The sequence below is a fragment of the Pseudomonas sp. HP_14 genome (assembly GCF_055283875.1).
On record NZ_JBTOQI010000001.1, the window covers coordinates 115,344 to 173,014 of the forward strand.

Here is a 57,671-nt window from a genome sequence, read left to right on the forward strand (position 1 = left end):
GGCGCTTATGCTTATGGCCCACATAAGGTAACGCTCGCCTATCAAGCGATCACCGGCAAGAACGGCTATGTGTTTTACACCGACGGCGGCAACACCGACTACATGGCCAACTACGTGCAATACGCCGAGTTCACCCGCGAAGATGAACGCTCATGGCAAGCACGCTACGACTTCAACTTCGCGGCCTTGGGTGTGCCCGGGTTAGAGGTTTTTGCCCGCTACATCAGCGGTGACAACATCAGCCTGGCCAGCGGTTCGCGTAATCAGAACGAATGGGAGCGCGACCTGGAAGCGTCCTACGTGATTCAGAGCGGTCCGTTGAAAGACCTTTCGTTCCGGGTACGTCAGGCGACCTATCGCAACTCGTTCAGTGGTGACGTCGATGACGTGAGGTTCATCACCCAGTATCCGATCAATCTTTGATGGGTAACGCTGGTTAACGGTAGGAGCCAACTTGTTGGCGAGGCGATAGTTCTGAGTTAACAGGCTCACTGTCTCGCCAACAACCTGGCTCCTACCGGCCGGATTTCGAGTGCAGCGGCGTCACGATCTGCGAATGATTTTGATCGAATGCGTCAGGGTCGGTTTGCGTGTCACGCTAATGGCTCGGCGGGTTACGGTATCGATGGTGATGTTCCAGTAACCACTGCTTGGCACAGTGATTTTGGCTGGAAAGGTATCGAAAGCACCGCCGTGATAAGTGTGGCGGCCACCGTTTTTGAAGCTGCGAAAGCTCGCATCGCTCATGAGGCGGATGTTGCAAGTCTGTGAAGCCTGAATGACCACAATGTCGTCTTCATTGAGATGTTCACGCTGGTGTATGAATTTCATTTACGGCTCCGGCCACATAGTTAAGGCCTTTCTATCGTTGAAAGCTTTTCAGGCTTTTTGGGCAAGGATCGTTGTCAGCAGTCCAGGAAAGCGACTGTCGATGTCGTCGCTGCGCAATGAGTTCATGTGCGTCGTACCCGCACTTTGCGTCATGACCAGGCCTGCATCGCGCAAAACCCGAAAATGGTGAGACATGCTCGACTTGGGGCGGCCGCCGTCCAGCTCGCCGCAAGTTGCCTGAGGCACGCTGCCCAGATGCCGGACTATCTCCAGGCGAACCGGATCGCTCAACGCATGAAAGATACGCTCAAGTTCGAAGTCGCTGGCTGGGGGATGTTTGAATGGTCGCATGGGGCGAATCATACACGGGGCTTTACCAAACAGCCATTGTTCGAATAGTATCGAACAAACGAAACGCCATCTTCGAGGTACGTTCAATGTCTGCCCTGTTCCAACCCTATACCCTGAAAGACATCACGCTGCGCAACCGTATCGCGGTCCCGCCTATGTGCCAATACAGCGCTACTGACGGTCTGATCAACGAATGGCACCAGGTCCACCTGGCCGCAATCGCCCGCGGTGGCGCCGGTCTGGTGATCGTTGAAGCCACGGCTGTGTCGCCTGAGGGTCGCATCACTCCGGGCTGCACCGGGATCTGGAATGATGAACTGGCGCAAGCGTTTGTGCCTGTGGTCAAGGCCATCAAGGCCGCAGGTTCGGTACCTGGCATTCAGATTGCTCACGCAGGTCGCAAGGCCAGCGCCAATCGTCCATGGGAAGGCGACGATCATATTGCTGCCGATGATGCGCGTGGCTGGCAGACGATTGCCCCCTCCGCCATCGCCTTTGGCGCCAACCTGCCAAAACAGCCGACAGCCATGACCCTGGATGACATCACTCGCGTTCGCGAAGACTTTGTTGCCGCGGCCCGTCGGGCACGAGATGCAGGTTTCGAATGGCTGGAACTGCACTTCGCGCATGGTTATCTGGCTCAGTCGTTCTTCTCCGAGCACTCCAATCATCGCGAAGATGCCTACGGCGGCAGTTTTGAAAACCGCAGCCGCTTCCTGCTGGAAACCCTGGCGGCCGTACGCGAAGTCTGGCCTGAGCATTTGCCGCTGACCGCCCGTTTTGGCGTACTGGAGTTCGACGGCCGTGATGAGCAAACGCTGGTGGAGTCCATCGAGCTGACCCGTCAGTTCAAGGCCGCAGGCCTGGACATGCTCAGCGTCAGCATCGGCTTTACCATCCCTGAAACCCAGATTCCATGGGGCCCGGCCTTCATGGGGCCAATTGCCGAGCGAGTACGTCGTGAAGCAGGCATTCCGGTTTCTTCGGCCTGGGGTTTCGGTACTCCAGCTATTGCCGAGCAGGTGGTCAAAGACGGTCAGCTTGATCTGGTCATGGTCGGCCGAGCGCATTTGGCCAACCCGCACTGGGCGTATTACGCAGCCAAAGAACTGGGTGTCGATCGGGCATCCTGGACCCTGCCTGCGCCTTACGCTCACTGGCTTGAGCGTTACTAAGCACTTGCGTCAGCCGCAACAGGTATAAAACAGAAAGGCGACCCGCGTGGTCGCCTTTCTGTTTTCAGTAACTCCTTCGCTGTGCGCTGTTTATCTTGAGTCGTTGTCCCAGATCCAGCCCCACATGCCTGGCAAGTGAACGGCGATGGCGCTGGTCGGTACCGTTCGGGACGTTGCTGCGCGTTGCAACTCGGCGCGGTCGTCGTAGAAAGGCTTGGGGGCGACTTTGAGCCCGGTTGCCTGAGCGCTGTCCAACAGAATCTGCAGGTACTCGCGGGTATGCCGCGCGGTATAGCGATTGAGGTCGTGAAAGGTCACCACAATCGGGATTGCGCCATCTACCGCGTGAAACTCACCGCTAGCAACCCGCTCACGTACCTCGGACATTTCTCTGAGCATGTGGGCGCGTCGACGCGGGCTGGCGTTGAAACCCCAGATCTTGCCGTCATTGGCGCTGATGTCCGTCAACAGAACCTGCATGCCATGGCGCTGGTAGGCCGCGAAAGTTCGACTGTCGTAGTTCCAGAACGGCGGGCGCAACAACGTCGGCGGGCTGCTCATGCTTGTCGCTATGACCGAACTGCCTTGCTGCAGCGAGTGCTCCAGCTCTTCAGGGCTCAACGAACGATGATTGGTATGGGCAGGCGTTGCCGAGTGAAAACCGAGGATATGCCCTGCCTCGCTTTCGCGGCGCATGATCCTGCGTCCCCTGTCGCTGTTGCCCGCTCGCGAAACGCCGGTCTGAACGAAGAAGATCGCTTTGATATCGTTTTGCACCGGATTCTGCGCGAGGCTATGCAGCACTTGCAGTGTCGGATTGGCCAGGCTTGAAGCACTTGGTCCGTCGTCAAAGGTCACAACAAAGCGTATAGGCGCTTGCTGGCTCAAGCGTTCCGAGGTGTGCTCACTCAGGGGGATAGGCGCTGCAATACAACCCGCAAGCGCCGCCGAAATGGTCAGCCCGGATAAAACGCTACAGATATTTCTCATTGACTTGGGTTTTCCGGGTTACAGCCGCAGGGCATGGCGCAGGGTCTCTTCAGGCACCCTTGCGTAGATACTATTGGACGTTAACGAGACAGGCAGCAGTTGTGTCATGCCGGTACTTCAACCCCGGATGCGCTGGTTGCCTGCAAAAAGCGCGAGTGTATACGCAGGTCATTTAGCTGTGTAGTGCTCAATGCCTTTGCAGTCCTGTCAAAGAATATACCTACCTGATTTGGGATACTTTTACTGTAGGAGCGAGCTTGCTCGCGATAGTGGTAGATCGGTTGAGAAATTATCCTCTGACCTGACGCTATCGCGAGCAATGTGCGACGCCACCCGGTCGCTGCTACAGGGCCCACGTTGACGCGAGGCAATGGGGGGCATGGAAGATGGACGCATGCCTGCACGAAGTCCATTCAGTGTAAATAACTGTGCACGGTTCTGAACCGGTTCACAGGCCCGCCCGCTTCAGCTTTATTTCTGACTCTGGAGCATTCCAATCGTGATAACTTCCCTGCCTGGCTGACTTGAACGCATGCAGTGCCCTTTTCAAGCACCGATAAACCAGCCGATTATCTGCAACTCGTCGTTTTTTATAAAAAAATGAATTTTTTCGGGTTTGTTTTGTTCAGATATCGGGGAGCAACAAAATGGATCCACGTTGCTGTGCTTCCCGATTTTTAATGTATGAGGCTGAGGAAAGGAAAAATGACTCAATCACCGCAGTATGAAGAGTCCTCACAAGACCAGGATCTGATCTTGATCGTCGAAGACGAACCGATGATCCGGGACTTTGTGCAAGAGATTCTGGAGTTTGAGGGCGGCTTCAGGACTGAGTCTGTAGAGAATGCCGATCAAGCGGTTGAGTATCTCGAAAAGCATGCCGGTGATGTTTCGCTACTGCTGACCGACGTGCGTATGCCTGGCAGCATGGATGGCATCGCGCTGGCTAACATGGTTGCCACCAAATGGAGTATTCCCATTGTGGTTATGTCTGGCCATGGAACACCGGGTAGTGATCAGCTTCCTGCCGATATCCTGTTCATCGCCAAGCCCTGGACTATTTCCCAGTTGCTTGATGGCGTTAACAACACCCTCAGTGCCAGCAAAACACCGTTCAGCGTATCCGCGACTGAGACGCGCTAAGCGTCGCCACAACCCCTGAATTGCCTTTTTGATTTCAAACTCATCAAGGTTCTCTGCGCTACAACACAGCGATGGCAACAGAACGTGCCGTCGGCGTCAGTCGGCAGCAGGGGTCGGTATAAACACTTGGCTGACCGGCCACTAACGCTGTATTGCGGGGCTATTCATTACGGGGCTATCTCGCAGGGCTATCTAAAGTCCCGGCTACGGACATCCAGCCCGGTCAGCAAAGGTGTCAGATCATAGAGCCGTTGTGCAATCAGATGGCGTACGCCACTTTGTGATTCCAGACGGCCAAATACCTGTAGCAACTGCGCGCTCACCAGCACTTTGCGCTGCCGCTCGGCAAGATCGCGCCAGACCACCACGTTAACCATTCCAAACTCGTCCTCAAGTGTCACAAAGGTCACACCGCTGGCCGTTCCTGGACGCTGACGACCGACCACTAACCCCGCGACGCTCAGAGTCCGGCCATGTTCTAGGTCAAGCAGGCCTTTTGAGCTGCGAAAGCGTTTCGCAGCCAGTTGACGGCGCAGCATGGCGAGTGGATGTGGTCCCAGCGTGGTGCCGGTCATGGCGTAATCGGCCATCAAGTCTTGCGCAACAGTGGGTAAAGGCAGCGAAACCTGTGTTTCTTCACTGCGCTGCTCGGGACCAAACAAGGGTCGTTGCACTTCAACTCCAGCCACTTCCCAGCGCGCCCGATGACGATGCCCGATCAAACCGCGCAGCGCACCTGAATCTGCCAGTTGCTCCAGTGCTCTGCCATCGAGCCCGGCACGCTGACTCAAATCGGTGGCGTCTTGCAATGCGCCCCGCTCCCTGGCTATTTCGATACGTCGACCATCGTCCTCACGAAAACCTTTGATCATCCGCAGCCCCATGCGCAAGGCCAGTGAGCGATTGCGATCGGTGTGTTCGACAGGCTCAAGTGAGCAATCCCAGTCGCTATAGCGCACGTCTACCGGACGTATTTCAATGTGGTGGCGACGGGCGTCCTGCAGGATTTGATCCGGGCTGTAGAACCCCATTGGCCAACTGTTGATCAGCGCGCAGGCAAAGGCTGCGGGTTCATGGCACTTTAGCCAGCAACTGGCATACGTCAGCAAGGCAAAACTCGCGGCATGGGACTCTGGAAATCCGTAGCTGCCGAAGCCCTTGATCTGCTCGAAGATGCGTTGAATGAATGCAGGCTCGTAACCATTGGCGGTCATCCGCTCGGCAAGCCGAACACGATGCGGCTCCAGGCCGCCATGACGCTTCCAGGCTGCCATGGAACGACGCAGTTCATCCGCCTCGCCGGGCGTGTAATCAGCGGCGATGATCGCCACCTCCATGACCTGTTCCTGAAACAACGGCACGCCCAGGGTTCGCTTGAATACTTTCTCGAGCCTGGGCGGATAGGTCACCTCCTCCTCATTATTTCGCCTGCGCAGATAAGGATGAACCATGTCGCCCTGAATCGGCCCCGGCCGGACAATGGCCACCTCGATGACCAGATCGTAAAACTTCTTGGGTTTCATGCGCGGCAGCATGGCCATCTGCGCCCGAGACTCAATCTGGAACACCCCAACAGTGTCAGCGCGGCCAATCATCTCGTAGGTGACCGGGTCATCTTCCGGCAGGGAGGCAAGCGTCCAGTCGTTCCCCCGGTAGCGGCGCACCAGATCAAAGGTTCTACGCAATGCGCTGAGCATGCCCAAGGCCAGAATGTCGACTTTGAGCAAACCGACTGCGTCGAGATCGTCCTTGTCCCACTGAATGATGGTCCTGTCAGCCATCGCAGCGTTTTCTACGGGCACCAGGGTGTTGAGCGGATGCTCGGAAATCACGAAGCCACCGGGGTGTTGCGACAAGTGCCGGGGAAACCCAATCAGCTCGCGGGTCAGGGTCAGAACACGGTGGAGTATGGGGGTTTGCGAGTCGAATCCACTTTCACGCAGGCGCTCCGCCGTCGGTAATTCATCACTCCAACTGCTGAAACAATCAGCCAGGGCATTGATCTGGTCGGGCGGCAGGCCCAGCACTCTGGCGATATCCCGTACGGCTCCCGTGCCGTGATAAGTGCTGGCCACCGCCGTCAGCGCCGCCCTGCCCCGGCCATAGCGCTTAAAGACGTACTGCAAGACTTCTTCGCGACGCTCGTGCTCAAAGTCCACGTCGATATCGGGCGGCTCGTTCCGCTCTTTTGAGATGAAACGCTCGAACAGCAGATTGCTTCTTTCCGGGTTCAACTCAGTAATGCCCAGCGCAAAGCAGACCACCGAGTTAGCCGCAGAGCCACGGCCCTGACAAAGGATGTCGCGGCCGCGAGCGAACTGGACAATGTCGTGAACCGTCAGAAAGTAACTGTCGAATTTCATTTCGCTGATCAGGCGCAGTTCTTTCTCTATCTGGGCCCTTGTCTCTTGCGTGGGCCCACATGGCCAACGCTTGCGTACACCCTCCTCGGTCTTCTCCCGCAACCATGAAGTGGACGTGTACCCGGAGGGCACCAGTTCATGGGGATACTCGTACCGTAACTGGCTCAGATCGAAGCGACAGCGTCGGGCAATATGTACCGTTTCAGCCAACAGTGTTTCAGGGTAGAGCGCAGCCACAGCGTCTGTTGAGCGCAAATGCCGCTCGCCATTGGGGAACAAGTGATGGCCTGCTTCGGCCACCGTAGTGTGATGGCGGATAGCAGTCATGGTGTCCTGCAAAGCTCGCCGACCTCGGGCATGCATGTGGACATCGCCGCTGGCAACGGCTGGAATGTGCAGGTTTTGTGCAAGATCACGCAGTTTTTCCAGACGATGCTGGTCATCAGGTCCGCGATGCAACTCGACGGCCAGCCACAACACCTCAGCAAAATGGCTGGCCAGCCAGCGGCCGTGCTCAAGCAGCTCACTGTCCGTGAGTTCGGTGTCGGGTACCCACAAGGCCAGCAGTCCCGGCATGGCATGGCCGAAGTCCTCGCGAAACAGTTGATATTGACCTTTTTTGGCTCTGCGCCGGGCAACGGTTATCAATTGGCACAGCGCTTGATACCCCTGCAGATTCTCCACCAGCAAAACCACCTTTGGCCCATCGTCGATCTGCATTTCGCTGCCGACGATCAGAGGCAGGCCGGTTTTTTTCGAGGCCTGCCAGGCACGAACGATCCCTGCCAGCGTGCATTCGTCGGTGATTGCCAGCGCCGCATAGCCGTGGGCCGTGGCCCGTTCAAAGAGTTCAAGGGCGCTGGATGCTCCACGCTGAAAACTGAAGTTCGTCAGGCAGTGCAATTCGGCATATGGCTGGTTCATGCAAACCAGCCATGCAATAACAGATCACCCTGTTCGCCAACAGGTCGATACGCCCAGCCACGCTGACCGGTCCTGGTCTCGACCAGATAATAGTCACGACGCACATCACCACCGTCCCACCAACCTGATTCAATACGCTCGGGCCCGGCAAGAATCCGCGTCCCGACACCCTGCAAAGGTTGTGGCTCAGGCAATAACCAGCCAGGCCTGGGGACTGTCGGCGCGCGAGACCTGGCCTTGGTCACAAGGTTGAGCTGCCAAGCGCATTCAGGACGATGATCGGCGTGCATCTGCAATGCATTGACCGAATCGTCACCCAGGCGCGCGCGCAAACGTTCACGCAGCTGCTCCCAAGGCAATGCCTGCTGGAGACGCTCGTCAAACAACTCTCGAAATACCGGAACAAAAGCGGGCAAGTCACGCGCCAGCAAACGCACAGCGCGTACCGGTGACGTCACCTGTATCTGCTCAAGCCTGCCTCTGGCCAGTTCAAACAGCATGCCCGCTTCGCGCTCGGCACTAAGCAAGCCAATGGGCACGATGCTGTCGGGTCCATCGTTATGTTCCAGATACAGGCTAAAACGCTGCACGCCGCTGTCGCGCCCGGCCAGGAATGCAGCCAGGTCTGCGACCAGTCGCTTGAGGGGGAATAACAACGCCTGATGTGACTCGACATCGAAATTCAACTCGATACGCACATCGAAGTAGTCCGGTGGTGCGTAACACTCCAGCGCGACCGGACGCTCGCCCAGCAAGTTATCCAGATGCTGCAACACTTGCGCTGGAAAGCGTCGCGCCAGAGTGTCGCGTGGCAAGCTCAGGACCTGACGCAGGGTACGCAAGCCCATACGCGACAGCGCCAGGGCAACTTCATGACTCAGCCCCACCCTGTCCACCGGCATGTGCTCCAGTCTCTGGCGCAACTCATGGGGACAGGTCACGGCGAGGCCGTCATGGGCGTTTGCCAACATGCGCGCAGCCACAGGATTGGGTGCCACGACAATGCGATGGCTGAAGCCTAAAGCGCTCAACTCCTGACGCAGGCGCGCTTCGAATACAGGCCATGGCCCGAACAGGCCGAGGCTGGACTCGACTTCCATGAGCAAAACCCGTGGGTACCTGAGGCTGACTTGCGAACTGAAGCGATAGGCCCACGCAGCCAGCAATCGGTGCAGACGCTCGGTCTCGGCAGGGTCATATTCGACGGTGGCAAAGTCCCTGACCAACACCTGCGCGCTGGTCAGGGACTGACCTGCCCGTAACCCCAAAGCACGGGCCGCCGGGTTGACCACCTGCAAGATGCGACGCTGCGCGGTACCGCTCAGCAACGCGAGCGGCTCATCAGGGTCGGCACGACGGCGCATGACGCCGTCCAGTGCCATTTGTGGCAACAGGACACAGGCCCACAGCATAGGAACCTCAGGCGTCAGTTGAAAAAGGTATAGGGGAAACAGGGGTCAGGCCACCACGGCATTTCAGTACCCGTAATTGCTCGGGCCTGGTATCGATGGCAACACGTAACGCTGCGGGCGATGGGTTGTGCATGGCTGCCATGGGGCGGCAGGCGAAAGCCAGGGTCTGCCCCGTTTCGGCGGCCACCTGCAAGCGACGCAATGCCCGATCATCTGCCTGGCGTGGCCAGCACAGCACGGCTCCGCAACTGCCGGAGCGCAGGCATTGCTCGGCAGCCCATAATGCATCGCGTTCGCTGGCCTGAATCAGATTGACCTGACGCATGTCTACGCCCGCCGCCAGCCAGGCCTGCGGGTATGGAATATAAGGAGGAGCCACCAGCACGACTCGCTCGCCGCTGTCGGTCAACCTGGCCAAAGTGGGCCAGAGCAGGCGCAACTCACCACTGCCATCGGCCGCGACAAGAATCTCGCTCAGTGCTGATGCAGGCCAGCCACCGGTTGGCAACACCTTGTCCAGCGCAGAATGACCAGTAGGCTGTAAGCCGACAGGCGCTGTGTGTTGCCGGCCTTTCCAGACCCGACGCTCGTCCAGCAGCGAATCGAGACTGACGACGGCGCCCATCATGCACGCCTCACCAGACCACAGAACACACCCTCAATGGCGAAGTCCTGATCCGGCTCAACAACAATGGGGGCATACGCCGGGTTGCGCGGCAGCAGGACAAAGCTATCGCTGCCCTTTTGCAAACGCTTGATTGTCACTTCGCCATCGAGTCGTGCAACCACGATTTGCCCGTCATGAGCATCGCTGCTGCGGTGCACGCCCACCAGATCACCATCGAGGATACCGTCCTCAATCATCGAATCGCCTTGAACACGCAGCAGGTAATCGGGTACCCGGGAAAAAGTACTGCGATCCATCAGCAAGGTGTCGTGGTGGTCTACGTCCGGACCAATCGGCATGCCTGCGGCCACACGGCCCATGACCGGAATGGCCAGCATTTCGGGCCGCGGGGTTGACTGAACCAGACGAATCCCCCGGGCCTGATTGGGCAGCACCTCGATCAGCCCGGCTTCGGTCAGGGCAATGATGTGCTTGCGGGCCACGCTACGCGAAGCAAAACCAAAGGCTTCGGAGATTTCGGCCAGGCTCGGAGATTGACCTTGCTGCGCGATACGATCACGGATGAAGGTCAGGATGGCGCTACGTTTGGGAGATAATGTGCTCATGGAGCACATTTGTACTCCATTGCATAATTTCTGGCTAGAGCATTTGGTCGCCGCGCACGTCAGCGACCAAAAAAGCTTAGGACGGGCAGCCCTCGGCGCCGTCGTTCAGCCCTTGTTTGTAGTTTTCGTATTCGAGCGTTGCCTTGCCATTGACCCACTTGAGAGTCAGGACCAGCACTGAATCGAAGTCATCGCCCGTCCAGTCGTCGAGCAAGGTGATTTTCTTTCCAGAGGCCTCTTCGGCAACCTTGTTGATCAGTTCCGGCAGGTAACCGTGGGACCAGGCGGTATAGATGGTCGCGTCGTGATACTTGTCTCGCATCAACTCATCAGCCAGCGCACCCGTGTCATTGGCGCCATAGTCAATATTGACCGGCAGGCCAAGCTTGATGGCGCTCGGCCCGACCGTCATCAATGGACGGAGGTAGCTGTAAGAGAGATCGCCCTCACCCTCCTCCACATGACGGCTTGGGTTGGCGGCAAAAATGAAATTGGCTTTGCCGAACTGGCGTGGCAGTAACTCGGAGAGATCAATAGCGCGGTTCAGGCCCTGGCAGTTGAGCTGACCAAGCCCCATGGACGGTTTCTCGGCATGGCGCATGAACACTAAGGTCTGAGTACCGTTCTTGGGTTCGGCATGCACGCCTTTACCCAGACTGAACAGTGCGACGGACGATGCAACCAATGCCACAGGAACAAAAAACCAGGCACAGCGTCGCTGCAGGCGGCTGAGGATAGGGGATCGGAAAATTTTCATGAGTCTCTTATTTTGGCGTGCAGTAGTGAGGTGCGTAGCATGAAATGCTTCCCTGACTGGGTCAGCTACCCCGTACAACTCCCTTTTCGAGCACTCCGAAGCGTGTCCCTGAAACGCCCCACAGCCTAACGCGCATATATTTCGATCTTGTTGACGTGCCAATAGGAGTCGAAATTGCCCTTAAGGTTGCACACGACCCGGCCAAAAGTCAGAAAAATCAAAGACCAAGGTGTAATTGAATATGTGTTCCTCATGGATAAACCACATTGGCCTGCCAGTACTCATTACTTGCGAAACCCGCAATACACGGCACTGAGCGCGACTGCCAGACCCGCCAGAGCATACACCCATACCGCAGAAGTAACAGGCAACAATAAGCCTGCCAACAAAGGCCCGATGCCTGCACCTATGTCTCGCCATACCGCATTGGCGGCGAGCGCCTGGACACGATCAGGACCGGGGTTACGCTGAGCAACAAGGGTCGTGACCAGAGGCAGTTGCACGGCACGCAGAACCAATACCCCGCCGGCGCCCAGTATCAACCAGTGGGAGCCGAACGCGATCAGTGCAAGACACGTCAATACAGAACAGACCACCAGCATGCGAACCGCGCCGAAATGGTCCGCTGCCCGCCCGCCTACAGGGCTTAGAACCATCTCTGAAACATAACGCAAGGCCAGCAGAACACCGGCCACAATAACGCCGTTGCCGCCCATCACGGTCTGCGCCTGTAACGCGAGACTGAAGATAAACAAGCCGTCCAGCGCAACGCCTTCAATAAATGACCAGGTGGCGACACTGTCTGGAGCCTTGAAACGGCGGCCCGTGGGGGCAGGCATGGCATGCGGGCTGTCAGGCAGGCGCCGTGCAAGCCACCAGCCGGTCAGCGCAGCAACGGTCAGCAACATGAAAATCACACGTGGGCCAAATTCAATGCTCACGAGTGCGCCCAGCGGCAATGCGATCATGGGGCCGATGGCAATAAATGCCCTTGAGCGACCCGAGCGATGCGCCGCGCCTGCAGCGTCTGACGTGGCCAGTACCTGGGTTGAGAGGTTCATGGCCGCATAGGCCAGCCCCCACCCCAGACGCAGAATCAAAAGCCACCAGAAACCTGAAATGAAGGCGTTGCCCAAGGCACAGACAGCGGCCGTCGCAGCAGCGAGCATTACGGTAGGACGGTCTCCATTGCGCGCGTAATAGCGCACCACATAGCTGTAACCGAAGATACGCACCAACCGATTCGCCGCGAGCAAGATACCCGCTTGCGTCAGGCTGATACCAAACGCTTCAACGTGCATGGGTAACAACAGATACAGCAAGACATCGCTGGGCAGACACAGCGCCAGAACTATTGCGGAACGACGGGAAGCAACATCAGCAGTGCGCGGAGCCGAAGCCATATCCAGAAAAACCCGGTTACAAAGCGGAACCGAAGCATGCCGCGTCAGGGTTGCTTATGACAACCCTGTGACGGGGAAATAGCTTTTTCAGCGCTGCGGCATGACCGAAAGAGCCTTCAGGAATAACAGGCATGACTCACATCAACAAATCGAAATATTTTCCATTTACCGTAAAAAAATCTCGGCTGATGCGCTTTGGGAGTGCTACTTTTGGTCTTCGTAAGGACTGTCCAGAAATACTGCAGGAAGGCGCCTCGGCTGATGTAGGAATCTACTGATTTCATACTTAGGCCTCTCAGCTTTTGCTGCCGTCTAGACAGCTCCCTTGCCTCCCATTTGAGCTATGGAAGTGCTCGTTTGAAAGAGGTGGGTCTCATGAATAAAGTCACGTTCCCCAATGCTTGTCAGCTGATGCGCTGGTATTTCCATCCGGTGGGCTTCGAAGCCACCATGGATGCACCCAGCAGCATGGTAGCCCGCCTGTTTGACCGGGCCAGTGGCGAGACGGTCATCGCCGTTGCCGGTCTGCGTTGCGCAACCGTCATGAATGCGACTGAAGTGGAACTGATCATCGAGGCCATCGAGGCAGAGCTGGAATCGTTCGTGCCTCTGCGCGCTGTAGGGCTTTGAATAACTCGTGCCCCTCACTCGCCCGACACTGGATCTGTAGGCGCTCAAAGGTTACAAGGCCAGCGATGGCGGTTTGTCTGACACTCCGCTATCGCTGGCCTTGTAACCTCGGTGAGCGCCTACAGGACAGCGTTAAATCTGGAAGATCGCATATACCGTTACAAGCGGTTCATAAGACCTCGCATATCCTCAAAAAACGGCTTGTCTGCCGGTATCCGGTCTGACGCTCGGGTCGTGTTCACCCCCTCCTTTGCGCTGCCATCGATATACCAGTAGCAGTGCCGTACCGCCCGGGTAATCGCCACGTAAGCGAGACGCAAAACTTCATCTTTTTGCGCATTATCGAAGGCATCGGTGTCTCCTGGGCTCCCCAACCCGGCCTGACGATAAAGCTGATTCTTGTACGGTGAATGCGTCAAATGCTGGCAGTCACCCAACAGGAACACCGCGTCCGCTTGCAAGCCCTTGGCGCTGTGGTAGGTCAGCTGTTTGAAGCGTCGCGCCTGTGGTGGCAGCGCATAATCAGCATTCACTAACGCCTGTAACTTACCGGAAAGCAAAGCTTTATCGCTGCTCTTGCGGTAAAGCAACAGGATCGAGTCGCCGTCGTTGTAGTGCTCGATGAGACGTTCCGTCAGCGACTCGTCATTGCGTTCCAGCACTCTGACGGGCAGCAATTCCTGCACAGCACCGCTGGCCCTGGCTTTCTTGCCTGCAATGGCAGGTGCTGCTCGCACGATATGCTCGGCAGCATCAATGATGTGCTGATGGCTGCGGTAGTTGTCACTGAGCATGACTTTGGTGGTCGCAGGTGCTGGAAACTCCTTGGGGAATTCCATGAAGAATTTCGGCGAGCTGCCACGCCAGCCGTAGATCGATTGCCAGTCATCGCCCACACATAATAACGAGGCGTGTTGCGCGGTATGGCCGATGTGCAGGTCTGACCCCCGACGACGGATCTCCCGCAAACAGGCGCGTACCCACGAAACGATCTGTGGCGAGACGTCCTGAAATTCATCGATCATCAGATGCGAAAGCGGCCTGAGCTGATGGTCACCCACCAGCTTGAGATTCTCCGGCGAATTTTCGCCAAACAGGGCAAACATCCGGTTATAGGTCATCACCGGCGGTGTCTGAGTGAGCAAGTGATTTTCAAACGCTTTCCAGAACAAGCTCAAGGCTTCAAAGAAGTAACGGTCGGGATCGTTCCCGGCGAAACTCATTTCGGCCACTGCCGCCGGGACATCCAGCCCGAGGTTCTCGATAAAACCTGCCGCCGCAACAAAACTGTCCAGCAACGGGGCTGCGCTCAGATCCCCCTTGACCTTGTAATCAAACCCGGGCCCGGCAACTGCGGCTCCAGACAAAGACTGCAGAACACGGCTACCGGCCTCGTAGCTATCCAGCCATATCAATGGCTTGCGGCAGAATGCTTGAAACAGTGTGCGTTTGATCACCCATTCAGCCCACACAGGTAACTTGGCACCCTGACGCTTCATCTGCTGGTCTTCGGATGGATCGAAACCCAGTACTACCCAAGCGTCGAGCTCTGCAATGTACCCGTGTAGATGGAAGCCAAAGCCATTGATCTCAACGGTCTGTCGCATCGGCTCGATGCCTTTGATGGGCCAGGCTTTGGCACGTATCCACAGATCTTCGATGATGTCGCACAGTTCTTCATCGCGCCGCGCCGACAGTTCGGTGACGGTCACGCGTTTTTGTACATCGGGGTGATCACGCTCCAGCTCCTTGAGCTGCAGCGCCTGACGGTAAAGAGGTGCGATGACGTCGCGGAAACGCTCATCGCTGGCGTACAGGTCGCGATAACACAGGTTGAGTTGCTGACGCTGGGCGTCGTTGATCCGCAGATCAAATGGATTACTGTCTGCGCCCTCTTCCAGCCCGGCTATGGATTGAGTTCCGAGGTTTTCGAACGCCGTCAGTTTCTCCAGGCCCGGCATGCTGCGCACCAACGGCAGAATACGCGAGTGGAAGGTGCGTACTACTTCGCGTGCCTGTTTCTGGTCAAGCGAGTGGCCCCAGCAGGCAAACACCTCGACCAGTTTATTGACAAAGTCCTTGCGAGATTCGCGAGTGAACGTCACCACCGTCATGGAACCCAGCTCAAAGCCCAGGTAGTGGTGAAGCAGCAAAATGCGCAGCACCAACGACGTCGACTTGCCAGCCCCTGCACCCGCGATGACGTAAGTTGACGGGGTATCGCTGAAGATCATCTTCCATTGCGCAGCGCTGGGTTGTGCGTGAGCAGGTAACTTCTGGCCAACATCGGCTTTCATGCGTTTTTTGATGTCTGCGGTCAGCGGGAACCGCCAATCATCGAACAGATGGTCATCCACTTTCGGTCCACGATGTTCAATCGGACGCGTATCCCGGATCACCAGGACCTTGCGGCCTTCTTCGATCCCTTCCAAGTGGCCCTCTGCATAGCCCTCTTCCACACCGTGCATATGGCCGTTGAGATAGCCGTCGGCATGACCTTGTGTCCAGGACGGCGCATGTTGCGACCCCAGACGACTCAAGCCCCGGCCCAGCAGCCGCGAGAGCAGACGTTTGATCAGGGGTAGCTGATGGAGGGGGCGCAAATCGGATTCGGCATCGACGGGAACATCAACAGGCAGTTTGTCTGGCACGCAGGCTCCAGGGCACAGATAAGCAAAAGTGCCCTATGGTCGCCCGATTCAGCCCTGAGCTCCAGTAAATGCTTTGCGATCAGTTGATTAGCCGATCAAGTGCAGGTTGAGTGGAGAATAAGCTCCTCAGAGACATCTAACTAATCGATTGGTTAAAGCGATTATTTACGCTTTTTATCGATAGTTATTTGATCAATCATAGCTGCCATCAACAACCGAACAACGTTCAGCAGCCCCGGGCCAACATTCACTGCCCGCTTCTGCACAGGAGGCCACACCATGCTGCAATTACGACCTTTCAACACTTTGGGCGGCGCCAACCACGGCTGGCTGGACGCACATCACCACTTCTCGTTCGCCGAGTATTACGACCCGAAACGCATGAACTGGGGTCAACTGCGAGTCTGGAACGACGACGTGATCCAGGCCGGTACAGGCTTCCCGAAACACCCGCATCGGGACATGGAAATCATCACTTACGTTCGTGAAGGCGCCATTACTCACGAGGATAACCTGGGTAACAAAGGCCGTACCGAGGCTGGTGATGTTCAGGTCATGAGTGCCGGGACCGGTGTCGCTCATAGCGAGTACAACATGGAAGCGACGGCAACCAAAATCTTCCAGATCTGGATCATGCCCAACGAAACCGGCGCAGCGCCTTCCTGGGGTGCCAAACCGTTTCCAAAAGGCGACCGCGAAGGCTTCGTGACCCTGGCCAGCGGCAAGTCCGGTGATGACGTGAGTCTGCGTATCCGCGCTGATGCACGTCTGGTCGCTGCCAACCTGAAAGCCGGGGAAAGTGCCGAATACCACATGGATGCGGGTCGACGCGCCTACCTGGTGCCCGCTACCGGCAGCATTGAGGTCAATGGCCTGCAAGCAAACGCCCGAGACGGCGTTGCAGTAGAAGAAGAGCGTGTGCTGCGGGTGACCGCCATCGAAGACAGCGAAATCGTGCTGGTCGATGTGGCTTGAGTCTTGAGCAAACGCTGAAATTGAAAAAGCCCGGACTCTTACGAGTCCGGGCTTTTTTGTACATGCGCTATTGATCAGCAATCACTCAGCCTGCGTCTTGCCCAGATTACCGGTAGGAGCGAATTCATTCGCGAAGAGGCCGGTACATCCGCAGCCGATGTCTCGCCTGAAACACCGCCTTCCCGAATGAATTCGGTCCTACCGGTTCAACGTACATCAGACGATCCATGGACTCCGCGCCCTTCCCTGTAGATCACTTATTGCATCAAGCAATCGCTGCATCCACCAACACCTGAGCTTCTGCGACCAGACGCTTGAGGTGGTCCTCACCGACAAAACTCTCGGCGTAGATTTTGTAGATGTCTTCAGTGCCTGATGGGCGCGCTGCAAACCAGCCGTTTTCAGTCATCACTTTCAAGCCGCCAATCGCCTGGTTATTGCCTGGAGCGTGGCTGAGGACACTTTGAATCGCCTCCCCTGCCAACTCGGTCGACTTGACCTGATCCGGCGACAGTTTGCCCAGCGCAGCTTTTTGCTCAGGGCTGGCCTTGGCTTCAACGCGCGTGGAGAACGGTTCGCCCAGTTCCTGAGTCAGGGACTGATAGATTTCGCTCGGGTCGCGGCCTTTGCGGGCGGTGATTTCTGCGGCCAACAGCGCTGGAATCAGGCCATCCTTGTCGGTGGTCCAGACCGTGCCGTCCTTGCGCAAGAACGAAGCACCGGCACTTTCTTCACCGCCAAAGCCCAGCGAGCCATCGAACAGCCCTTCGGCAAAAAACTTGAAGCCCACCGGCACTTCATACAGGCGGCGACCCAGACGCGCGGTGACCCGATCAATCATGCCGCTGCTGACCACGGTTTTACCGACAGCAGCATCGGCGCGCCAGTCAGGACGATTCTGGAACAGGTAATCAATGGAAACGGCCAGGTAGTTGTTCGGCGCCAGCAAACCACCGCTCGGCGTCACGATGCCATGGCGGTCGTGGTCAGGGTCACAGGCAAACGCGACCTGATATTTGTCCTTCAGGCCGATAAGGCCCTGCATGGCGAAGTTCGACGATGGGTCCATACGAATGCGTCCGTCCCAGTCAACGCTCATGAAGCGGAACGTCGGGTCAACAAACTGGTTCACGACGTCCAGATTCAGACCGTAGTGTTCACCGATTGCTGACCAGTAACGCACGCCTGCGCCGCCCAGAGGGTCGACGCCAAGACGCAGGCCTGCGCTGCGGATCGCGTCCATGTCGATCACGTTCTTCAGATCGGCAACATACGTGTTGAGGTAGTCATGGCGATGCGTCGTGTCAGCACGCAACGCTTTTTCATGGCTGACGCGGCTGACGCCGAGTACTTTTTCAGCCAACAGTTCGTTGGCCTTGGCTTCAATCCATTTGGTGATGTGGCTGTCAGCCGGGCCACCGTTTGGAGGGTTGTACTTGAAGCCACCGCTTTCAGGCGGGTTGTGCGACGGAGTAATCACAATACCGTCAGCCAGGCCGGATGTGCGGCCACGGTTGTAGCAAATAATCGCGTGGGAAACAGCCGGTGTCGGGGTGTACTCATCACCTTCGGAAATCATCACCTGCACGCCATTGGCGGCAAGGACTTCCAGAGCGCTGGCCGCGGCTGGCGTCGACAAGGCATGCGTGTCGGCACCCAGGAACAACGGGCCGTCGATGCCATTGGCCTGACGGTAAAGGCAAATCGCCTGACTGATTGCCAGAACGTGCCACTCGTTGAAACTCAGTTCGAACGAGCTGCCACGATGGCCGGAAGTACCAAATGCCACGCGCTGGGTCGAGATCGACGCATCAGGCTGACCGGTGTAATAGGCGGTTACCAGTCGCGGAATATCGACCAGCAACTGAGCCGGTGCCAGCTTGCCGGCGAAGGGACTGAGACTCATACAACCTCCATGAAAAACGGAATAGAAATAAAGCTGGCTGCTGTACTGGCTAGAAATAATCAGCGGCGCGGCAGTTTACTGGCAGTTTGACCTCGCTGCTTGGCTATCGATCCATAAGCCCTTGTTCAATCACAACTGCCACCAGCCAGGCAGTAACTGTCGAACCCTGGGCTCGGCAAAACGATCATCGATAAGCATGACAACTCCCCTGTCTTGCTGACCGCGAATCACTCGCCCCGCCGCCTGCACAACCTTCTGGATGCCCGGATAAAGGTAGGTGTAATCGTAGCCCGCGCCGAACAACACAGCCATGCGTTGTTTGAGTTGTTCATTGACCGGGTTGAGTTGAGCAAGCCCCAGTGTCGCAATGAATGCACCAATCAGACGCGCGCCGGGCAAATCGATACCTTCGCCAAACGCGCCGCCGAGTACCGCAAAGCCGATCCCCTGACTTTCGAGGGTAAAACGATCCAGAAACCCCTGACGCTCGCTTTCACTCATGCCCCGCGCCTGATGCCACAGCGGAATGTGCGGATAGCGTTGCTGCATCAGGGCCGCGACTTGTTGCTGATAATCAAAGCTGCTGAAAAATGCCAGATAATTGCCTGGCCGCGCTTGAAACTGCTCCGCCAGTAGTTCGACGATCGGCGCCAAAGATGCCTGACGATGGGTGAAGCGCGTGGAAATCCGGCTGATGATCTGCACGTCCAGCTGCTCCCGACTGAACGGTGACTCCACATCAACCCATGCGGTATCTGCGGGCAAACCCAGAAGATCGGCGTAATAGTGCCTAGGGTTCAGGGTTGCAGAGAACAACACGCTGCTGCGCGCCGCCGTCAACCTCGGCCGAATGAACCGGGCGGGTACCACATTGCGCAAGCACAACCTGGAGCTGCTGCGTTTGCTGGTCAGCGCTCTTTTGCTGATATCAAACACAAAGTGCTCGTCGAACAACTCGGCGATCCGCACAAACGCGATCGCCTCGAAATAAAAACTCTGCAGCGTGCCAGTAAGCGCATGTGGGTGATCGTTGAAATAATCACCCATGGCCGCCACGCACAGGTTCAGGGAGTGCAGAAACTTGCCTGGGGTTTCGGGGTAAGCCTGATAAGGAGCAAGCTGCTCTTTATGCAGCGCGTTCCATTCCCGGTTTACCCGCTGCAGCACTTTCTGCAAAGCCTCGGGTGCCGTCTGGCGCAGCGCGCTCAGGCTCTGCTGATCAAGGCTGGCGCTGTACATCTGCCGTGCACGCTCGACCATGTTGTGGGCTTCGTCCACCAACACAGCCACGCGCCATTGGTTGAACTCGCTGAGGCCGAACAACAACGCGCTGAGATCGAAGTAATAGTTGTAGTCCGCTATCACCACGTCCGCCCAACGAGCTATCTCCTGGCTGAGGTAGTAAGGACATACCTCGTGGGCGAGAGCAGCCTCACGCATGCCCGCCTGATCCAGCCAGGGAGCAGAAAGCGCCGCGTCTCGCGCAGCAGGCAAACGGTCATAGAAACCTTTGGCCAGCGGACAGGAGTCTCCATTGCAGGCTTTGTCCGGGTGCTCGCATGCCTTGTCCCGGGCGACCAGCTCCAGCACGCGCAATTTTAGCTCCGGTGCGCTGGTGCGGATGACCGTCAGTGCATCCAGCGCTAACTTGCGGCCCGGAGTTTTAGCCGTCAGAAAGAATATTTTGTCCAACTGCTGGGTCGGCACCGCCTTGAGCATCGGAAACAGCGTGCCAATCGTCTTGCCGATTCCGGTAGGCGCCTGCGCCATAAGACAACGCCCGGTGCTGACGGACTTGTAAACCGACTCGGCCAGATGACGCTGGCCAGTGCGGAAGCTCTCATGGGGGAATTTCAGCAGGTTCAATTGGCGATTACGCTCACCGATGTGCTGCAGCTCCTGCTTGGCCCAGCGCAAGAACACACCACAGTGATGCTGAAAAAACGCCTGCAGGGCGGGCGCGGCGAAGCGCTCTCGAATAAGCGTTTCGTGCTCGGTATCGACATTGAAATACACCAGCGCCAGGTTCACTTCGGATAACTGCAACTTCTCGCACAACAGCCATCCATAGACCTTCGCCTGCGCCCAATGCAGTTGCCGATGGTTGTCTGGCATAGAGGAAAGATCACCGCGATACGTCTTGATTTCCTCCAGCTGATTAATCGCAGGGTCGTAGCCATCAGCCCGGCCGCGAATCCTGAGTTGTTGATACTCCCCCGAAAGCGAGACTTCATTCTGGTATCCGGGGCCGCGCCGGGCAGCCACGCTGCGATGCCCGGCGATGCCCTCGAGGGCGGTAGGCGAAGGAGTAAAGCGCAAATCGATATCACCGGTTTTGGCGGTGAATTCGCACAGAGCCCGCACAGCAACGAGATAGCGGGCTTGATCAGAGGGGTCAGGCGCTAACGAGCGCTGGTCTTCACCTCCGATTTCGAGCTGGCTTTGGGGATGGTTAGATGAAGAAATGACGGTCACAACCTGAAATACGAATACTGGATGGGCGTACAGATACCAGCACCGTTCATCTCTGGCAAACAGAAATGGATCGGCGGAGACCCAGGCATCAGATCCGCCCTACCAGGATGTGCCACGCCTCATGCCTGGCACTGACAGGAAAATCAGCGCCCCGAAAGTATCTCCGCGACCGCACCACCAGTTTGCGGGTCAACCGTCATGACGCGGCCCTTGTCAGGGTCAGACGAACGTACGCGGGCAATGATCGATTCCTGATCGTCAAATTCAACCCGGCGTTTGCGATACAGACTTTGCAAGCCCTCAAGCGTCAGGCCGCTTATGTCGCCCAGCCATTGCAACACCTGATCAGGCGCCGCTGAGCCCTGCAAGGCTTTGTGCAAATCGGGCAGCGCCACCAGCATGCCTGGATGCAGTCGTCGCAGAAAACCTTCAAGATCCCGTCCTTCATTGACGAAGGGTGAAAACAGCAGGCAGATCAGCTGTGCTTCGCTGACACCAAACCCCTCCTGCGCAAAGGTGGCAGCCAGCTCGCGACGCGTGGCAATCCCCTCCTCGCTGGCGTAAGCCTTCATGGCCTGATCAATCAGGCGCTTGGGCATCCCTTTACGGCACATCAACGTTTTGGCCAATTGCAGGTATTCAGCAATACCCTCGGCGTAACTGCGGCCCTGAACGTATTGCACTTTCAGACCGCGCATATGTGCCATCAACAGAGGGTTAGCGCAATCGGACTCGCTGAAGCTGAAGGCCAGATCATCAAAGCGGAAGCCCAGAAACTCGGTGAGCAGCTTCCAGTGTTCCTCGGCATTACTGACGATCAAATCGGAGATGGCAATAAACGCAGGCGCACCGGCTTTGCTGGTAACACTCACGGGAGCGCTCATCGGCTCCGCTGATTCGTCATTCGCCCCATACAGTTCCTGATGGTAGGACTCGCTGATACTGCCAATGACGCTCAGCATGGCATTGAAGCTCTGGCTTGCCCCGTCCTTGAAACGATACGCCGTACGCGGCGCAAGGCGCATCACCCAGGTGACGTATTGTTTCTGCTCCTTGCGAGAGTCGCCACTGACCACGGCATCCACCCCGCTGCCCCAGGTCGTCGCTCGCTCAAAGAAGCCGGCCAGCCTCAAGTAACAGCTGTTGCAGAACGTGGTCCGACCGTCCCCGGCCGAGACATGACCACTGACCAGCATGTCGGAACGATTCTGCTCCCGCGCGGAATAAGAGATGGGCGCATCGGGCTCGAACACCCTGACAATCTCGTGGTCGACCTCCAGTAATTCCACCCTGGGATCGTCGTGCAGGAAAAGTGCGGAATACGTGCGCTGAATATTCCCTAACACCACGGGCGTAACGCCAGCGTGGCGCATCGTGGCAACGCGCAGATTAAACGTCGCAGGCGAGCGCCCGGCGATGCTCAATTGGGCTGCGCGCAGGAGCGCCACGGTATAGGCGCTGTCCTTGCCTCCGCTGAAGGGGACCATCACACTGAAGCTGGAAATACGCTCGATACCGCCAGCCGCAACGATCAAACGCTGGATAAGCAGCTGCAACGCTGTGCGCTCTGCCCGACGAAAATAACTCAGCAAGCGTTGCAGGACTTGCTGGTAGACATAATTCATTGCCTGTTCGTGAATAGAGCTCATGCCGTCTCACCTCCTTGTTTTCCACAACGCCGCACGCTGCAAGCACGGATGTTCAAATCGGGCAGCCTTAAAAAATGATCAGCGACCATGACTCATTCCCTGAGTGTTAAGTACCCAACTATTATCGATATTAACAACACAATTACAAGACGGCTTTAAGGAATAAAAATAACAGCGTTAGTGCGTTTAATATCCTTGTCATTAAACGTGTTAGTTTAATTATATGTTTATGCGCGCTGCTGTCCGGTGCCGTCCTGCCTACCGTAAATATTCAGTGCCACCTCGCGAACACGCGAGCAGCAGCCGTTCATAGAGGGTCCAAAGCAGGCAGCCACTCTGTTTCCGAATTCAGTGTGTAAACTCATCTTGTGGATGTCATCGCGAAGGGGGCGATGCGGGCGGGATGTTTAAAACAGATAATTCCAGCTGTTTTGGATCTCTGATTGTTTAAGCCAGTAATAGTCTGGCTATCTCCTCTCGTCTAAAACCAAAACCCCAACGAAAAATGCCCTCCAGAGAGGAAGGCATTTTGACTGCGACTGCATTAAAGCTGGTCTATCAGACCTGAGAATCTTCCACTTCAAGGACCGCGCGCCCACCAATCGGACACCCATCCATGTAGCGATGCGCCTGAACCACTTCACTGAGCGGGAAAACACGAGTCTTGAGCGGTGCCAGCACCCGATCGGCCGTCAGTTGGTTGATGTCACGCAGTGCACGTTGCAACGCGGCCTCATCCTGCGTGATGCCCAGCTCCGGCTTGCCGGTGAAGTTCCCCAGGCAATGCACGAAAAACTGGATGTTCTTCTGGAAAGCTGCGCAGGCAGGAAATGGCGTCTGATTACCGCCTTGCAGGCCGTAAAGCACCAGACTGCCACGCGGCGCCAGCACATCACCCATGATCGACATCTGCGGGCCACCCAGACCGTCAAGCACCACATCGACACCGCGGTTATCGGTGTACTTGTTAACGGCCATCAACAAGTCCTGCTCTTCAGTTACCACCACTTTGTCGGCGCCCAGAGAGAGCAGATACTCACGAGCATCATCCGTTTTGGTCACAGCGATAACTCGTGCACCCAGCGCTTTACCTAACTGTACGAACGATGGGCCTGCGCAGTGACTGGCATCCGTCACCAGCGCCGTCTGGCCTGGCTTGATTCGCGCCAGATCGACATAAGCAAAATAAGCCACCAGCAGCGACGTGTAATGAACACTGGCCTCAACTGGCGTCAGCACGTCGGGGTAACGCGTCAGAGACGTACGGGGCAGGACGATCAATTCGCCATAAACCGGATGCTGGTTCGGATCCGCCGACGGGAAGCTGGCAACCTTGTCGCCAATCTTCAGATCGTCCACGCCGTCGCCGAGTGCGGTGACCACACCGGCCATCTCGTGGCCGAGGCCAGCGGGAAGCCGTGCCTGGGAAGGAGCCAGATTTTGCCGCCAAAGCACGTCGTACCAGCTGATACCGATTGCCTGGACACGTACCTGTACCTCACCGGGTGCTGGCAACGCGACCGGATGCTCTTCGACCTTGAGCACCTCGGCTGGACCAAACTGATGAAAACGAATCGTGCGGGACATTTCGAACCTCGCCTAGAAAACCTTGATGCCATGAACTCTATCCGGGCTCTGCCGGTAACACTATCAGTGGCTATTAATAGTCGACATGTCTGTCATCGATTGTCATAGGTTTCGCAGGGGTATTCCCGGATCCATCCTGCGACGCCCATGCATCCATAGGCGGCCATTGTTCGCATGTCAGCCAGACAATGCAACCCATAGCGCTGCTGTACGCTTCACCTCACACAGTCTGCTCAAGCAAAAAACGCTGTACTGATTAGGCACGTCGGCGAGCTGCTCGTTCCATGGACCTGCCGCGCGGTCCTGACGCCCAAGCGATGGGGGCTGGCTCAAGGTTAAATTTATGAATGCGTAAATGTAGCGTTTGCTCGTATTATTCACGCCACAGATGTGTAGGAGAATTGCCGCTGGATTATCGGCATCATCCACCCCGCTTCACTTAACGCTGATAAATGTCAGCTGTTTGCACACCATCGCATTGATCAACGGCTGAGATCTCCCGCCATGAACCGCAACGACCTGCGTCGCGTCGACCTCAATTTGCTCATCGTTTTCGAAACCCTGATGCATGAGCGCAGTGTTACGCGGGCGGCCGAAAAGCTGTTTCTCGGACAGCCAGCAATCAGCGCAGCCCTGTCACGATTGCGCGGTCTGTTCGACGACCCGTTGTTCGTCCGCACCGGACGCAGCATGGAGCCGACCGCCAGGGCTACAGAGATTTTCGCCCTGCTTTCACCGGCTCTTGATTCGATTTCAACGGCGGTCAGTCGCGCATCGGAGTTTGATCCTGCGACCAGCACCGCCGTATTCCGGATAGGCCTGTCGGATGACGCGGAGTTCGCCCTTCTGCCGTCGTTGCTCAAACGTTTGCGCTCGGAGTCGCCGGGTATCGTCCTCGTGGTCCGCCGGGTCAACTACATCCTGATGCCCGCATTGCTGGCGTCGGGCGAGATATCCATTGGCGTGAGCTACACCAACGACTTGCCCGCCAACGCCAAGCGCAAGGTCTTGCGCAGAAGCAAGGCCATGCTGCTGCGCGCCGACACCATGCCTGGACCGTTAAGCCTGGAAGACTTCTGCTCCCGACCTCACGCGCTGGTGTCATTTGCCGGGGACTTGAGTGGTTTTATCGATGAATACCTGGAAAAGATCGGTTGCAAGCGCCATGTCGTCCTCGCCGTACCGCAATTCAACGGCCTGGCAACCCTGCTCACCGGTACCGACATCGTCGCCACCGTGCCCGACTATGCAGCCGCCGTCCTCGCAGCCGCTGGTGGTGTAAGGGCCGAGGCATTACCGATCGAAACCCAGACCTTCGAACTGCACATGGCCTGGCGTGGGTCGCAGGATAACGACCCGGGTGAAAGGTGGTTAAGGTCGCGGATTCAGATGTTTTTTGGCGACCCGGATAGCCTTTAATGGAACTCATGCCGCCTGTCTAAACCCACTGGACTTCATGACTCATGAACGCTGCGCGCAACGATTTGAGGCGGCCTTGGAGACGTCGTATTGTTCACGATGCATCTACTGATTACGGACGGATCAAGGCGCTGCGGCAAACCGGATCAAAGTTGCAACGCAGGCTTGGGCTGGCGAACGTCATGAGCAGAAGGTACACGGACACGCAGCGCAATCAGCAACGCAGCCAGCAGCATCAGCACAGCCGCCGCGACGAATACGCCTGCGCTGCCACCGAGGCTGAACATTGCACCGCCAGCGGCGGCGCCTGTGGCGATGGCTGACTGCACAGAGGCCACTACCATGCCTCCGGCGCTTTCCGCCTGATCAGGTACCGCGCTGGCGACCCAGTTCGACCACGCCACCGGCACGCCGCCAAAGGCCAGCCCCCAGATCGCCAGCAGTATCGCCTGCCCCGGCATCGATGCCGGCAACAGCACCAACGCCAGTGCTGCGACGCCGACCAGTGCGGGCATTAGCACCAGCGTGGCCAGCGGGTGGCGCTCCAGCAGCTTCCCGGCCAACAGCGTACCGACGAAGTTCGCGGCACCGAACCCCAGTAGCATCAGCGACAGGCCTTGAGAGCCGATGCCGGTCGTCCCTTCAAGGAAAGGCCGAACATAGGTGAACATCGCGAAGTGGCCGCTGTGCACCAGCACGCAACCGAACATCCCCATGGCGATTCCTGGGCGCTGCAACACCTCTAAAACGGTGCGCAGTCTTGCCGGCCGACGCGGCGCGAGGCGCGGCAGAGTGAACGACTGAAAAGCCAGGGTCACCATGCCTACCGCCGCCGCTGCAAAGAACGCACTGCGCCAGCCATACAGCCCGCCCAGATAGCTGCCCAGCGGCACGGCCACTACCGTGCCGACGGCGATGCCGCTGAAAATGATCGACAGCGCCCGGGGCAACAGAGCACTCGGCACCAGGCGCATCGCTACTGCCGCCGCCATGCTCCAGAAACCGCCAAGGGCAATGCCGAGCAAGATGCGCATCAATAACAGCACCGCGAAGCTGGAGGAAACGGCGACCAGCAGATTGGAGGCGACCATCAACGTGGAAAAGCCCAGCAACACCCAACGTCGGTCGATGCCTCGGGTCAGGCCTGGCACCAACAAACCAGCGAACAGCGCCACCACTGCGGTCACCGTTACCGCCTGGCCAGCCAGCGCTTCGGACACTCTCAGGTCGGTAGCCATCAGGGTCAACAAACTCGCCGGAAGGTACTCAGCGGTCAGTAATCCGAACACCCCCATTGCCAACGAGAAGACGGCCATCCACGCGGGCGTCGCAGGCTCTACGTCCGCGTCGATGCCAGAATGGCGCTCGGATATGGCGTTACATACACAGTCAGTCATTGTTCGGATCTCCCAATTTTCATTACGAGCCGAAGTCTAGGCGCCGAAAACCGGATGATCTATGATCCAAAGTCTCTACTTTTTGACTGAAACACCTGAACGATGCCTGCTGATCAGTTTGCTCTCTCCTCGGATCTCATCAACGAGCTGTTGCGCGGCATGCGCTTGCGTGGCGTTGAATACCGGCGTATTCAGACTGGCCCAACCTTTGGTTTGGGTTTCGCGGAAAAACCTGGGCACGCCTGGTTCCACTTCATGGCCGTCGGCAATGCGATGCTGCAAATGGAAGACGGCAGCACCTACGCGCTGTCTGCCGGCAACGCCGTGTTCATCTCCCACGGGGCGGCCCATCAACTTCTTTCCCATCAGGACGCGCCTGTCCAGGACATCGACCGCCTGGACGGCGCGCCCTTGGGTGACACCGTCAGCGCGGTGGATACCGGAACCGATGCCAGCCCCACTCCAAGCACCATTTTTTTCAGTGGTTGTATGGAGTTTGAACTGGGCAGTATCCATGGCCTCGGCCGACTGATGCCGGGCCTGATGCTGATTGATGCAGGCGGCCAGCGTTACCCCGGGCTGTTGCCGATTCTGACCACCATGGAACGCGAGGTCAGCGCTGCCCGTGTCGGCTTCGCCGGTATCCTCGCCCGGTTGGCCGACGTGGTCGCTGCCATGGTCGTTCGCGGCTGGGTCGAGTGCGCCTGCGGCAATGCCTCTGGCCTGATCGCCGCCTTGCGCGATCCACGCTTGGCCGCTGCACTGCTTGCGCTCCATCAACAACCGGGCCGCGACTGGACTGTCGCGCAGCTGGCAGAGCACTGCAATACCTCGCGTTCGGTGTTCGCGGAGCGCTTCCAGGTGACGATTGGCATGACCCCGCTGCGCTACGTCACCGAACTGCGAATGCGCCTTGCAAGCCAGTGGCTGACCCTCGAAAGGCTGCCGATTGAAGAGGTGGCGCAGCGTCTGGGCTATACATCCCAGGCGGCTTTCAGTCGTGCATTCAAGCGCATTACCGGCCAGACACCGGGATTGAGTCGCAAGGTGAGGCAGCCTGCTGTGAGTTGAAACCGAGCGTAAGCAGTCGATGATCCGTACCTCTGACTCATTTGCCGCCCGTAACGTCGAGGAATGTACCGGTAACGAATGATGCCTCCGCGCTCGCCAGCCATAGAATAGCGCGGGCCACTTCCTCAGGCTGGCCGCCGCGTCCCATGGGAATCGAGTCCTTGACTCGATCGACCCGTCCTGGCTCTCCACCACTGGCATGCATGTCGGTATAGATATGTCCGGGACGAATACAGTTGACGCGTATCCCCTCCCGAGCCACCTCCTTTGCAAACCCAATAGTGAAAGTCTCCAACGCGCCCTTCGACGCCGCATAGTCAACGTACTCATTGGGGCTGCCAAGGCGCGCCGAGGCTGATGAGACATTGATCACCACACCGCCCGGTCCGTTGTGACGGTACGCCATGCGCTTCACCGCCTGCTGGGCGCAGAGCATTGGCCCAATGGCATTGACCGCAAAGATACGCTGCATCCGCTCGAAGCCGAGCTCTTCCAGGCGTGACTGAGGCGCCAGCATCCCGGCATTATTGACCAGTACGTCGATGCGTCCGAACTCGCGGTCGATCGCAGCGAACAAATCGGCCACCTGCTGGGGGTCCGCACTGTCGGCCCGTATCGCTAACGCCCTGCCCCCCAATGCTTCTACATCCGCAGCCACGCCCAACGCTGCGGACTCGTTGGCAACGTAGCTGATAGCGACGTCATAACCTCTTTCGGCAGCAAGCCGGGCGGTTGCTGCCCCCACTCCACGACTTCCTCCGGTGATTAGAATCAGCGGTGCCTGCGAGACGTTGACCATTAGACATAGCTCCTTAGCCGTTGGCTGTATCAGCCGATGATGAGGGTGCCACTGGCGATCACCACGCACGCCAGTATTCGGCGTGCGGTGAGCTTCTCGCCGAGAAACACATAGCCGATCAACGCCGCAAACAGCACGCTGGTTTCGCGCAATGCGGATACCGCGCCGAGGGGCGCTTCGTTCATGGCGTAGATGACCATTGCATAGGCGAGCAAAGAGACCAGCCCGCCGACCAACGCGGACACTATTCCGGGCCGCACGGAGAACAAGCTGCGGGTGTCGCGCAGGCCGATGTAGACCACCGGCATCAGCACGCCCCACAGGGCACACATCCAGACCGTGTAGGCAAGCGGCGCGCCGGAGAGTCTGGCACCGATGCCGTCGACCACGCTGTAGGCCGCAATGAAACAGCCTGTTCCCAGCGCATAGGGCAGGTTGGGAATTGACAGGCGGCGCCCTCTGAAGGCCAGCGAAATAATCCCGCCTGACACCAGCGCAATACCCAGTAACTCGCCAGGCGTGATGCGTTCTCCGGCAAACACGGCTGCTCCGAAGGTGATCAGTACCGGCGACGATCCACGTGAAACCGGATAGACCTGCCCCAGGTCGCCGACTTGGTAACTGCGCACCAGAAACAGGTTGTAGCCTACATGCAGCAACGCCGAAAGCACTGCGTAGCTCCAGCTATCAATCGCAGGAGGTTCCATGAACGCTGCGGCGACGATACTGGCGATGGCGATGGCAATGCACATCACCGTCATTGACCACAGCCGGTCGGCGCCGCTGCGCAACAGCGCATTCCAGCTGGCATGCAGGAGCGCGGCAAAAAGCACGAGGAAGATCAGATGAACAGGCATGCGCCACTTTAGGCAAGCCGGTGCCGGGACTAAAGCGAAGTCTCCTCATCGCAGCATGAGCAAATACTCATGACTCACTGTTCCAGGCGTCGTACTTTCAGCGCCTCATTGACTAACCATTGGCGAAAGCTGGCGATGTGCGGTTGCGCTTCGATGCCCTTGGGGCAGACGAAATAGTACGCAAGCGGTGATGGGAGCGGCACATCGAACAGACGCACCAAACGACCATCGCTGATCTCGTTCTCGACATGCCCGCTGCGCACCAATGCCACACCCTGGCCGAGCAAGGCCGCTTCGACTGTCATGTTGGTATCGCCAAATCGGACGCTCTCCTGGAGCGGTGAATAAGCTAGCCCGACAGCTTGAAACCACACTTCCCACTTTGGCACCAACTCGGCTCCATCGCGCGTCAGCAACGGGAAGTGCAACAAGTCCGAAGGGCTCTGCGGAATTCCCACGCGCCGCAGCAGTTCGGGGCTGGCGACAGGAAATACCTGCTCCCCAAACAAGAACTCCGAATGCAGACCTGGGTAATTGCCCTTGCCTAGCCTGATGGCAACATCTGCCTGGCCGTGCGAGAAGTGGATGACTTTATCCGTGGTATCCAGCGAGACCAACAGCTCGGGGTGCTGGCGAGAGAGACGCGGCAAACGGGGTAGCAGCCATTTGAGCGCGAAGGAATAGGTGGTGCTGACGCTGAGTCGAACCCTGCCCTTTTGCTCGCGCAGGTCACCCAGAGTCGCCTCAAGACTGATGAAAAACTCCCGCACGATGGGCGCCAGCGTGGCGCCCGCTGCCGTGAGGCGCAACGCCTTGCCACGCTCAAACAATTGCACTCCCCAAAGCCCTTCAAGGTGCTTGAGCTGGTGACTGACCGCGCTTTGAGTAACATGTAGCTCCTGTGCGGCAGCTGTAAACGTTGGATGGCGGGTAGCAACTTCAAAAGCGCGCAAGGTCGCGGTGGGCGGCAGGTCTCTCATAGGGGCGATATCCAGCAAGTTATCGAAAAAGCGCGCACATGAACGTTAGCTCATGCGGCTGCTGAATTCACCGTAAATATCGATGTGCTAACGGGGCAATAGCTAGATTGAAACTGGGCGCTCAAAGATGCGAAGGTTTTTCGGTGTGCTGGATAAGCGAGTGATCGGGCATGAATAGCCTGATCACTCGCCGGTAATGAGCTACAGAATGCTCACCGGTTATTTCGGAATGGAAACGTCCGCCTGCCCGGTTTCATCCAGTGCCTTGCGCACCAGACCATTGGCCTTCTGCCGTTTTACAAAGTCCTGGATGTATTCAGCACCGGCTGCGTACTGGCGGGGCACGGCCATCGCTTGGCGAATGGACGTGAATTGCCCTTCGATCACCCGATAACCCGCGTGGGCCGAAGCGAATTTCTCGAGAGGCTGACGCACCCCGGCCGCAGCGTCCAGCCCCTGATCAACGAACAGCTCGACTGCACCCGCCGAGGTGTCAGCCCGAAGCAACTCCGCGTGCTTCAAGCTCCGGGACAGATAGAGATCGTAGGCCGCACCTTTACCTACTGCGAGTTTCAAGCCAGCGCGGTCCAGATCATCAACCTGAGTGAACGTCGAATCAGCCCGTACCAGATAAGTGCCTTCGATGGCCACATAGGGATCGCTGAAAGCAACCTGCGCAGCACGCACCGGCTCGATCGCCATGAACGCCACATTCCAGATGTTCCGATCGAGCGCGGCAAAGACTTTTCCCGCAGCATCGAAAGTGACCATTTCCAGTGGTACGTTCAGCTCCTTCGCCAGTGCCTTGGCAAGCTGAACGGATACGCCTTGCGGGCTGCCATCGGCAGCTTGTTGCGCCAGCACAGGGTTACCAAAGTTAATCGCGGCACGAAGAATGCCACCGGGTGCCAGGTCAGCCAGAACGGCCGATGATACTGCGCTCATGTTTTTCTCCGAATCCAGAGCCCGGACAGGCAGTGAGAAAGTAGCGGCAACGGCCGCGACGATGGAAATACAGCACTTGGTGCGACGAAGTGAGATATAGATGGGCGTGCCCCTGCCCTATACCCGCGCTTAACGCCGTCTGGAGCCTGAAACCCGATCGATTTATACAAGAGCACTTCTTCTCTTGAGCTCAGTATTGAGAATGAAGTCATTCTCTGAATAGTCGACCGGGCAATCAATGACATGTACGCCTGGCTCGGCGATGCAGCGTTCGATCATTGGCAGAAAAGCTTCTGCGCTTTCAACCCTGTGCCCTTTGGCTCCATAGCTGTTGGCGTACATGACAAAGTCAGGATTGCCATAATCCAGACCGAAGTCCTCAAAGCCCATATGCGATTGCTTCCAGCGGATCATCCCGTAGCCGTCGTCACGCAGGATGATGACAATCAGATTCATCTTCATACGCACCGCAGTTTCCAGCTCTTGGCTGTTCATCATGAAACCGCCGTCGCCACACACCGCAACAATCGGTTTCTGTGGATAGACCAACCGGGCGGCCATCGCCGAAGGGAGACCTGCGCCCATGGTCGCCAGCGCGTTGTCCAGCAGCACCGTGTTGGGCATGTGCGCTTTGTAATTGCGGGCAAACCAGATCTTGTAGATCCCGTTGTCCAACGCCACGATCCCCTCCGACGGCAGCGCCTTGCGCAAGTCGGCCACCATCCGTTGCGGGTACATGGGGAAACGGTTGTCTTCGGCGCCCTCCACTATCTGAGCTTCGTTGGCGCTACGGATCGTCAAAAGACGGCTGAAGTCCCAGTGCTCCTGAGTCTCAAGCGCTTCAGAAATCTGCCAGATCGCATTGGCGATGTCGCCCACCACCTCAATCTGGGGGAAATAGACAGGGTCGACTTCAGCCGAACGGAAGTTGATATGAACCACCTCGGTGCCGCCACGAACCATAAAAAACGGCGGTTTTTCGATGACGTCATGGCCGACATTGATGATCAGATCCGCAGACTCCACCGCCCGATGGACAAAATCCCCCGAGGACAATGCGGCGTTGCCAAGAAAGCGCGGATGGCGTTCGTCCACTACCCCTTTGCCCATTTGTGTCGTGACAAATGGAATGCCGGTCTTGTCGATTAACTGACGCAGAACCTTGGCGGTCATCTTCCGGTTGGCCCCGGCGCCGATCACCAGGATCGGACTTTTGGCCGCCTTGAGTTTCGATACAGCGGCCGCAATGGATTTGTACTCAGCCAATGGCCGACGGCTCAAGCTTGGAGGAATCGGCATGCTGTCGGTCTGTTCGGCAGCAATGTCTTCAGGCAGCTCCAGATGCACCGCGCCGGGCTTTTCCTCTTCTGCCAGCCGTATCGCTTCACGAACACGGGAAGGGATGTTATCGGCTGAAGCCAACTGGTGCGTGTATTTGGTCAATGGCCTCATCATCCCCACCACATCGAGGATCTGAAAACGGCCCTGCTTGGACTTCTTGATCGGCTTCTGACCCGTGATCATCAGCATAGGCATACCGCCAAGGTAGGCATATGCACCAGCAGTCACCAGATTCGTCGCGCCAGGACCCAGCGTCGACAGGCAGACGCCCGTCTTGCCAGTCAAACGGCCGTAAGTTGCCGCCATGAAGCCAGCAGGTTGTTCATGCCGGGTGAGGACAAGCTGAATGCTTGAGCGCCGCAACGACTCCAGCAGGTCGAGATTCTCCTCACCGGGGATGCCGAACACATACTCAACACCTTCACTTTCCAGACATTGCACTACAACATCAGCGGCCTTGGCCATCTTGTTACCTCAGCTTTTGGTAAGCGATCAGGCATCGCTTACGAATCGATTTCGGGCCGGTCACAGTATCAATCAACTGGCCGTTAGCGTGCTTCCTGGCTCCTGACCACCAGGCTCTGCGCCGAATCTTTGTTGGTCACCCGCATGAACAAGGTCATCAGGAATCCAGCCATCAGCAGCGCGCTCAGGAACAGCAATCCATTGGCCGCACTTTGACTGTTGCCCTTGACCATACCAATCAAAGACGGCCCAACGAAACCACCCAGATTGCCAATCGAATTGATGACGGCGATCGACACCGCTGCGGTAGTGCGATCAAGGAACAGCGTTGGCAGCGCCCAGAACGGTGATTTGAAGCTGTACAACCCGGACAACGCGAGGCAGATCATGGCCATGGCGACGTAGGGGTTGGCCAGCAAACCTGCGCCGATCAGTCCTAATGTTGCCAGGAGCAGTGGAATGGCCGAGTGCAGTTTGCGTTCATTGCGTTTATCCGAACTGCGCGACCAGAGGATCATCGCCGCCGTAGCCACGATGTAAGGCAGCATGGCGATCAAACCGATCTGCGTATGCGTCAGCGACTCGGAAAAACTCTTGATGATCTGCGGCATCCAGTAACCGACTCCAAGGCTGCCACACTGGTAAACAAAGTAGATGAACGACAGGTACAGCACCTTGGGATTGGTCATCGTCTTGTAGACGCTCAAGCTCTTGACGTTCTTGCGGCTCTGACGATCTCGCTCCAGCTCAGCGACCAGCCAGGCTTTCTCTTCAGGCTTGAGCCACTTGGCCTGCTCCGGCTTGTCCGTCAGAAAGAAGAAGCACGCTACGCCCAGAAACACAGCGGGAATCCCCTCAAGGAACAGCATCCAGCGCCAGCCGCTCCAGTTGAACCAACTGATGTTATCCATGATCCAGGTGCTCATCGGCGCACCAATGATGTAGCTCACCGGAATGGCTGCGGTGAACAACGCAACAGTAGTCGCGAGCTCTTTGGAGCGGAACCAGAACGTCAGGTAAACGATGATGCCAGGGAAAAAACCGGCCTCGGCGACCCCCAGGAAAAAGCGCAGGACGTAGAGCTGGTTGGCCGTCTGGGCGAAAGCGGTTGCGGCCGCGATCGCCCCCCAGGTCACTAGAATCCGGGCAATCCAGACCCGTGCGCCAAACTTGTTGAGCATGACGTTACTCGGCACTTCAAACAGGAAGTAACCTATAAAGAAAATTCCGGAAATGAAACCAAACGCCTCGCTGGTCAGCGCCAGTTCCTTGTTCATCTGCAGCGCGGCGTAACCGATGTTGGCGCGGTCCAGATAGGAAACGATGTAAAGCAGAAAAACGAACGGGATGATGCGCAGGGTTACCTTGCGCACGATAGCGTTTTCATCAGGCGTATTATTGTTGTTCATGGCGACCTCACTGTAAGCAAGCTGCTGCGTGCTCATGTACTTGTTATGGATCGGGCCTTACTCAGGCAGAAAAAACCATGCAAACAGGGCTTCCGGTGGTGGCCGTAAAACCTGTCTTGCTTAACCCTCCTTTGTGCGAATCCACAGCCAGCGAGATGATGGTGTCGCTGTCTTCGTTGAGCGCGAAGATGAAGCGACCATTGGGAGTCAGCGCAAAAAAGCGCGGTGTTTTACCGTTCGTGGGCGTGAATTCAACCGGGTTCAACAAGCCCGTTTGCTGATTAATGGCAAATACCGCAATGCTGTCGTAACCGCGGTTGGAGGCGTAAACGAAGCGTCCGTTGCGATCCACCTCTATCTCCGATGCCCGGCTGTTTCCGGTGTAAGTGCAAGGCAACGTTGGCAACACTTGAAGCGGCTGCATCGAACCGTCTTCGGCATTGAACTCGTAGGTCGTCACCGTTGAGTCCAGCTCGTTGATGACATAGGCAAAGGGTGCCTTGGGATGCAGTGCCAGGTGGCGTGGACCCGCACCTTCTCGCGTCATCACAAAAGGCTGATCGGCCGGGAACAAGTTGCCGTTGTCAAAGCGGAAACTGAACACCCGATCCAACCCCTTATCCGGCACCAGCACAAAATTGCCTGAGTGATCGAAGGGGTTGAAATGAGGCTTGGCAAACGGCTGCTCGACCCGATGCGGGCCGGCAGTACCATCGAGTTCAAGCAGTTGATTGATCGTCCCCAGCGAACCGTTCTCGAGCACATTAATGACGGCCAGCGAGCCGCTGATGTGGTTGGAAACGACCAGAAAACGCTCACTCGGATCAAGAGCCAGGTGCACCGGGTTCTTTCCGTCACAGCTCTGCTGATTGATGAAGCTCAACTTACCGGTCGTCTTGTCGACGCTGAACGAGCTGACTTCGCTTTGATCGCCGTGCACGGTGTAGAGCCGATCACCCGACTTGTTGAGTGCGAGGAAGGACGGGTTAACTAGATCCTGAACAATCTGGATCAGTCTCAATGCGCCGTTTTCTTCGTCCACCTGATAAACCGTGATGCCAATGCCGCGCGCGTTTCGCGCGCGGGTGGTCCGTGAGCCGACATAGGCGTACATAAAAACTGTCTCCGGTTAGCTGAAGCCTTTTAACGAACGTCCCTTTCCCTCAGGGCTGACCGAGACACCCAAGTGTCGCGGTCGCTGCTGCGATCATCAGGTCGTGCGCTTGACCACCTTGCGAATCACGAACGGCAACACGCCGCCATTGGTGAGGTAGCGGATTTCCTGCAACGAATCCATTCGGGCGAACAGCTCGACCTGATCCTGATCGCCATTGCTACGGCAAACAGTCATCGTGACCGGGTTGTTACCGACGACCAGATCGTCGAGTCCGATAAAGTCGAAGTGCTCGCTGCCATCCAGCTTCAGATCTTCAACCCGCTCACCCGCTTTGAACTGCAGCGGGATCACGCCCATGCCAATCAGGTTGCTGCGGTGGATTCGCTCCACGCTGCTAGCCACTACAGCTTTGACGCCGAGCAGCGCCTGAGCCTTGGCCGCCCAGTCACGGCTTGAGCCGGCGCCGTAATTGATACCGGCAAAGACCACCATCGGGATTTGCTTGCGGGTATAGCTCTCAGCTGCCAGAAACAGCGGCAGACACTCGCTGTGGTCCGCGTTCCACGCCCAGACGCCAAGGCCCGGCTGGTTGTCCCCCAGCAGCAGGTTTTTCACCGAACGGTTAGTGAAGGCGCCGCGCAGCATCACTTCGTGATTGCTGCGGCGGGTGGAATATTGGTTGAGGTCCTGCGGATCCTCGCCGCGCTCGAGCAGCCACTGTCCGGCCAGGCTGTTGGCCGGAATAGCACCCGCAGGTGAAATGTGATCGGTTGTCACGTTGTCGCCCACCACCATCAGGACGCGCGCGCCGCTGATGGCCAGGGAATCTTTCGGTTCGGCCTTGATGTCCGCCAGGTACTGCGGGCGACGCAGATAAGTGGACTCCGGGCTCCATGGAAACTGCACGCTGCCGACCGCCGACAGCGCCTGCCATTGATGGGTACCGTCCCAGACCGTGGCCAGCCGTTGCTGGAAGAACTCTGGCTTGACCACTTCCAGCACCTGCCTGGCGATATCGGCATCGCTGGGCATCAAGTCGCGCATGTATACCGGCTGGCCTTGCTGATCCCGCCCCAGTGGCTGTGATTCAAGATCAATGTCGATTGTCCCGGCGATGGCATAGGCCACACAGAGCGCTGGCGATGCCAGATAACCGGCCTGCAGTTTCGGGTTGACCCGACCTTCGAAGTTGCGGTTGCCTGACAACACCACCACACCTTTGAGGCCTTGATCGGCAAACGCTTCAACATGCTCTTCGAGCTTGCCGGAGTTGCCAATGCAGGTCATGCAACCGAACCCTGCAAGGTCGAAGCCCAGCGCCGAGAAGTCTTCCAACAGGTTGGCTTCGGCCAGGTAATCCGCCACCACTTGCGAGCCGGGAGACAACGAGGTTTTCACCCAGGGTTTGCTTTTCAGACCCCGCGCACGGGCGTTGCGCGCCAGCAGGCCAGCCTGGACCATTTGCGAGGGATTGGCGGTGTTGGTGCAACTGGTAATGGCCGACATCACAACGGCGCCATGCGTGATTGGCTCGCCAAAGCTCGGCTCGAAAAAGCTCTGCTCGGCAGGACCGGCGATCAGGTTACCGCCTCCCATCACACCGTCACGGAACGACGCAGCAGCGTTCGCCAGGCTCTGGCGTTGATGAGGTTGATGGGGGCCGGCAACACTTGGCTCGATACTGGCCAGGTCAAGTTCGATCAGTTCGTCGAACTGCGGCTCGGCATGCTCGTCACGGCGCCACAATGGCTGAGCATTCATGTAGGCCACGACCTTAGTGCGCAGCTCGGCGGAACGACCGGTCAGCTCCAGATAGTTGAGCGTGTCACTGTCGAACGGGAAGAACACCACGGTCGCGCCGTATTCAGGCGCCATATTCGACACCGTGCCACGTGCAGCCCAGCTCAGTGTAGACAAGCCAGGGCCAGTGAATTCGACAAACTTGCCAACTACCGAACGCTTGCGCAGAATTTCCGCCACGTGCAGCGACAGGTCGGTCGCGGTCACGCCGGGACGCATGGTGTTGGTCACACGAATGCCCACTACTTTAGGAAAGCTGATGGGTACAGGCTCGCCGACCATTGCCGCCTGCCCTTCAAGCCCGCCTACGCCCCACCCCAGTACGCCAATGGCGTTGATCATCGGCGTGTGGCTGTCAGTGGCGACCATGTCATCCGGGTGGAGCATGCGCTGGCCGTCTTCGGTTTTGCTTTCCCAGACCACCTGCGCCAGAGCTTCCATGTTCATTTGATGGATGATGCCAGTGCCCGGAGGGATCACGCCGAAGTTGTCGAGGCTCTTCTGCGCCCACTTGATGAAGCGATAGCGTTCACTGTTGCGACGAAAATCGATATTAAGGTTTTCTTCGACAGCATCGGCTTCAGCGTAATGCTCAACGATCACCGAGTGATCGATGGTCAGTACAGCGGGGATGAGCGGGTTCATTGACTTGGGATCGCCACCCAATTCCGCGACCACGTCACGCATCCCGGCGAAATCCGCCAAAGCCGGCAAGCAGGTAGTGTCATGGAACATCAGCCGGTTGGGCTGGAACGGCACCTCACAGTCAGGGCCGTCGCCCAGCGCCCGAGCCAGCACCGAAGGCAGCGCCTCAGGCGTACAGCGCGCGACGTTCTCCAGCAGGATGCGGATCGAATAGGGAAGCTTCGCAATTTGATCAGGGGTCAACATCTTGTGCAGATCGACGTAAGCGAATTGTTCGCCGTCAACCACCAAGCTGTTCAGCAGGTCAGTTGCAATCTCGGTCATGGTTGCATCACTCATTTTTATAATATCCGCGCTGTCGTTCGAGGGCTCACTCGCTCACCGCTGGTGGGTGAATACTAGAATTGGCCGTCTGTGATGAAAATTGATGTATTACCAAGCCTTCGTTCTCCAGCGGAGAACGCTGCTCGCTCATGTCTGGGTTTGTTTCAGGTTATCGATCAGGGTTTTCAAGGTCGGTGATGCCGCCTCGTATTTGCGAAAAGCCAGCAGCAATGTGCGCTGTGCCCATGGCTCATCGAGCGTGACAGCCTTGAGCTTGTGGCTGCGCAGATAGGGCTGCAGCACAGTGCGTGGGAGGATCGCCAGTCCCAGTCCGGTAGAGACCATTCGGCACATGCAATCAAAACTGCTGATGCGGATTCGCAGCTTCAGTGCCTTGCCAAGCTTGTCGGCTTCGCTGGTCAACAGGCTGTGCACCGAGCTTTCCAGGTGCGGCCCGATAAATTCGTGCTCAAGCACTTCACTGAAGTGGATGCTCTTTTGGCTGGCCAGCGGATGACCCTGCGGGACCACCAGCGTCAACTCATCACGCCGATAAGGCGTCGTTTCCAGGCCTTGGGCTGAGGTCTGGTCGGCAATGATGCCCAAGTCAGCGCGCCCGTCGGCGACTGCACGAACAACGGCCGAACCTACCCGCTCCTCGATATCGAACTTGATTTGCGGATAGGTCGCGACAAAACGAGCGATGTCGCCCGGCAAGAACTGAGAAAGCGCGGATGTAATGGCGTGAATGCGCACATGGCCTTTGACGCCTGAAGCGTAGTCACCCAACTCGTTATCCAGGCTGGCGAGGGTTTGTTTCAGCTGACGGGCATAGAACAACATCGACTGACCAGCCGGAGTAAGATCGACGCCGCGTGCGTTGCGTATCAATAGTTCAGAACCCGCCTGGGCTTCCAGTTCGGTAACGCGCTTGCTGACTGCCGAAACAGCCAGATGCTTGAGTCGTGCCGCACGGGTCAGGTTGCGCTCCTCGGCAACGCTGATGAAAATGTCCAGGCTGATCAGGTCGTATCGCATTGGCATTCCTCTTGGCCGGTAACATTCAACTCTGAGTACAAATACGCGCCGTGCCGTGTCGCCATTTTGTATGTCGACACAACACAATACAATATTATTTTGCGGCCGCGTCGAAGCGTGGCTTGAATGCCTGCGAAGGCAACAGCCTGACCAACCGGTGTAGTGGAAATGCCATCAAGTGTATTAGTGCAGCGCATCGTGACTCAGCTGCAACACCGCATTCAGAGCGGAGAAGTCGCCGTGGGCAGCCACATGAGCGCGCAGAAGATTGCGGATGAATTCCAGGTGTCGCGCTCACCGGCTCGTGAAGCGCTGGTCACTCTTGCTGATCAAGGCCTGCTTGATCAACAACCCAATCGTGGTTTTTTTGTTCTGGCGCCCGGGCAGCACGCCTCCCCTGCTCTGCCTTGTGCATTGGAGGAGCCTGAAGCCTATTACCAGTTGTCCGAAGACTGGTTGAACGACCGCATCCCGCAGGATGTGACCGAGCCGTTCGTGCGTGAACGCTATGGGTTGAGCAAGGCGCAAGCCAGCGACATTCTCAACCGCGCCGCCACGGTCGGCTGGGCACAACCCAAACCGGGTTATGGCTGGCGCTTTTCTGAAGTTGCCAAAACCCGGCAATCCTTGAATCAGATCTATAACCTGCGGCTGCTGATCGAGCCTGCCGGTCTCCTCGAACCGACGTTCCAGAACGATCCACTGATGTTGCGCAAGCTCGGCAGTGAGCAGCATCAGTTATTGCGCGGAGGGATTGAAACGCTGCCGGCCGATGCGCTGTTGCGCACCGGCATGCGTTTTCACGAAGAGCTGATGAGAATGTCCGGCAACTCGATGTACCACATGGTGCTGGTGCAAATGAACAACATGCGACGCCTGATCGAATACCGGGCCATGGTGGATCGCAAGCGCTACTACCAGCAGTGCGAGGAGCATCTGCAGATCATCGCGCTGGTGGAACAGGGAGACAATCAGGCAGCGTCCGAGCTGATGAAACGCCACCTGACCGGTTCGCTGGCACGTAAATCACCTGTGTTGCAGCAATTTGCCGAGGCAGCAGTCAGCCCTGAATGACCGCAGCCACAGCCTCACCAAACCCTCTGCAACCCAGAGTGCCGCCCAAGTCAAAGGTCCGGGTAGCCGGGTTTTCCAGCACCACATCGACGGCACGGTCCATCGCCAGGCCGGCCTCGACCAGAGCGCTGTGCTGATGGCGCTCGCCCATCCACTGCAACAGCATGGCCACCGACAGAATCATCGACACCGGGTTGGCCTTATCCTGCCCGGCAATGTCCGGCGCGGAGCCGTGTTGAGCCTGCGCCGCGCAGTGCACATCACTGGCCATGATTGAGCCGGCCAGGCCAAGGCTGCCGGACAACTCGCTGGCCAGATCGCTGAGAATATCGCCATAGAAATTGGTGGCAACCAGTACATCGAAGCGTTCCGGATTGCGCACCAGATGCGCGGTGGACGCATCTACCAGGAGATCGTCGAGCACGACGTCAGGAAACTCCTTCGCCACCGTTCGGACGGCTTCGAGAAACAAGCCATCGGTCATGTGAAAGCTGTTGGCTTTATGGATAGCGGTAACCTTTTTATTACGCTTCATCGCCAGCTCGAACGCGCGCCGAGCAATGCGTTCGCTGCAATGGCGAGTGATCTTGCGGGTTGAAAGCGCCATATCAGGGCTGGGCATGACCTCACCCCAGCCCTTGCTCATATTGCGATCAGGATAAAAGCCTTCAGTTGCCTCGCGCATGATCACCAGATCCATGCGCTTGCCTTCCTTCATATTCGACGTCAGGAACGATCGGGTACGTGCCGGACGAACATTGGCGTACAAATCCAGCCCGATCCGGAAACCGGCCGACACGTTACGCCCCCCTTTTTCCGGTACCGGATAATCTGCGTGGGATTGAGTCCCGAGAATGATCCCGTCGTAATTTCCAGCCTTGAGCAGAGTTTCGTCACGCAACGTAGTGCCGTGCTTTTCCAGGCTGGCGAAACCGACGTCGTCATAGTCGAACGTCAGGTCGAGGGCAAACTTCGCGTTCACGACCTCGAGCACACACATGGATGATTCAATGATTTCAGGACCGATGCCGTCGCCGGGCAAAACCAGAATACGCATAACCTTCTCCTTCTTGTTTGCATTGGCTGAGATGTCGATGACCGCTTCCGATATGTATCTACGAATCACAAAATACAATAAAACTTAGTATCCCGGGTTCGTTGAATCCATCTACATCTCAAAAAAGACCGCTTGCAGGCGGACGCCAAAGAATTGCATTTTATTTAGTTAATATGCAATCTGCTCACGCGTAATTTTTGCTGCTCAGGAGGCGAAGTGATGCCCGGCGCACGTATTTTTCTGATTCACGCAACTCCGCTGGCGATTGTGCCCATCACCGACGCCTTCAAAAGGCACTGGCCTGAGGCGCAGCTGGCTAATCTGCTGGATGATTCGCTGTCCAGAGATCTGTCTGTAACAGGCGAATTGACCGAGGCGCTGGTACAGCGATTCCTCAGCCTGGCCCAATACGCCGAGTCAGCAGGTGCAGACGCAATACTCTTCACCTGCTCGGCGTTCGGTGCCGCTATCGACGCCTGCAAGCACGCCGTCTCAATCCCGGTATTGAAACCCAACGAGGCAATGATTGATCGTGCGCTTGGTTCGGCGTCGCGTATCGCGCTGTTGGCCACATTCGAACCGGCCATCGCCATGCTTGGAGAATTCAAGGCTGCGTCAATAGCCGCCGACACGCCTCTGCAGATCACCACACACGTTGTTGCAGGTGCCTTTCAGGCGCTTCAAGATGGGGACATTGAACGCCATGACCGCAAAATCGCGAATGTCGCCAATGCGATTGAAGGCTGTGACGTGATCTGCTTTGCGCAGTTTTCCATGACCAGTGCGGCTGGAACAGTCCGGTCAGAAAGCGGAAAGCCGGTGCTGACCACCCCTGACAGCGCCGTGATACGGCTGAGGGAGTTGCTGGAACTCCTTGCACCTGCAGGTGTGGCCTAAGGCTAGATTCTCAGCCCTCTGCAGATCTCATCAGAAAACTACAACTAACTGAATTGGAATACTTTTCTGTGGGTGCTTGGTGGAGGTGAATCATCAAACCGAAGAAGAAGCAGCACTTTCTCTTGCTCGCTTTTCGGCTTCATCCCGCGCCTCTTTCTCCGTCTTCTGTCGGCCGACGATATCAAGGTGATGACGCAGGAAGCCGGCAGCGGCTTCGCACTTGCCGCTCTCGATCAAATCCAGTAACTGGATATGCTCGGTGGACTGGATGATCAGACGCTGACGATCCAGGTTGGCCTTGTAGGCCATGAAGCGGCGCAGCTGGTTTTGTCGACGGATGGCCTCAAGAAAAAACGCATTTCCGGAGCAGCGCACGATCAGCTCATGCAGTTGGGCGTTAATGTGGAACAACTGCGATCTGGAGAGGCTGAAAATATCACCATCAAGCAGCTGTTGCTGTAACGCCCTTGCCTTGGCAAAAGCGGCCTTGTCGACCTTATAACCAGGTTCAAGCAGCGCCGCCGGTTCAATCGCCATACGAAAACGATAGCTTTGAATATGCGCGCTGGAGTCATGCAGAAACGCGTTGATTTCCCAGCCTTGGCCCGGCTTGCGCTCAATCATCGCTTCGTTGGCCAGCCGATTGAGAACTTTGAGTAACTGACCGCGAGGCACATCGTACTTACGCAGCAGTTCCGCCTCGAAAAACGAGGTGGGGATATCGCCACTAAGCACGTCATCGACGACGCGCAGGTAAAAATCTTCAAAAGGATCGACATCCAACGGTAGCTTGGCCGTATCAATCCCTCGAGCGTCGCAGGTCAGGAAATAACCGCGATTCTGTTCCCGGCGAGCAATACCCAGCTCTTCGAGCAAGGCAAAACAGCGGCGAATCGGTGATCGGGAAACCCCAAGCTCCTTGGCGAAAGATTCTTCGCGCAATGGGTCGCCGCTGCGCATTGATCGAGCGCGCGCCATATCGACGATTTTCGGTGCCAGTTGCTCCGCCAGATCGGACTTGATCCGAGGCTTTGTCTTGCCGTGTTCAGGGGCTGAGGCTACACCGGTAGAGTTCATGATCGCTCGTGAAGATGGGGGATTGTACGCAAAGGGTCGGCTTAATCAGCCGACCCCGCCAAAATACCACAGCTCATTTGCCGAGACATCCTGACAACCCGCGCCAGCTGCTCACGGGAACATCGAGAACGCGCCAGTCGCTGCCATCGCGCCCATGATCAGGAAGCTCAGCGCGAACGCCCACTTCATGGTGTATTTCTGATGATCGCTGAACTCGACACCGGCCAGCCCGCACAGCAGATAAGTGGAGGCCACCAGCGGACTCAGCAAATGCACCGGAGAGCCAATCAGCGACGCCCGGCCAATCTCGGCATGGCTGATGCCATACGCCTCGGCTGCCTTGGCAAGCACTGGCAGCACACCATAATAGAACGCGTCGTTGGACATGAAGAACGTGCCGGGGATACTGGCCAGCGCGGTAATCGGTGCCATGTAGGGCCCCCAGGTTTCAGGCAGCATCGCCAGAAAGCTCCCCGACATGGCGTTGACCATCCCGGTACCGGACAGAATTCCGGCGAGAATCCCCGCAGCAAGAAAGATCGCGATCTGGTTCAGCGCTGTCGGTGCATGGGCAGCGATGCGCCGACGCTGGTCGGCCATATGCGGGTAGTTAATGACCAGCCCGACCGAGAACGCGACCATGAACAGAATGGCCAAAGGTAACCATTCCATGACGAGCCCGGCCATTAACGCAATGGTCAGCGCCGCATTGAGCCAGAACATCTTGGGACGACGTAGCTCGGCGTCTTCCTGAGACATCGCAGGCATTCCAGTGGCATCGTCATCGAAATCTGAACCTTCTACATCATCTGGCAAACTGAGTTTGCCCAGACGCGACCTCTCGCGAACGCCGATATACCAGGCCAGACACATAACCCCGATAAAGCCGATGATCATCGCCGGAATAATTGGCTGGAACAGTTCCGAAGTTTCCACTTGTAGCGACGCCGCCGCCCGAGCCAACGGGCCGCCCCACGGCAGCAGATTGGTAACGCTGGCGGCAAGGATGATGACGCAGGTCATCGCCAACAGATTCAAACGCAAGCGCTTGAACAGCGGCAGCATGGCGGTCACCGTGATCATGTAGGTGGTCGAGCCATCACCATCGAGCGAGACCATGCCAGCCAGCAGTGTGGTGAAGACCACCGCCTTGACCGGGTCGCCCTTGATGACCTTCAAAAAGGCGCGAATTACCGGATCGAACAGCCCGGTGTCAAACATCATCCCGAAATACAGGATGGCGAACATGACCATGATGGCCGTCGGCGCGACTTTTTTCAGGCCGTCGATCATCATCGTATCCATCGTCGAGCCGAAGCCCCCGAGAAGGGCAAAAATGATCGGAACGATGGTCAGCGCAACCAGCGGAGAGAGGCGCTTGGTCATGATCAGCGCCATGAAGGTTACGATCATGCCGTAACCGAGAATTGACAGCATATGTATTTCCTCGACTAGAAGTACATTTGTTTTTATGGTTTGGCGCAGAGGCGCTTCGAGAACTACATGCCATGAAACAGGGTGGACAGGCCGATCAGGCGGTTTTACTACCCCAAAACGGCAATCAGCTCATGTGCAGGCCGCCATTGATGGAAAAATCTGCGCCATTGGCATAGCCGGATTCCTCCGAGGCCAGCCATGAGCAGATCGAAGCGATTTCCTCTGGCGTGCCCAGGCGTCGGGTTGGAACTTCACGAATCAAACGATCCATCGCATCAACCGTGGTGACTGCCTTGAGCTTGGGGGTGGCGATATACCCCGGAGAAACGGTGTTCACAGTCACACCACGCGAGCCCACTTCCTTGGCCAAGGCACGGGTGAAGCCGCGAATGGCGGATTTGGCGGTCGAATAGTTGACCTGACCGACCTGCCCTAGCTGGGCATTGACCGAAGAGATATTGATCACTCTGCCCCAGCCGCGACTGACCATAGCGTCGATGACCTGCCGGGTTACGTTAAACAGGGAATTGAGGTTGGTGTTGATCACCGCTTGCCAGTCGCTTGGCTGCATATCGCGAAACATCACATTGCGAGCGGTTCCGGCATTGTTGATCAGCACATCGATCGGCCCGACATCTTTAAGGATTTTCTGGAACGCAATCTGACAAGATCCCCAGTCGGCGACGTCGCCTTCTGACGCGATAAAGCTGAAGCCTTGTTGCTTCTGCTCGTCCAGCCAATTCTTTTTAAGCGGCGAGTTCGGCCCGCAGCCCACCACGACGGTAAAACCATCTCTTGCCAGGCGCTGACAGACAGCAGTCCCAAGAGCCCCCATACCAGCGGTGACATAAGCGACGCGTTTAGTCATGTGAAGCACTCCATTTGTTTTTGTAGGGGAGTTTTTATGAAGACAACTGTCGTGACAGTGCCTAATAGACGCCATACACGATTGTTTTGCAAGACGACACAGTACAATTAATTCGAATGTGTGCTTCGAGTGCCGACACAGAGCGCTAAGCAAACACTGGAAAATATTTCGCGGAGTTACAACATAGTTTCATCGGCCAGCAGCTGTGCGACGTGGCGACCTTTGGTCCGTCATTGCGATCAGACCGGCAGTACTGAAGTCGAACACTTCAACATCAGCCAATGCCAAGGAGTTGCCAATGAAAAGCCTGATGACCCCACTGAGCTTGCTGTTCGTCATGGCGGGCAGCCCGGTGATGGCCGACTCCTCCAATCCCCTGGACGCTGAGCGCTGGCAGTCCCGGCCGTTGATTGTGGTAGCGCCTCACGCCAGTGATGCAAGCTGGCTTCAGTTCCAGCAGGACCTGATGAAGCCAGCCAACCGCGAGGCCTTTATCGAAAGGGAAATGGTGCTGTACACCGTGGTCGATGGCGTCGGCAAACGCAACGACCAGGCTCTGGATCCACGCGCTACCTCAGCACTGCTGAGCACCCTTGGCGTCAAGCCCGACGGCCCGACCCGGCTGCTTCTGGTAGGTAAAGACGGCGGCACCAAGATTGACCAACACGCGCCGCTGGATGTCAGCGTGGTTTTCGCGACCATCGACAAAATGCCGATGCGGCAGAATCGCTGACTCAGCGCTTTCTCGACCTGTCGTACTCTTTTTTTGGGGGGCCAGGATTGATAACGCAAGCGTCCTGAAGCGACGATCGCGTCCGGTTAGAACCAGTAGCAATCACTTCCACTCCCCCGCTAACCCTTACCCGACGACCCATTAACGCCTGCACAAAAGAGTACGCAATGGATTATGCAATTCGAAGAGCAGTGAGAGCGGACGCCACAGCGATAAGCCTGGTTATCGTGACCACACTGCGCGAATCCAATGCTCAGGATTATTCGCCAGACATCATTGAGTCCGTGCAGCAAAGCTTTTCACCATCGGCGATCCTTGGCTTTCTAGCCAGCCGTCAGGTGTATGTGGCAAGCATCGACAGCCATGTCATCGCCACGGGCAGCCTTGATCAAGACACTGTCCGAAGTGTATTCGTTGACCCGGCCCATCAGGGGAAAGGCATAGGGACTCAGCTGATATCGACACTCGAAGCAGCAGCTGCACTGAACGCAGTGAAACGGTTGCGGGTCCCATCCTCGATCACTGCAGAAGGATTTTATCGTTCGCTGGGTTTTCAGAAAATCAGGGACGAGTTTCACGGTGCCGAGCGCACCATCATCATGGAAAAAGTTCTGGCCAGATGATCCACGTCGTCGATCAAAAACCCTCAGCTCAGCCTTTAAATGCCAGAATCTGCGCACTGGATTGTTTTGGAGACCACCATGCTTCGCGCGTTTGAACAATGGCTCGACCCCTTCCCGCCCGATGAAGTACCGCCACCGCCTGATGGCCTGGTCCGTTTTCTGTGGGCCTGCACACGCGGCGCACGCGGCTATATCCTTGCCCTTGCGTTACTCAGTGCCGGTGTGTCGATTTACGAAGCGTGGCTCTTTTCGTTTCTCGGCCAGGTCGTGGACCTGCTGTCGACCTGGCAGGCTGGCGGCGATGCGGCCTTACAGGAAAGCCGCGTGCTGTGGGGTATCGGCATCGTATTGCTGACCAGCATCGGCCTCGTAGCGTTGCGCACTATGGTTCAGCATCAGGTATTGGCGATCAACCTGCCCTTGCGCCTGCGCTGGGATTTCCATCGACTGATGTTGCGCCAAAGCCTGTCTTTCTTTTCCGATGAGTTCTCCGGGCGAGTCACCACGAAGGTGATGCAGACTGCCCTGTCTGTGCGCGATGTGCTATTCACGATCATCGAGATCGCACCGGGGATCGGGGTTTACTTCATCGCGATCATCGCACTGGCCGGTGCCTTCGACCTGAAGCTGATGCTGCCTTTTATTGCCTGGGTGGCGTTGTTCGGTCTGGCCATGCGGTATTTCGTGCCCCGCCTGGGGAAGGTCGGCCAGGAACAGGCCAATGCGCGGTCATCGATGACCGGACGTATTTCGGACGCCTACACCAACATCACCACGGTAAAGCTGTTCTCACACTCCAAACGTGAAGCGCACTTCGCCCGCGCCGCCATGGAGGACTTCAAGCTGACCGGCTTACGCCAGATGCGTCTGGTCAGCCAGTTCGAGATCGTCAACCAGGCATTGGTAGTGGCGTTGATCATGGGCGCAGGCGGTTATGCCCTGTGGCTGTGGCATCAAGGCCAGGTTGGCACCGGCGCGGTTGCAGCAATTACCGCCATGGCGCTACGCATCAATGGCATGTCGCACTGGATCATGTGGCAAATGACCTCGCTGTTCGAGAACATCGGCACCGTACAGGACGGCATGGCCACTCTGACCCGCGGTCCCAAGGTACAGGATGCGCCGGACGCGAACGCTCTGGTGACCACGGGTGGCGAGGTCACCTTCGATAATGTCAGCTTTAACTACAACGGCGAGCGTCAGGTGCTTGATGGCCTGAGCCTGACTATTCGTCCGGGTGAAAAAATCGGCTTGGTGGGTCGTTCCGGCGCCGGTAAATCCACACTGATCAACCTGCTGTTGCGCTTCTACGACGTCGACAAAGGCGAGATTCGCATCGACGGACAAAACATCGCGCACGTCACTCAGGACAGTCTGCGCAGCGCCATCGGCATGGTCACTCAAGACACGTCCCTGCTGCACCGCTCCATTCGCGACAACATCGCCTATGGCCGTCCCGATGCGACTGACGAGCAAATCCGTACGGCGGCGGCCAATGCCCAGGCTGATGGATTTATCAGCCAGCTCAGCGACAAACAAGGTCATAGCGGCTACGACACGCTGGTGGGCGAGCGCGGCATCAAGCTTTCCGGCGGCCAGCGTCAGCGCGTCGCGATTGCCCGGGTGATGCTCAAGAATGCCCCGATCCTGCTGCTTGACGAGGCCACCAGCGCGCTGGACTCGGAGGTCGAGGTAGCCATCCAGGAAAGCCTTGATGAAATGATGGAGGGCAAGACCGTGATCGCCATCGCCCATCGTCTGTCCACGATCGCAGCCATGGACCGGCTCATCGTCATGGATGACGGACGCATCATAGAGCAAGGCACCCACGCCGAGTTGCTTGTCAGGAATGGTACCTATGCACGGCTATGGCACCACCAGAGCGGCGGGTTTCTGGGCGAGGATCAGGGCGTGGTTGAGCCCATTGAATAGCGCGCCCGTCATTTGATCTTGACCACAACTTTGCCCCTGGCCCGCCCTTTAGCCAGGTATTCGAGCGCGTCTTTTGCTTGCTCGAACGCAAAAACCTTGTCGATCACCGGACGAATCTGTTCGACTTCAAGCAACTTGGCAATCTCGCCGAGTTGACCGCCGTCGGGCCGAACGAAGAGAAAGGAATAGGTCACCCCTCTGCTTCTTGTGAGCCGCATGATCTTGCGGCTCATAAGCCCAAAGATAAAGCCAAGCAAGCTGTTCAATCCGCGTGCACGGGCGAACGCTTTATCCAAAGGGCCAACCAGCGAAACCATCTTGCCGCCAGGCTTGAGAACGTCAACGGACTTCTCGATCGCGTCGCCCCGGAGCGTTCCGAGCACCAGGTCGTAGTCACTTAGCACCGTCTCGAATGCCTGCTTCTTGTAATCGATCACCGTCTCTGCACCCAAACTGCTGACCAGTTGCACATTGGCCGTACTGGTATTGGTTGCCACTTTGGCGCCGAGATATCTCGCAAGCTGGATCGCAAAACTGCCAATGCCTCCAGAGCCGGCCGGAATAAACACTTTATCGCCCGGTTGAAGATCAGCACGTTCCTTGAACGCTTGCCACGAGGTCAGCCCGACCATCGGAATCGACGCGGCTTGCACAAAGTCCAGGTTGGCTGGTTTTAACGCAGCAGCAGTTTCCCGCACGACCGCAAACTCGGCGATTGAGCCGGTGCCGAGGTCGAACAGGCTGGCGAAGATCGCATCCCCAACCTTAAAGCGAGTCACGCTGCTACCGACCTCGGTGATCACACCAGCCAGGTCACTGCCCAGAACGGCGGGCAGCTGGAACTTCAGGACGGGCTTGAAGATGCCGGTTGGAATCATGTTGTCGATAGGATTGATCCCGGCAGCATGCACTTCGACCAACACTTCATAGGGCTTTAACGCTGGCAGTGAAACCTGAGCAAAGCCCACATCAGGGGATTTGCCGTAGCGTTTAAAAACAAGCGCTTTCATGGTGCTCTGATTCCGAATAATGTGCGGGGAAATCCCGGCAGGATAAGCGCGTCCCCTGTGTGCGTTTTTTCAAAGCCCCCTGCCGAGTGCTCCCCGCAAACAACTTCGCAGGGAGCCTGTATGTCACGAAACCAGAACCATCAGGCTTTCGGCTGATAGCGCTCGGCGGCATGGGCCTGGCGGATGTCAGACAACAAGCCCTGACGCGCTCCATCCAGTGCATCCCAGCGCTCTGCGACGTGCAGCGGTGGAATGGTGACGAGCTCACGGCGGTCGAACCCGACCAGAGCGGCATCGACCAGTTCATCAACCTCCATCACATCGGCAATGGTATTAACGTCGATTCCGGCCCTCTCCCATATTTCAGTGCGCGTCGCGGCAGGCAGAACGGCCTGCACATAAACGCCCTTGGGCGAGAGCTCAAGGTTCAAGCCTTGGGACAGGAACAGCACGAAGGCCTTGGTAGCACCATAAATCGTCATGCCGAACTCGGGTGCCAAGCCTACTACCGAGCCGATATTGATGATGGAGCCTGTACCTGACTGTGCAAAACGCGGGGCGATTGCGGCGGCCAATCGGGTCAGTGCAGTGATGTTAAGAGTGATCAGGTTCTCAATCGCCTCGGCACCCTGCTGGACGAACCCGCCCGACTGAGCCATGCCAGCGTTGTTAATAAGAATGCCAATATCAGCGTCGTCGCGCAGGCGAGCTTCAAGTGCAGTGAGGCCCGCAGCGCGGGTCAAATCGGCTTGCAGCACTTCAACTGCAACGCCGTTTTCTTCGCGCAAGTGCGCTGCCAGCGCGTCAAGGCGGGTCTTGTCACGTGCCACCAGCACCAGATTATGACCACGGCTGGCGAAGCGTTTGGCGTAGGTGGCGCCGATACCGGTAGAGGCGCCGGTGATGAGTACAGTAGCGAGCTTTGTCATGGGGGAATCCTTCAAAAATTGGGGTTCGATCAGGCGTGGTAGATAAGCGCTTCAGCCGGAAATGGTCGGATAGTCGGTATAACCTGCCGCGCCGCCGCCATAGAGCGTGGCCGGGTTGAGCTGCGCCAGTGTTGCTCCGGTTTTCAATCGCTCGACCAGATCCGGGTTGCTGATGAAAGGACGGCCAAAGGCAACGAGGTCAGCCTTGTCAGCATTCAAATGCTCAGTGGCAAGTTTCAGGTCGTAGCCGTTATTGGCCAGATAGGTCTGCTTGAAGCGACTGCGCAGTGCCGCGTAGTCGAACTCGGCCACATCACGCGGACCACCCGTTGCGCCTTCCACCACATGCAGAAAAACCACGCCCAGCGCACTGAGTTGCTCGACGATGTACTCGTACTGCGGTTGCGGGTCGCTGCTGGAAATTGCATTGGCGGGCGAAACCGGTGAGATACGCACGCCCGTGCGCCCTGCCCCGATTTCTTCAACCACGGCCGTGACCACTTCCAGCAACAGGCGTGAGCGATTTTCGATAGAGCCACCGTAGGCATCATTACGCTGGTTGGCACCGTCCTTGATGAACTGTTCCAACAGATAGCCGTTGGCTCCGTGAATTTCCACACCGTCAAAACCAGCAGCAATGGCGTTGGCCGCTGCCTGACGAAAATCGTTGACGATGCCAGGCAGTTCCGCGAGTTGAAGCGCGCGCGGCTCGGAAACATCAGCAAATTCATTGTTAACGAAGACCTTGGTCTGCGCCCGTAGCGCTGAAGGCGCGACCGGCGCTGCACCACCCGGTTGCAAGTCAACATGAGACACGCGGCCTACATGCCAAAGCTGCACAAAGATCCTTCCGCCCTCGGCATGCACGGCATCGGTGACCTTGCGCCAGCCCACGATTTGCTCAGGCGTATAAAGGCCTGGGGTGTCCTGATAGCCCTGAGCCTGCGCTGAAACTTGTGTGGCCTCGGTGATGATCAGCCCTGCCGAAGCGCGCTGGGCATAGTAAGTGGCAGCCAATTCGCCGGGGACCAGGCCCGCACCGGCACGGTTACGGGTCAATGGCGCCATGACCACACGATTGGCGAGGGTCAGGTTGCCGAGGAGATAGGGTTCGAACAGCGTTTTGTCGGACATTTGTTTTGGCTTCTGATGTGTGGATGAAGCCAATGATTACGGTCGCAATCTAAAATGTCAACGGTTTGATGTCGAGCGACATCAATGTATAGTGTCGAACTCATAACGGTACAAACTTGATTGGGTAAGCGATGAAAGTCACCAGGCAACAGGCCCAAGCGAATCGCGCACACATCGTCGAAACCGCATCGGCCCTTTTTCGGGAGCGCGGTTATGACGGGGTTGGCATTGCTGATCTGATGGCAGCGGCTGGCTTTACTCAGGGCGGTTTCTACAAACATTTCCGCTCCAAGGCTGATCTGATGGCCGAGTCAGCCAGCTGCGGCATCGCCCAGTCTGCAGCGCTGACGGCGGGTGCGTCAGTGCAGGAGTTCATTGAGGTTTATCTTTCCCGCGAGCATCGCGACAACCGCTCCACCGGTTGCACGATGGCAGCGTTATGCGCAGATGCTGCGCGTAAGGAGGACGAGGTTCGGGCTACATTTGCTGCCGGAATCGAAACCCAACTGGCGACGCTGCGAGAAGGTGCCGGGCATCCGGACGATATGGACTCTGCCCAATTACGCAAACGGCGTCTTGCCGTAATGGCGCAGGCACTCGGGGCAATCGTCCTGTCTCGTGCATGCCCGGATGACTCGATACTGGCTGATGAGATTCTCGCCGCCAGTCGCGAAGCTGTTCTGGGGTCAGTGACTCTCTCTTCCGCTCCCAACAAGAAAATGTAAACCCTTGAGTTGAAAACGCATGGCAAGGAGCTGCCGAAAGCTAACCACTTGCTGCGCTACGGCGCCGCGTCAAAGCATAAGGGCAACACTGCTGGCGAGGTCCATCACGCTACGCATAGACGGTCACGACCCGCATGCTTGGCGGTATAAAGCGCGGCATCAGCAGCACCGATCAACGCTCCGGCACTGACTTGAGGCGCGACTGCAACCGCCAGCCCCAGGCTGATAGTGACCCTGGCACCTTCGCCCAGTACCGGATGCGGAACGTTGAGTTTGGCAACTGCCGCCCGCAGAGCCTCGGCTAACGTACTGGCTTTGTTGGCATCCGCATTAATCATCAACACCAGAATCTCTTCGCCACCAAAACGGAACGTCAGCGCTCCTGTGTTTTTTGCAGTCTGCTGAATAGTTTCGCTCAGCAATCTCAGGCAGGTATCGCCCTGCGGGTGGCCATAACTGTCGTTGTAGAGTTTGAAGTGATCGATATCCAGCAGAATCGCGGCCACTTTCGTGGGCGTCTGCAAGGCGTGTTCCCAAATGGACATCAGGACTTCTTCCTGATAGCGCCGGTTGAACAATTGCGTGAGCGCATCAGTGCGGGCCATCTCCATCAATTGCACCTGCAACAAACGCCCCCTCAGCGCGAACAGGTAGCTCATGCGGCTGCCCCGTTCCAGGAAATAAGACGCCATCAACAACAGCGCCACTGTGGCGACAAACAACAGTGCATTGGCTTGCCAGATCAGGAAGTCTGCAAAATTTGCAAGATAGGTCGTCACCAACTGGATGATCAACATGACGCTCATCGCCAGCGCAGCGTAACGCAGCGGTAGCTGCTGGATCATCGTGCAATACACCATGAGCAGCAGCATCCCCAATTGATAATGAAGCCTGTAGGGGCTGTCGCTGTAGATCATGACCACCAACGGCATAAGCGACGCCAGTACAGTACCCGTCGCTGCAGCGGTTTCCAGCGACCATCGTTGCGTCAGACGCTGAACCAGCAGCAAAAGCACGATGAACAGGGGGGTAATCAGGCACAAGCGTCCGAGTGCGACGTAGGTGAATACATCCCGCAGTGTCAGCCAGTCGCTGATCAGGAACAGGTTATAAACCAGCCCTCCTCCAATACCGACGATGGTGAGGAATTGACGCCGCTGCTCAAGTGTTTCTGCTTCGTAGCGTTGTTCAAGATCGTCGCTGAAGCGCAACGCACGCACGCCTGAGACGATGGTCTGCTCGACCTCGATCAGCGTTTGAGGATCTTTGGAGCTGGGGCGATCCAAGAGGGTATTCAGCATGCGGCACCGCAACGGCAAAAAGGAATCGGTTGGGATAGCTCGATTGAAACCTCTTGCTATCCAGATAACGGCAGCGACCGGCAAAAGCGATCGCTCCGTTTACGCGTTATGAGTGCCAGTGATCACGTTCTACATTTTGAAACGTGACACCACCATTCGTAGTTCGCCAGCCAACGTCGACAACTCGTTAGCGGTGACCGCGTTATCTTCGATCTCTTCCCTGAGTGCCTCGCTCCCATTACGAATCTCAGTCACATTGCGATTGATGTCTTCGGACACCGAATGCTGCTGCACCGCAGCACTGGCGATCTGGGTGTTCATGCCGACAATCCGGTCAACACCGTTATTGATTTCATCAAGGCTGGCCGCAGCCAGGTCAGCAGACGCAATACAATCCTGCGCTCTGTGCCTGCCCGCTTTCATTTGCTCTACTGCCGCCGTGGTTGCAAGTTGCAACTCTTGAATAATCCGACGAATTTCTTCGGTCGAATTCTGCGTACGCGATGCCAGGGTCCGGACCTCGTCAGCAACCACTGCGAAGCCGCGGCCTTGCTCACCAGCGCGGGCAGCTTCGATGGCAGCATTGAGCGCCAACAGATTGGTTTGATCAGCAATGTTGCGGATCACCTCGATCACGCCGCCGATTTCCTGGCTGTGCAGGGCAAGCGCAGACACTTTCTCAGCGCTGGCTTCAACTTCACTGGCCAGCTCTTCAACTGTCAACCGGGTGTCGCGCATCACCGCCAGACCAGTATTAGAAGCCTGGCTGGCTTGCTCCGCAGCTCGAGCGGCACCCTCGGTATTTTGCGCAACGTCTGCAACGCTTGCGGTCATCTCGTTGATCGCCGTGGCGACTTGCTCAGTCTCACCCTGCTGGGAACCCATTGACTGCCTGGCGCGATCAATCGACAAGCCCAGGCGTTGAGCGGCTTCCGATACGGACTGCGAGCTCTGCTCAACCTGAGTCAACGACGTGCTGAACGATTGCGCCATATGGTTGAGGCCATTACCGATGTCTGCCATCTCATCTTTACCCTGCACTTTCGCGCGGGCCGTGAGATCGCCTTGGGCAATAAGCTGCGTGGCACTCAGCACACCGTCGATGGCACGCCGCATTGAGGTGTAAATACCAGCGAATGAATAGATCAGCAGCAGGCCGATAAGGGCCAGGCCGCCCAGTATGAACGCTCTGTCTGCTGTTTTTTCGCCGACTCGCTGTTCCAGCAGTTCAGACAGTGACTCCTGAAGCATGTCCTGCGCCTTATACAAGTCGGCCACGACAGCGTTGCCTTTTGCTGGCAGGTCTTGCACGCCGCTGATGGTGTCGCTCGTCGAGCGTATCAACGCTTCAATGTCGTTGCGAAAACTGTCCAGATTCGCCAGCGCGTTGGTTACCGGCTGTTGAATGCTGTCAGCGAGAGCGGGTTCCCTGCGTCGCAAAAGACCGATGCTCTGTTGGAGTTCTGTGCGTATCTGGGCTTCTTGCTTTAGCAACGACTGCAATGAAGAACGAGTGCTGTCACTTAATGGTTGCCCATTGCGCAACCCACTGGCCAAGCCTCGTAGCTGGCCCACGATATTGATTTGTCGAGGCAACCTGAGCGTGCTTTGGTCAATCATGAACAGCGACGCGTAATCTTCATCCAGCACCATGCCGGAAGTGGCTGAAACGAAATAGATGAAATTCAATGTCTGAGTCAGTTGCTCGTTCCACTCATCGAACGCTTTCATCTGATTGGCATCAGGTTTGGCCTGATCGACGAGTCGCTGAGCCCCCGAGCGCAAACGCTGCACGCGGTCGCCGGTTTCCAGCGTCACATTGTATTGCCGGTCAGTAGACTCAAGCTTTGAAAAAGCGTCCTGAAGCTTCGTCTGGTTGGCAGCGAAATCAACTTGAGCAGTGGAGTCACCACTCAACAATCGGTTGGTCAGCGCACGCTGCATCATCGACAGGCGAAGGACAGGCGTGACATCCATCAAGTAGCGCTGGCCTAGTTGCTCTGAACGCACCCCTTCAATGCTGTCATTGATCTGGTGAACTATTCGTGCAGCAAGGAGTGAAAGCGCAATCAGGACGATGAAGGCAAGCAGTGCGAATTTTGCAGGAAAACGTAGACGGCTGGACAGGTAAACGGCAGGAGCAAGGATGTTCATAGGATTCTCACAGCCCTTATTGGGGCGATTTTTTAGTGAAGGTGAGAACAATCCGTTTCTCTAATAAGCAGGGACTTCTTTGACCCCTTTGCAACGCACTTGATAGCGTGACACTACGAGCGCCATTCGATAATGGCCATGAGACATCATCAAAGTCAAAGCTCCGACTCGTAAGGCCTGCAGAAAGTTGCGTGGATATTTTCTGTTTCGGCAATATTTCGATTTTTATTGAGCTTTAGCGACGAGTGGCGATGTGCCACTCCGAAATCTGTTGCCGGGTGACACGTTTCCCGTGGCGAAGCATTCGCTACAGCCAGCGTTATACCTCCCCGCCTATTATCAGGTTATTTCATACATATAATTCACATAATGCCCTTAAAGAATAATATCAATATTCCAAAATAGCATTTCCAACACTTTTGTTATGCAAATAACATCCAGCGCAGACGACATCGTTTCAGGCATCACAACCTCTATCAGACCAACCAATCTGCACCCTCACCACGGGCCAGTGCCAGTTCAATGGACACCGCCCGACATGACAAAGACGCTTGCAGCAAGCGCTGCCAAAACGTTCCCGCTTTCAACACTCACCGCTGCTTTGTTGCTCGGGGCATTCTCGCCCCTCGTCGAGGCCGACACTGATGAATCGAGGCTC

General features: G+C 57.1%; 48 protein-coding genes and 1 pseudogene (2 of these 49 cut by a window edge). 15 read left to right on the forward strand and 34 right to left on the reverse strand.

Annotated elements, in window-relative coordinates:
* Positions 1 to 423: the end of an OprD family porin gene (locus ACYASS_RS00475; RefSeq protein WP_463584631.1), read on the forward strand. 825 nt of this gene lie to the left of the window's left edge; only the last 423 of its 1,248 coding nucleotides appear in the window; the start codon falls outside the window, past its left edge; its stop codon occupies positions 421 to 423.
* 120 nt (positions 424 to 543) lie between these two features.
* Here the strand turns inward: ACYASS_RS00475 and ACYASS_RS00480 are convergent, their stop codons facing one another.
* A complete protein-coding gene (locus ACYASS_RS00480) occupies positions 544 to 831 on the reverse strand; it encodes a DUF1883 domain-containing protein (protein WP_463584632.1) in 288 nt (95 codons plus the stop codon).
* A gap of 48 nt (positions 832 to 879) precedes the next feature.
* Entirely contained in the window at positions 880 to 1,182 is a 303-nt protein-coding gene (locus ACYASS_RS00485) for an ArsR/SmtB family transcription factor (protein WP_122663365.1), read from the reverse strand.
* A gap of 86 nt (positions 1,183 to 1,268) precedes the next feature.
* Here ACYASS_RS00485 and ACYASS_RS00490 point away from each other — a divergent pair, with 86 nt between their 5' ends.
* Positions 1,269 to 2,357: an NADH:flavin oxidoreductase/NADH oxidase gene (locus tag ACYASS_RS00490; RefSeq protein ID WP_463584633.1), complete on the forward strand. Its 1,089-nt coding sequence runs from the start codon at positions 1,269 to 1,271 to the stop codon at positions 2,355 to 2,357.
* 90 nt (positions 2,358 to 2,447) lie between these two features.
* On the opposite strand, the gene ACYASS_RS00495 is transcribed toward ACYASS_RS00490, so the two are convergent.
* Positions 2,448 to 3,347, reverse strand: coding sequence for a polysaccharide deacetylase family protein (locus ACYASS_RS00495; protein WP_463584634.1), 900 nt, complete (start codon positions 3,345 to 3,347; stop codon positions 2,448 to 2,450).
* Positions 3,348 to 4,052: 705 nt separating this feature from the next.
* On the opposite strand from ACYASS_RS00495, the gene ACYASS_RS00500 reads away from it, so the two are divergent.
* The gene (locus ACYASS_RS00500; protein WP_463584635.1) at positions 4,053 to 4,490 is read left to right on the forward strand and encodes a response regulator; all 438 of its coding nucleotides are present in this window, start codon (positions 4,053 to 4,055) and stop codon (positions 4,488 to 4,490) included.
* Positions 4,491 to 4,678: 188 nt separating this feature from the next.
* Here ACYASS_RS00500 and ACYASS_RS00505 read toward each other — a convergent pair whose 3' ends face one another.
* From ACYASS_RS00505 to ACYASS_RS00530, 6 genes are all read right to left on the reverse strand, one after another.
* Positions 4,679 to 7,777, reverse strand: a complete 3,099-nt coding sequence (locus ACYASS_RS00505) for an error-prone DNA polymerase (protein WP_463584636.1) — start codon at positions 7,775 to 7,777, stop codon at positions 4,679 to 4,681.
* Positions 7,774 to 9,189, reverse strand: coding sequence for a Y-family DNA polymerase (locus ACYASS_RS00510; RefSeq protein ID WP_463584637.1), 1,416 nt, complete (start codon positions 9,187 to 9,189; stop codon positions 7,774 to 7,776). Before ACYASS_RS00510 ends, ACYASS_RS00505 begins: the two co-directional genes overlap by 4 nt.
* A gap of 7 nt (positions 9,190 to 9,196) precedes the next feature.
* A complete protein-coding gene (gene imuA, locus ACYASS_RS00515; RefSeq protein WP_463584880.1) occupies positions 9,197 to 9,814 on the reverse strand; it encodes a translesion DNA synthesis-associated protein ImuA in 618 nt (205 codons plus the stop codon).
* A complete protein-coding gene (gene lexA, locus ACYASS_RS00520; RefSeq protein ID WP_243247549.1) occupies positions 9,814 to 10,431 on the reverse strand; it encodes a transcriptional repressor LexA in 618 nt (205 codons plus the stop codon). Before lexA ends, imuA begins: the two co-directional genes overlap by 1 nt.
* A 67-nt stretch (positions 10,432 to 10,498) precedes the next feature.
* The gene (locus ACYASS_RS00525) at positions 10,499 to 11,179 is read right to left on the reverse strand and encodes a hypothetical protein (protein ID WP_463584638.1); all 681 of its coding nucleotides are present in this window, start codon (positions 11,177 to 11,179) and stop codon (positions 10,499 to 10,501) included.
* Positions 11,180 to 11,463: 284 nt separating this feature from the next.
* Positions 11,464 to 12,582 carry an MFS transporter gene (locus tag ACYASS_RS00530; RefSeq protein ID WP_463584639.1) on the reverse strand — a complete coding sequence of 373 codons (1,119 nt, stop codon included), beginning with the start codon at positions 12,580 to 12,582 and terminating at the stop codon, positions 11,464 to 11,466.
* Between the two features lie 131 nt (positions 12,583 to 12,713).
* Here ACYASS_RS00530 and ACYASS_RS00535 point away from each other — a divergent pair, with 131 nt between their 5' ends.
* Positions 12,714 to 12,860, forward strand: coding sequence for a hypothetical protein (locus ACYASS_RS00535; protein WP_463584640.1), 147 nt, complete (start codon positions 12,714 to 12,716; stop codon positions 12,858 to 12,860).
* A gap of 79 nt (positions 12,861 to 12,939) precedes the next feature.
* Positions 12,940 to 13,212 carry a DUF1652 domain-containing protein gene (locus ACYASS_RS00540; protein ID WP_162873809.1) on the forward strand — a complete coding sequence of 91 codons (273 nt, stop codon included), beginning with the start codon at positions 12,940 to 12,942 and terminating at the stop codon, positions 13,210 to 13,212.
* A 158-nt stretch (positions 13,213 to 13,370) separates the two neighbouring features.
* Here ACYASS_RS00540 and ACYASS_RS00545 read toward each other — a convergent pair whose 3' ends face one another.
* Positions 13,371 to 15,863, reverse strand: coding sequence for a UvrD-helicase domain-containing protein (locus ACYASS_RS00545; protein WP_463584641.1), 2,493 nt, complete (start codon positions 15,861 to 15,863; stop codon positions 13,371 to 13,373).
* A gap of 279 nt (positions 15,864 to 16,142) precedes the next feature.
* Between ACYASS_RS00545 and ACYASS_RS00550 the strand changes: the two genes are divergently transcribed.
* Positions 16,143 to 16,838, forward strand: a complete 696-nt coding sequence (locus tag ACYASS_RS00550; protein ID WP_463584642.1) for a pirin family protein — start codon at positions 16,143 to 16,145, stop codon at positions 16,836 to 16,838.
* Positions 16,839 to 17,103: 265 nt separating this feature from the next.
* Here the strand turns inward: ACYASS_RS00550 and pgm are convergent, their stop codons facing one another.
* The 4 genes from pgm to ACYASS_RS00570 all read right to left on the reverse strand — a co-directional run bounded on the left by pgm (position 17,104) and on the right by ACYASS_RS00570 (position 24,455).
* The gene (gene pgm / locus ACYASS_RS00555; protein ID WP_463584643.1) at positions 17,104 to 18,744 is read right to left on the reverse strand and encodes a phosphoglucomutase (alpha-D-glucose-1,6-bisphosphate-dependent); all 1,641 of its coding nucleotides are present in this window, start codon (positions 18,742 to 18,744) and stop codon (positions 17,104 to 17,106) included.
* Positions 18,745 to 18,873: 129 nt separating this feature from the next.
* Positions 18,874 to 21,174 (reverse strand): helicase C-terminal domain-containing protein, encoded by a 2,301-nt coding sequence (locus ACYASS_RS00560; RefSeq protein ID WP_463584881.1) that lies wholly within the window; start codon positions 21,172 to 21,174, stop codon positions 18,874 to 18,876.
* 188 nt (positions 21,175 to 21,362) lie between these two features.
* Positions 21,363 to 22,868, reverse strand: a complete 1,506-nt coding sequence (locus tag ACYASS_RS00565) for a hypothetical protein (protein WP_463584644.1) — start codon at positions 22,866 to 22,868, stop codon at positions 21,363 to 21,365.
* Between the two features lie 558 nt (positions 22,869 to 23,426).
* Positions 23,427 to 24,455 carry a zinc-dependent alcohol dehydrogenase family protein gene (locus tag ACYASS_RS00570; RefSeq protein ID WP_243247557.1) on the reverse strand — a complete coding sequence of 343 codons (1,029 nt, stop codon included), beginning with the start codon at positions 24,453 to 24,455 and terminating at the stop codon, positions 23,427 to 23,429.
* A gap of 504 nt (positions 24,456 to 24,959) precedes the next feature.
* Here ACYASS_RS00570 and ACYASS_RS00575 point away from each other — a divergent pair.
* On the forward strand, positions 24,960 to 25,874 hold the full coding sequence (locus tag ACYASS_RS00575; protein ID WP_463584645.1) for a LysR family transcriptional regulator: 915 nt from the start codon (positions 24,960 to 24,962) through the stop codon (positions 25,872 to 25,874).
* Between the two features lie 146 nt (positions 25,875 to 26,020).
* On the opposite strand, the gene ACYASS_RS00580 is transcribed toward ACYASS_RS00575, so the two are convergent.
* Positions 26,021 to 27,271, reverse strand: a complete 1,251-nt coding sequence (locus ACYASS_RS00580) for an MFS transporter (protein WP_463584646.1) — start codon at positions 27,269 to 27,271, stop codon at positions 26,021 to 26,023.
* 102 nt (positions 27,272 to 27,373) lie between these two features.
* Here ACYASS_RS00580 and ACYASS_RS00585 point away from each other — a divergent pair, with 102 nt between their 5' ends.
* A complete protein-coding gene (locus ACYASS_RS00585) occupies positions 27,374 to 28,342 on the forward strand; it encodes an AraC family transcriptional regulator (protein ID WP_463584647.1) in 969 nt (322 codons plus the stop codon).
* Between the two features lie 37 nt (positions 28,343 to 28,379).
* Here the strand turns inward: ACYASS_RS00585 and ACYASS_RS00590 are convergent, their stop codons facing one another.
* From ACYASS_RS00590 to ACYASS_RS00630, 9 genes are all read right to left on the reverse strand, one after another.
* A complete protein-coding gene (locus ACYASS_RS00590) occupies positions 28,380 to 29,141 on the reverse strand; it encodes an SDR family oxidoreductase (protein WP_463584648.1) in 762 nt (253 codons plus the stop codon).
* 29 nt (positions 29,142 to 29,170) lie between these two features.
* A complete protein-coding gene (locus ACYASS_RS00595; protein WP_087264133.1) occupies positions 29,171 to 29,998 on the reverse strand; it encodes a DMT family transporter in 828 nt (275 codons plus the stop codon).
* A gap of 74 nt (positions 29,999 to 30,072) precedes the next feature.
* Positions 30,073 to 30,978: a transcriptional regulator GcvA gene (gene gcvA, locus ACYASS_RS00600; RefSeq protein ID WP_087264131.1), complete on the reverse strand. Its 906-nt coding sequence runs from the start codon at positions 30,976 to 30,978 to the stop codon at positions 30,073 to 30,075.
* Positions 30,979 to 31,197: 219 nt separating this feature from the next.
* Positions 31,198 to 31,923: an ABC transporter substrate-binding protein gene (locus ACYASS_RS00605; RefSeq protein ID WP_463584649.1), complete on the reverse strand. Its 726-nt coding sequence runs from the start codon at positions 31,921 to 31,923 to the stop codon at positions 31,198 to 31,200.
* A 162-nt stretch (positions 31,924 to 32,085) separates the two neighbouring features.
* The gene (locus ACYASS_RS00610; protein WP_463584650.1) at positions 32,086 to 33,729 is read right to left on the reverse strand and encodes an acetolactate synthase large subunit; all 1,644 of its coding nucleotides are present in this window, start codon (positions 33,727 to 33,729) and stop codon (positions 32,086 to 32,088) included.
* Between the two features lie 83 nt (positions 33,730 to 33,812).
* Entirely contained in the window at positions 33,813 to 35,138 is a 1,326-nt protein-coding gene (locus ACYASS_RS00615; RefSeq protein WP_087264484.1) for an MFS transporter, read from the reverse strand.
* Between the two features lie 61 nt (positions 35,139 to 35,199).
* Complete coding sequence (locus ACYASS_RS00620; RefSeq protein WP_087264126.1) at positions 35,200 to 36,252, reverse strand: lactonase family protein; 1,053 nt, start codon at positions 36,250 to 36,252, stop codon at positions 35,200 to 35,202.
* A gap of 96 nt (positions 36,253 to 36,348) precedes the next feature.
* Positions 36,349 to 39,024 (reverse strand): aconitate hydratase AcnA, encoded by a 2,676-nt coding sequence (acnA, locus tag ACYASS_RS00625; protein ID WP_463584651.1) that lies wholly within the window; start codon positions 39,022 to 39,024, stop codon positions 36,349 to 36,351.
* Positions 39,025 to 39,171: 147 nt separating this feature from the next.
* Positions 39,172 to 40,062, reverse strand: coding sequence for a LysR family transcriptional regulator (locus tag ACYASS_RS00630; RefSeq protein ID WP_463584652.1), 891 nt, complete (start codon positions 40,060 to 40,062; stop codon positions 39,172 to 39,174).
* 168 nt (positions 40,063 to 40,230) lie between these two features.
* Between ACYASS_RS00630 and ACYASS_RS00635 the strand changes: the two genes are divergently transcribed.
* On the forward strand, positions 40,231 to 41,136 hold the full coding sequence (locus ACYASS_RS00635; protein ID WP_463584653.1) for a GntR family transcriptional regulator: 906 nt from the start codon (positions 40,231 to 40,233) through the stop codon (positions 41,134 to 41,136).
* On the opposite strand, the gene ACYASS_RS00640 is transcribed toward ACYASS_RS00635, so the two are convergent.
* Positions 41,123 to 42,193 (reverse strand): isocitrate/isopropylmalate dehydrogenase family protein, encoded by a 1,071-nt coding sequence (locus ACYASS_RS00640; RefSeq protein ID WP_087264119.1) that lies wholly within the window; start codon positions 42,191 to 42,193, stop codon positions 41,123 to 41,125. The genes ACYASS_RS00635 and ACYASS_RS00640 overlap by 14 nt on opposite strands.
* A gap of 219 nt (positions 42,194 to 42,412) precedes the next feature.
* Here ACYASS_RS00640 and ACYASS_RS00645 point away from each other — a divergent pair, with 219 nt between their 5' ends.
* Positions 42,413 to 43,090: an aspartate/glutamate racemase family protein gene (locus ACYASS_RS00645; protein WP_463584654.1), complete on the forward strand. Its 678-nt coding sequence runs from the start codon at positions 42,413 to 42,415 to the stop codon at positions 43,088 to 43,090.
* 93 nt (positions 43,091 to 43,183) lie between these two features.
* On the opposite strand, the gene ACYASS_RS00650 is transcribed toward ACYASS_RS00645, so the two are convergent.
* From ACYASS_RS00650 to phbB, 3 genes are all read right to left on the reverse strand, one after another.
* Positions 43,184 to 44,167, reverse strand: coding sequence for a GntR family transcriptional regulator (locus tag ACYASS_RS00650; protein WP_087264114.1), 984 nt, complete (start codon positions 44,165 to 44,167; stop codon positions 43,184 to 43,186).
* Between the two features lie 111 nt (positions 44,168 to 44,278).
* Entirely contained in the window at positions 44,279 to 45,604 is a 1,326-nt protein-coding gene (locus tag ACYASS_RS00655; RefSeq protein WP_463584655.1) for a CitMHS family transporter, read from the reverse strand.
* A gap of 124 nt (positions 45,605 to 45,728) precedes the next feature.
* A complete protein-coding gene (phbB, locus tag ACYASS_RS00660) occupies positions 45,729 to 46,472 on the reverse strand; it encodes an acetoacetyl-CoA reductase (RefSeq protein ID WP_463584656.1) in 744 nt (247 codons plus the stop codon).
* A gap of 298 nt (positions 46,473 to 46,770) precedes the next feature.
* Between phbB and ACYASS_RS00665 the strand changes: the two genes are divergently transcribed.
* The 3 genes from ACYASS_RS00665 to ACYASS_RS00675 all read left to right on the forward strand — a co-directional run bounded on the left by ACYASS_RS00665 (position 46,771) and on the right by ACYASS_RS00675 (position 49,760).
* Entirely contained in the window at positions 46,771 to 47,205 is a 435-nt protein-coding gene (locus tag ACYASS_RS00665; RefSeq protein WP_463584657.1) for a DUF4174 domain-containing protein, read from the forward strand.
* 167 nt (positions 47,206 to 47,372) lie between these two features.
* Positions 47,373 to 47,828: a GNAT family N-acetyltransferase gene (locus ACYASS_RS00670; protein WP_463584658.1), complete on the forward strand. Its 456-nt coding sequence runs from the start codon at positions 47,373 to 47,375 to the stop codon at positions 47,826 to 47,828.
* A gap of 78 nt (positions 47,829 to 47,906) precedes the next feature.
* Positions 47,907 to 49,760 (forward strand): ABC transporter ATP-binding protein, encoded by a 1,854-nt coding sequence (locus ACYASS_RS00675; protein ID WP_463584659.1) that lies wholly within the window; start codon positions 47,907 to 47,909, stop codon positions 49,758 to 49,760.
* A gap of 8 nt (positions 49,761 to 49,768) precedes the next feature.
* Here ACYASS_RS00675 and ACYASS_RS00680 read toward each other — a convergent pair whose 3' ends face one another.
* The 3 genes from ACYASS_RS00680 to ACYASS_RS00690 form a co-directional block, all read right to left on the reverse strand.
* Positions 49,769 to 50,770, reverse strand: coding sequence for an NADP-dependent oxidoreductase (locus ACYASS_RS00680; RefSeq protein WP_463584660.1), 1,002 nt, complete (start codon positions 50,768 to 50,770; stop codon positions 49,769 to 49,771).
* Positions 50,771 to 50,910: 140 nt separating this feature from the next.
* Positions 50,911 to 51,699, reverse strand: a complete 789-nt coding sequence (locus ACYASS_RS00685) for an SDR family NAD(P)-dependent oxidoreductase (RefSeq protein WP_463584661.1) — start codon at positions 51,697 to 51,699, stop codon at positions 50,911 to 50,913.
* Positions 51,700 to 51,750: 51 nt separating this feature from the next.
* A complete protein-coding gene (locus ACYASS_RS00690) occupies positions 51,751 to 52,833 on the reverse strand; it encodes an alkene reductase (RefSeq protein WP_463584662.1) in 1,083 nt (360 codons plus the stop codon).
* A gap of 131 nt (positions 52,834 to 52,964) precedes the next feature.
* Between ACYASS_RS00690 and ACYASS_RS00695 the strand changes: the two genes are divergently transcribed.
* The gene (locus ACYASS_RS00695; protein WP_463584663.1) at positions 52,965 to 53,558 is read left to right on the forward strand and encodes a TetR/AcrR family transcriptional regulator; all 594 of its coding nucleotides are present in this window, start codon (positions 52,965 to 52,967) and stop codon (positions 53,556 to 53,558) included.
* A 104-nt stretch (positions 53,559 to 53,662) separates the two neighbouring features.
* On the opposite strand, the gene ACYASS_RS00700 is transcribed toward ACYASS_RS00695, so the two are convergent.
* From ACYASS_RS00700 to ACYASS_RS00710, 3 genes and pseudogenes are all read right to left on the reverse strand, one after another.
* Positions 53,663 to 54,859 (reverse strand): GGDEF domain-containing protein, encoded by a 1,197-nt coding sequence (locus ACYASS_RS00700; RefSeq protein WP_463584664.1) that lies wholly within the window; start codon positions 54,857 to 54,859, stop codon positions 53,663 to 53,665.
* Between the two features lie 129 nt (positions 54,860 to 54,988).
* Positions 54,989 to 55,852, reverse strand: coding sequence for a methyl-accepting chemotaxis protein (locus tag ACYASS_RS00705; RefSeq protein WP_463584882.1), 864 nt, complete (start codon positions 55,850 to 55,852; stop codon positions 54,989 to 54,991).
* Positions 55,853 to 57,013: pseudogene (locus ACYASS_RS00710) on the reverse strand (HAMP domain-containing protein); the annotation flags it as partial.
* Positions 57,014 to 57,551: 538 nt separating this feature from the next.
* Between ACYASS_RS00710 and ACYASS_RS00715 the strand changes: the two are divergent.
* Positions 57,552 to 57,671, forward strand: partial view of a TonB-dependent receptor plug domain-containing protein gene (locus ACYASS_RS00715; protein ID WP_463584665.1) — the 5' end (the start) only. 2,313 nt of this gene lie beyond the right edge of the window; only the first 120 of its 2,433 coding nucleotides appear in the window; it begins with the start codon at positions 57,552 to 57,554; the stop codon falls past the right edge of the window.

Bases quoted from the DNA above. Each gene is read 5' to 3' on its own strand.
- ACYASS_RS00610 (WP_463584650.1), bottom strand. From the start codon at position 33,729: ATGGCCAAGGCCGCTGATGTTGTAGTGCAATGTCTGGAAAGTGAAGGT.
- ACYASS_RS00575 (WP_463584645.1), top strand. From the start codon at position 24,960: ATGAACCGCAACGACCTGCGTCGCGTCGACCTCAATTTGCTCATCGTT.
- ACYASS_RS00665 (WP_463584657.1), top strand. From the start codon at position 46,771: ATGAAAAGCCTGATGACCCCACTGAGCTTGCTGTTCGTCATGGCGGGC.
- ACYASS_RS00705 (WP_463584882.1), bottom strand. From the start codon at position 55,852: ATGGCGCAATCGTTCAGCACGTCGTTGACTCAGGTTGAGCAGAGCTCG.
- imuA (WP_463584880.1), bottom strand. From the start codon at position 9,814: ATGGGCGCCGTCGTCAGTCTCGATTCGCTGCTGGACGAGCGTCGGGTC.
- ACYASS_RS00535 (WP_463584640.1), top strand. From the start codon at position 12,714: ATGACTCACATCAACAAATCGAAATATTTTCCATTTACCGTAAAAAAA.
- ACYASS_RS00615 (WP_087264484.1), bottom strand. From the start codon at position 35,138: ATGAACAACAATAATACGCCTGATGAAAACGCTATCGTGCGCAAGGTA.
- ACYASS_RS00675 (WP_463584659.1), top strand. From the start codon at position 47,907: ATGCTTCGCGCGTTTGAACAATGGCTCGACCCCTTCCCGCCCGATGAA.
- lexA (WP_243247549.1), bottom strand. From the start codon at position 10,431: ATGTGCTCCATGAGCACATTATCTCCCAAACGTAGCGCCATCCTGACC.
- ACYASS_RS00645 (WP_463584654.1), top strand. From the start codon at position 42,413: ATGCCCGGCGCACGTATTTTTCTGATTCACGCAACTCCGCTGGCGATT.
- ACYASS_RS00510 (WP_463584637.1), bottom strand. From the start codon at position 9,189: ATGCTGTGGGCCTGTGTCCTGTTGCCACAAATGGCACTGGACGGCGTC.
- ACYASS_RS00690 (WP_463584662.1), bottom strand. From the start codon at position 52,833: ATGTCCGACAAAACGCTGTTCGAACCCTATCTCCTCGGCAACCTGACC.
- ACYASS_RS00480 (WP_463584632.1), bottom strand. From the start codon at position 831: ATGAAATTCATACACCAGCGTGAACATCTCAATGAAGACGACATTGTG.
- ACYASS_RS00630 (WP_463584652.1), bottom strand. From the start codon at position 40,062: ATGCGATACGACCTGATCAGCCTGGACATTTTCATCAGCGTTGCCGAG.
- ACYASS_RS00655 (WP_463584655.1), bottom strand. From the start codon at position 45,604: ATGCTGTCAATTCTCGGTTACGGCATGATCGTAACCTTCATGGCGCTG.
- gcvA (WP_087264131.1), bottom strand. From the start codon at position 30,978: ATGAGAGACCTGCCGCCCACCGCGACCTTGCGCGCTTTTGAAGTTGCT.
- ACYASS_RS00580 (WP_463584646.1), bottom strand. From the start codon at position 27,271: ATGACTGACTGTGTATGTAACGCCATATCCGAGCGCCATTCTGGCATC.
- ACYASS_RS00495 (WP_463584634.1), bottom strand. From the start codon at position 3,347: ATGAGAAATATCTGTAGCGTTTTATCCGGGCTGACCATTTCGGCGGCG.
- ACYASS_RS00505 (WP_463584636.1), bottom strand. From the start codon at position 7,777: ATGAACCAGCCATATGCCGAATTGCACTGCCTGACGAACTTCAGTTTT.
- ACYASS_RS00640 (WP_087264119.1), bottom strand. From the start codon at position 42,193: ATGCGTATTCTGGTTTTGCCCGGCGACGGCATCGGTCCTGAAATCATT.
- ACYASS_RS00490 (WP_463584633.1), top strand. From the start codon at position 1,269: ATGTCTGCCCTGTTCCAACCCTATACCCTGAAAGACATCACGCTGCGC.
- ACYASS_RS00680 (WP_463584660.1), bottom strand. From the start codon at position 50,770: ATGAAAGCGCTTGTTTTTAAACGCTACGGCAAATCCCCTGATGTGGGC.
- ACYASS_RS00500 (WP_463584635.1), top strand. From the start codon at position 4,053: ATGACTCAATCACCGCAGTATGAAGAGTCCTCACAAGACCAGGATCTG.
- ACYASS_RS00565 (WP_463584644.1), bottom strand. From the start codon at position 22,868: ATGAGCTCTATTCACGAACAGGCAATGAATTATGTCTACCAGCAAGTC.
- ACYASS_RS00695 (WP_463584663.1), top strand. From the start codon at position 52,965: ATGAAAGTCACCAGGCAACAGGCCCAAGCGAATCGCGCACACATCGTC.
- ACYASS_RS00650 (WP_087264114.1), bottom strand. From the start codon at position 44,167: ATGAACTCTACCGGTGTAGCCTCAGCCCCTGAACACGGCAAGACAAAG.
- ACYASS_RS00590 (WP_463584648.1), bottom strand. From the start codon at position 29,141: ATGGTCAACGTCTCGCAGGCACCGCTGATTCTAATCACCGGAGGAAGT.
- ACYASS_RS00635 (WP_463584653.1), top strand. From the start codon at position 40,231: ATGCCATCAAGTGTATTAGTGCAGCGCATCGTGACTCAGCTGCAACAC.
- phbB (WP_463584656.1), bottom strand. From the start codon at position 46,472: ATGACTAAACGCGTCGCTTATGTCACCGCTGGTATGGGGGCTCTTGGG.
- ACYASS_RS00525 (WP_463584638.1), bottom strand. From the start codon at position 11,179: ATGAAAATTTTCCGATCCCCTATCCTCAGCCGCCTGCAGCGACGCTGT.
- ACYASS_RS00700 (WP_463584664.1), bottom strand. From the start codon at position 54,859: ATGCTGAATACCCTCTTGGATCGCCCCAGCTCCAAAGATCCTCAAACG.
- ACYASS_RS00485 (WP_122663365.1), bottom strand. From the start codon at position 1,182: ATGCGACCATTCAAACATCCCCCAGCCAGCGACTTCGAACTTGAGCGT.
- ACYASS_RS00585 (WP_463584647.1), top strand. From the start codon at position 27,374: ATGCCTGCTGATCAGTTTGCTCTCTCCTCGGATCTCATCAACGAGCTG.
- acnA (WP_463584651.1), bottom strand. From the start codon at position 39,024: ATGACCGAGATTGCAACTGACCTGCTGAACAGCTTGGTGGTTGACGGC.
- ACYASS_RS00595 (WP_087264133.1), bottom strand. From the start codon at position 29,998: ATGCCTGTTCATCTGATCTTCCTCGTGCTTTTTGCCGCGCTCCTGCAT.
- ACYASS_RS00570 (WP_243247557.1), bottom strand. From the start codon at position 24,455: ATGTCCCGCACGATTCGTTTTCATCAGTTTGGTCCAGCCGAGGTGCTC.
- pgm (WP_463584643.1), bottom strand. From the start codon at position 18,744: ATGAGTCTCAGTCCCTTCGCCGGCAAGCTGGCACCGGCTCAGTTGCTG.
- ACYASS_RS00620 (WP_087264126.1), bottom strand. From the start codon at position 36,252: ATGTACGCCTATGTCGGCTCACGGACCACCCGCGCGCGAAACGCGCGC.
- ACYASS_RS00685 (WP_463584661.1), bottom strand. From the start codon at position 51,699: ATGACAAAGCTCGCTACTGTACTCATCACCGGCGCCTCTACCGGTATC.
- ACYASS_RS00530 (WP_463584639.1), bottom strand. From the start codon at position 12,582: ATGGCTTCGGCTCCGCGCACTGCTGATGTTGCTTCCCGTCGTTCCGCA.
- ACYASS_RS00605 (WP_463584649.1), bottom strand. From the start codon at position 31,923: ATGAGCGCAGTATCATCGGCCGTTCTGGCTGACCTGGCACCCGGTGGC.
- ACYASS_RS00550 (WP_463584642.1), top strand. From the start codon at position 16,143: ATGCTGCAATTACGACCTTTCAACACTTTGGGCGGCGCCAACCACGGC.
- ACYASS_RS00670 (WP_463584658.1), top strand. From the start codon at position 47,373: ATGGATTATGCAATTCGAAGAGCAGTGAGAGCGGACGCCACAGCGATA.